At 48.4% G+C, this 57,671-nt stretch carries 55 protein-coding genes and 1 pseudogene (1 of these 56 running past the window's edge); 23 read left to right on the forward strand and 33 right to left on the reverse strand.

Annotated features, from left to right (window positions below):
• Positions 1 to 229: 229 nt before the first annotated feature.
• Entirely contained in the window at positions 230 to 505 is a 276-nt protein-coding gene (locus BUQ98_RS12955) for a single-stranded DNA-binding protein (protein ID WP_074214235.1), read from the reverse strand.
• An 8-nt stretch (positions 506 to 513) separates the two neighbouring features.
• On the reverse strand, positions 514 to 1,635 hold the full coding sequence (locus BUQ98_RS12960; protein WP_074214745.1) for a phage/plasmid replication protein, II/X family: 1,122 nt from the start codon (positions 1,633 to 1,635) through the stop codon (positions 514 to 516).
• Positions 1,636 to 1,753: 118 nt separating this feature from the next.
• On the opposite strand from BUQ98_RS12960, the gene BUQ98_RS12965 reads away from it, so the two are divergent.
• Entirely contained in the window at positions 1,754 to 2,185 is a 432-nt protein-coding gene (locus BUQ98_RS12965; RefSeq protein ID WP_077641507.1) for a helix-turn-helix transcriptional regulator, read from the forward strand.
• Between the two features lie 554 nt (positions 2,186 to 2,739).
• On the opposite strand, the gene BUQ98_RS12970 is transcribed toward BUQ98_RS12965, so the two are convergent.
• The 4 genes from BUQ98_RS12970 to BUQ98_RS12985 form a co-directional block, all read right to left on the reverse strand.
• Entirely contained in the window at positions 2,740 to 2,979 is a 240-nt protein-coding gene (locus BUQ98_RS12970; RefSeq protein ID WP_074214237.1) for a hypothetical protein, read from the reverse strand.
• 173 nt (positions 2,980 to 3,152) lie between these two features.
• Positions 3,153 to 3,809, reverse strand: a complete 657-nt coding sequence (locus BUQ98_RS12975; protein ID WP_074214238.1) for a helix-turn-helix domain-containing protein — start codon at positions 3,807 to 3,809, stop codon at positions 3,153 to 3,155.
• Between the two features lie 69 nt (positions 3,810 to 3,878).
• A complete protein-coding gene (locus BUQ98_RS12980; protein ID WP_074214235.1) occupies positions 3,879 to 4,154 on the reverse strand; it encodes a single-stranded DNA-binding protein in 276 nt (91 codons plus the stop codon).
• An 8-nt stretch (positions 4,155 to 4,162) separates the two neighbouring features.
• Positions 4,163 to 5,284: a phage/plasmid replication protein, II/X family gene (locus BUQ98_RS12985; RefSeq protein WP_074214745.1), complete on the reverse strand. Its 1,122-nt coding sequence runs from the start codon at positions 5,282 to 5,284 to the stop codon at positions 4,163 to 4,165.
• Positions 5,285 to 5,402: 118 nt separating this feature from the next.
• On the opposite strand from BUQ98_RS12985, the gene BUQ98_RS12990 reads away from it, so the two are divergent.
• Positions 5,403 to 5,834, forward strand: coding sequence for a helix-turn-helix transcriptional regulator (locus tag BUQ98_RS12990; protein ID WP_077641507.1), 432 nt, complete (start codon positions 5,403 to 5,405; stop codon positions 5,832 to 5,834).
• A gap of 581 nt (positions 5,835 to 6,415) precedes the next feature.
• On the opposite strand, the gene BUQ98_RS12995 is transcribed toward BUQ98_RS12990, so the two are convergent.
• Positions 6,416 to 7,108, reverse strand: a complete 693-nt coding sequence (locus BUQ98_RS12995) for an RES family NAD+ phosphorylase (RefSeq protein ID WP_074214239.1) — start codon at positions 7,106 to 7,108, stop codon at positions 6,416 to 6,418.
• Between the two features lies 1 nt (position 7,109).
• The gene (locus BUQ98_RS13000; RefSeq protein WP_074214746.1) at positions 7,110 to 7,514 is read right to left on the reverse strand and encodes an antitoxin Xre-like helix-turn-helix domain-containing protein; all 405 of its coding nucleotides are present in this window, start codon (positions 7,512 to 7,514) and stop codon (positions 7,110 to 7,112) included.
• A gap of 283 nt (positions 7,515 to 7,797) precedes the next feature.
• Here BUQ98_RS13000 and BUQ98_RS13010 point away from each other — a divergent pair, with 283 nt between their 5' ends.
• Positions 7,798 to 8,832, forward strand: a complete 1,035-nt coding sequence (locus tag BUQ98_RS13010; protein WP_074214241.1) for a Gfo/Idh/MocA family oxidoreductase — start codon at positions 7,798 to 7,800, stop codon at positions 8,830 to 8,832.
• Between the two features lie 139 nt (positions 8,833 to 8,971).
• Here BUQ98_RS13010 and chrA read toward each other — a convergent pair whose 3' ends face one another.
• Positions 8,972 to 10,117 (reverse strand): chromate efflux transporter, encoded by a 1,146-nt coding sequence (gene chrA, locus BUQ98_RS13015; protein ID WP_074214242.1) that lies wholly within the window; start codon positions 10,115 to 10,117, stop codon positions 8,972 to 8,974.
• 464 nt (positions 10,118 to 10,581) lie between these two features.
• On the opposite strand from chrA, the gene BUQ98_RS13020 reads away from it, so the two are divergent.
• On the forward strand, positions 10,582 to 11,502 hold the full coding sequence (locus BUQ98_RS13020) for a LysR family transcriptional regulator (protein WP_074214243.1): 921 nt from the start codon (positions 10,582 to 10,584) through the stop codon (positions 11,500 to 11,502).
• 5 nt (positions 11,503 to 11,507) lie between these two features.
• Here BUQ98_RS13020 and BUQ98_RS13025 read toward each other — a convergent pair whose 3' ends face one another.
• Complete coding sequence (locus BUQ98_RS13025; RefSeq protein WP_074214244.1) at positions 11,508 to 12,671, reverse strand: lysophospholipid acyltransferase family protein; 1,164 nt, start codon at positions 12,669 to 12,671, stop codon at positions 11,508 to 11,510.
• Positions 12,672 to 12,865: 194 nt separating this feature from the next.
• Between BUQ98_RS13025 and BUQ98_RS13030 the strand changes: the two genes are divergently transcribed.
• The gene (locus tag BUQ98_RS13030; protein ID WP_074214245.1) at positions 12,866 to 13,537 is read left to right on the forward strand and encodes a cupin domain-containing protein; all 672 of its coding nucleotides are present in this window, start codon (positions 12,866 to 12,868) and stop codon (positions 13,535 to 13,537) included.
• Between the two features lie 2 nt (positions 13,538 to 13,539).
• Here the strand turns inward: BUQ98_RS13030 and BUQ98_RS13035 are convergent, their stop codons facing one another.
• Positions 13,540 to 14,058: a nicotinate-nicotinamide nucleotide adenylyltransferase gene (locus tag BUQ98_RS13035; protein ID WP_074214246.1), complete on the reverse strand. Its 519-nt coding sequence runs from the start codon at positions 14,056 to 14,058 to the stop codon at positions 13,540 to 13,542.
• Between the two features lie 187 nt (positions 14,059 to 14,245).
• On the opposite strand from BUQ98_RS13035, the gene nadE reads away from it, so the two are divergent.
• Positions 14,246 to 15,085 carry an ammonia-dependent NAD(+) synthetase gene (gene nadE, locus BUQ98_RS13040; RefSeq protein WP_074214247.1) on the forward strand — a complete coding sequence of 280 codons (840 nt, stop codon included), beginning with the start codon at positions 14,246 to 14,248 and terminating at the stop codon, positions 15,083 to 15,085.
• Position 15,086: 1 nt separating this feature from the next.
• On the opposite strand, the gene BUQ98_RS13045 is transcribed toward nadE, so the two are convergent.
• From BUQ98_RS13045 to BUQ98_RS17045, 10 genes are all read right to left on the reverse strand, one after another.
• Complete coding sequence (locus BUQ98_RS13045) at positions 15,087 to 15,641, reverse strand: HD domain-containing protein (protein WP_074214248.1); 555 nt, start codon at positions 15,639 to 15,641, stop codon at positions 15,087 to 15,089.
• Between the two features lie 85 nt (positions 15,642 to 15,726).
• A complete protein-coding gene (locus tag BUQ98_RS13050) occupies positions 15,727 to 15,885 on the reverse strand; it encodes a YoaH family protein (RefSeq protein WP_074214249.1) in 159 nt (52 codons plus the stop codon).
• A gap of 90 nt (positions 15,886 to 15,975) precedes the next feature.
• Entirely contained in the window at positions 15,976 to 17,106 is a 1,131-nt protein-coding gene (locus tag BUQ98_RS13055) for a conjugal transfer protein TraF (protein WP_074214250.1), read from the reverse strand.
• Positions 17,107 to 17,228: 122 nt separating this feature from the next.
• Positions 17,229 to 18,137, reverse strand: a complete 909-nt coding sequence (locus BUQ98_RS13060; RefSeq protein ID WP_254813933.1) for a DUF2861 family protein — start codon at positions 18,135 to 18,137, stop codon at positions 17,229 to 17,231.
• Complete coding sequence (locus BUQ98_RS13065) at positions 18,134 to 18,799, reverse strand: response regulator transcription factor (RefSeq protein WP_074214252.1); 666 nt, start codon at positions 18,797 to 18,799, stop codon at positions 18,134 to 18,136. Before BUQ98_RS13065 ends, BUQ98_RS13060 begins: the two co-directional genes overlap by 4 nt.
• Positions 18,771 to 20,210: an ATP-binding protein gene (locus tag BUQ98_RS13070; protein ID WP_074214253.1), complete on the reverse strand. Its 1,440-nt coding sequence runs from the start codon at positions 20,208 to 20,210 to the stop codon at positions 18,771 to 18,773. Before BUQ98_RS13070 ends, BUQ98_RS13065 begins: the two co-directional genes overlap by 29 nt.
• Before the next feature lie 167 nt (positions 20,211 to 20,377).
• Entirely contained in the window at positions 20,378 to 21,754 is a 1,377-nt protein-coding gene (pntB, locus tag BUQ98_RS13075; protein ID WP_074214254.1) for a Re/Si-specific NAD(P)(+) transhydrogenase subunit beta, read from the reverse strand.
• Between the two features lie 9 nt (positions 21,755 to 21,763).
• On the reverse strand, positions 21,764 to 23,317 hold the full coding sequence (locus tag BUQ98_RS13080) for a Re/Si-specific NAD(P)(+) transhydrogenase subunit alpha (RefSeq protein WP_074214255.1): 1,554 nt from the start codon (positions 23,315 to 23,317) through the stop codon (positions 21,764 to 21,766).
• 311 nt (positions 23,318 to 23,628) lie between these two features.
• Complete coding sequence (locus BUQ98_RS13085; RefSeq protein ID WP_074214256.1) at positions 23,629 to 23,910, reverse strand: HlyU family transcriptional regulator; 282 nt, start codon at positions 23,908 to 23,910, stop codon at positions 23,629 to 23,631.
• A 144-nt stretch (positions 23,911 to 24,054) separates the two neighbouring features.
• Complete coding sequence (locus tag BUQ98_RS17045) at positions 24,055 to 24,228, reverse strand: hypothetical protein (RefSeq protein WP_175566321.1); 174 nt, start codon at positions 24,226 to 24,228, stop codon at positions 24,055 to 24,057.
• Between the two features lie 348 nt (positions 24,229 to 24,576).
• Between BUQ98_RS17045 and BUQ98_RS13090 the strand changes: the two genes are divergently transcribed.
• Positions 24,577 to 25,509: a hypothetical protein gene (locus BUQ98_RS13090; protein ID WP_175566322.1), complete on the forward strand. Its 933-nt coding sequence runs from the start codon at positions 24,577 to 24,579 to the stop codon at positions 25,507 to 25,509.
• A gap of 229 nt (positions 25,510 to 25,738) precedes the next feature.
• Here the strand turns inward: BUQ98_RS13090 and BUQ98_RS13095 are convergent, their stop codons facing one another.
• Positions 25,739 to 27,487 (reverse strand): bifunctional metallophosphatase/5'-nucleotidase, encoded by a 1,749-nt coding sequence (locus BUQ98_RS13095; RefSeq protein WP_074214257.1) that lies wholly within the window; start codon positions 27,485 to 27,487, stop codon positions 25,739 to 25,741.
• 107 nt (positions 27,488 to 27,594) lie between these two features.
• Here BUQ98_RS13095 and BUQ98_RS13100 point away from each other — a divergent pair.
• A pseudogene (locus BUQ98_RS13100) lies at positions 27,595 to 28,506 on the forward strand (NAD(P)-dependent oxidoreductase); the annotation flags it as partial.
• A 325-nt stretch (positions 28,507 to 28,831) separates the two neighbouring features.
• Positions 28,832 to 29,776, forward strand: a complete 945-nt coding sequence (gene ylqF, locus BUQ98_RS13105) for a ribosome biogenesis GTPase YlqF (RefSeq protein WP_074214748.1) — start codon at positions 28,832 to 28,834, stop codon at positions 29,774 to 29,776.
• A gap of 67 nt (positions 29,777 to 29,843) precedes the next feature.
• On the opposite strand, the gene BUQ98_RS13110 is transcribed toward ylqF, so the two are convergent.
• The 4 genes from BUQ98_RS13110 to nrdD all read right to left on the reverse strand — a co-directional run bounded on the left by BUQ98_RS13110 (position 29,844) and on the right by nrdD (position 35,914).
• Positions 29,844 to 31,835: a methyl-accepting chemotaxis protein gene (locus tag BUQ98_RS13110; RefSeq protein WP_074214259.1), complete on the reverse strand. Its 1,992-nt coding sequence runs from the start codon at positions 31,833 to 31,835 to the stop codon at positions 29,844 to 29,846.
• Positions 31,836 to 32,005: 170 nt separating this feature from the next.
• On the reverse strand, positions 32,006 to 33,190 hold the full coding sequence (locus BUQ98_RS13115; protein ID WP_074214260.1) for an amino acid aminotransferase: 1,185 nt from the start codon (positions 33,188 to 33,190) through the stop codon (positions 32,006 to 32,008).
• A 74-nt stretch (positions 33,191 to 33,264) separates the two neighbouring features.
• On the reverse strand, positions 33,265 to 33,762 hold the full coding sequence (gene nrdG, locus BUQ98_RS13120; protein ID WP_074214261.1) for an anaerobic ribonucleoside-triphosphate reductase-activating protein: 498 nt from the start codon (positions 33,760 to 33,762) through the stop codon (positions 33,265 to 33,267).
• Positions 33,763 to 33,772: 10 nt separating this feature from the next.
• Positions 33,773 to 35,914 carry an anaerobic ribonucleoside-triphosphate reductase gene (gene nrdD, locus BUQ98_RS13125; RefSeq protein ID WP_074214262.1) on the reverse strand — a complete coding sequence of 714 codons (2,142 nt, stop codon included), beginning with the start codon at positions 35,912 to 35,914 and terminating at the stop codon, positions 33,773 to 33,775.
• Between the two features lie 284 nt (positions 35,915 to 36,198).
• Between nrdD and BUQ98_RS13130 the strand changes: the two genes are divergently transcribed.
• The 4 genes from BUQ98_RS13130 (at position 36,199) to BUQ98_RS13140 (ending at position 38,704) form a co-directional block, all read left to right on the forward strand.
• Entirely contained in the window at positions 36,199 to 37,110 is a 912-nt protein-coding gene (locus BUQ98_RS13130) for an endonuclease/exonuclease/phosphatase family protein (protein ID WP_175566323.1), read from the forward strand.
• Positions 37,111 to 37,219: 109 nt separating this feature from the next.
• Positions 37,220 to 37,366, forward strand: a complete 147-nt coding sequence (locus tag BUQ98_RS17050) for a hypothetical protein (protein ID WP_175566324.1) — start codon at positions 37,220 to 37,222, stop codon at positions 37,364 to 37,366.
• Between the two features lie 96 nt (positions 37,367 to 37,462).
• Positions 37,463 to 37,780 carry a hypothetical protein gene (locus BUQ98_RS13135; RefSeq protein ID WP_074214263.1) on the forward strand — a complete coding sequence of 106 codons (318 nt, stop codon included), beginning with the start codon at positions 37,463 to 37,465 and terminating at the stop codon, positions 37,778 to 37,780.
• A 129-nt stretch (positions 37,781 to 37,909) separates the two neighbouring features.
• Positions 37,910 to 38,704 carry a DUF2797 domain-containing protein gene (locus BUQ98_RS13140; protein WP_074214750.1) on the forward strand — a complete coding sequence of 265 codons (795 nt, stop codon included), beginning with the start codon at positions 37,910 to 37,912 and terminating at the stop codon, positions 38,702 to 38,704.
• Positions 38,705 to 38,825: 121 nt separating this feature from the next.
• Here BUQ98_RS13140 and BUQ98_RS13145 read toward each other — a convergent pair whose 3' ends face one another.
• On the reverse strand, positions 38,826 to 39,050 hold the full coding sequence (locus BUQ98_RS13145) for a DUF3389 family protein (protein WP_074214264.1): 225 nt from the start codon (positions 39,048 to 39,050) through the stop codon (positions 38,826 to 38,828).
• Positions 39,040 to 39,504 carry a hotdog fold thioesterase gene (locus BUQ98_RS13150; protein ID WP_074214751.1) on the reverse strand — a complete coding sequence of 155 codons (465 nt, stop codon included), beginning with the start codon at positions 39,502 to 39,504 and terminating at the stop codon, positions 39,040 to 39,042. Before BUQ98_RS13150 ends, BUQ98_RS13145 begins: the two co-directional genes overlap by 11 nt.
• A gap of 187 nt (positions 39,505 to 39,691) precedes the next feature.
• Between BUQ98_RS13150 and BUQ98_RS13155 the strand changes: the two genes are divergently transcribed.
• Positions 39,692 to 40,492 carry a M48 family metallopeptidase gene (locus BUQ98_RS13155; protein ID WP_074214265.1) on the forward strand — a complete coding sequence of 267 codons (801 nt, stop codon included), beginning with the start codon at positions 39,692 to 39,694 and terminating at the stop codon, positions 40,490 to 40,492.
• Positions 40,493 to 40,686: 194 nt separating this feature from the next.
• Entirely contained in the window at positions 40,687 to 42,195 is a 1,509-nt protein-coding gene (locus tag BUQ98_RS13160; RefSeq protein WP_074214266.1) for a diguanylate cyclase domain-containing protein, read from the forward strand.
• Positions 42,196 to 42,205: 10 nt separating this feature from the next.
• Here BUQ98_RS13160 and BUQ98_RS13165 read toward each other — a convergent pair whose 3' ends face one another.
• The 3 genes from BUQ98_RS13165 to BUQ98_RS13175 all read right to left on the reverse strand — a co-directional run bounded on the left by BUQ98_RS13165 (position 42,206) and on the right by BUQ98_RS13175 (position 45,360).
• On the reverse strand, positions 42,206 to 42,664 hold the full coding sequence (locus BUQ98_RS13165) for a PAS domain-containing protein (protein ID WP_074214267.1): 459 nt from the start codon (positions 42,662 to 42,664) through the stop codon (positions 42,206 to 42,208).
• A gap of 4 nt (positions 42,665 to 42,668) precedes the next feature.
• Positions 42,669 to 43,670, reverse strand: a complete 1,002-nt coding sequence (locus BUQ98_RS13170) for a response regulator (RefSeq protein ID WP_074214268.1) — start codon at positions 43,668 to 43,670, stop codon at positions 42,669 to 42,671.
• A gap of 124 nt (positions 43,671 to 43,794) precedes the next feature.
• Positions 43,795 to 45,360 (reverse strand): hypothetical protein, encoded by a 1,566-nt coding sequence (locus BUQ98_RS13175; protein WP_074214269.1) that lies wholly within the window; start codon positions 45,358 to 45,360, stop codon positions 43,795 to 43,797.
• 277 nt (positions 45,361 to 45,637) lie between these two features.
• Here BUQ98_RS13175 and BUQ98_RS13180 point away from each other — a divergent pair, with 277 nt between their 5' ends.
• The gene (locus BUQ98_RS13180) at positions 45,638 to 46,786 is read left to right on the forward strand and encodes an acyl-CoA desaturase (RefSeq protein WP_074214270.1); all 1,149 of its coding nucleotides are present in this window, start codon (positions 45,638 to 45,640) and stop codon (positions 46,784 to 46,786) included.
• An 82-nt stretch (positions 46,787 to 46,868) separates the two neighbouring features.
• Here the strand turns inward: BUQ98_RS13180 and BUQ98_RS13185 are convergent, their stop codons facing one another.
• Entirely contained in the window at positions 46,869 to 47,843 is a 975-nt protein-coding gene (locus BUQ98_RS13185) for a CobW family GTP-binding protein (RefSeq protein ID WP_074214271.1), read from the reverse strand.
• Positions 47,844 to 48,066: 223 nt separating this feature from the next.
• On the opposite strand from BUQ98_RS13185, the gene BUQ98_RS13190 reads away from it, so the two are divergent.
• On the forward strand, positions 48,067 to 49,455 hold the full coding sequence (locus BUQ98_RS13190) for a TldD/PmbA family protein (protein ID WP_074214272.1): 1,389 nt from the start codon (positions 48,067 to 48,069) through the stop codon (positions 49,453 to 49,455).
• Complete coding sequence (locus tag BUQ98_RS13195; RefSeq protein ID WP_074214273.1) at positions 49,452 to 50,804, forward strand: TldD/PmbA family protein; 1,353 nt, start codon at positions 49,452 to 49,454, stop codon at positions 50,802 to 50,804. Before BUQ98_RS13190 ends, BUQ98_RS13195 begins: the two co-directional genes overlap by 4 nt.
• 84 nt (positions 50,805 to 50,888) lie before the next feature.
• Here the strand turns inward: BUQ98_RS13195 and BUQ98_RS13200 are convergent, their stop codons facing one another.
• Complete coding sequence (locus BUQ98_RS13200) at positions 50,889 to 51,797, reverse strand: alpha/beta hydrolase (protein WP_074214274.1); 909 nt, start codon at positions 51,795 to 51,797, stop codon at positions 50,889 to 50,891.
• 373 nt (positions 51,798 to 52,170) lie between these two features.
• Here BUQ98_RS13200 and BUQ98_RS13205 point away from each other — a divergent pair, with 373 nt between their 5' ends.
• The 5 genes from BUQ98_RS13205 to BUQ98_RS13225 all read left to right on the forward strand — a co-directional run.
• Entirely contained in the window at positions 52,171 to 53,562 is a 1,392-nt protein-coding gene (locus BUQ98_RS13205; RefSeq protein ID WP_074214275.1) for an L-cystine transporter, read from the forward strand.
• 184 nt (positions 53,563 to 53,746) lie between these two features.
• Positions 53,747 to 54,310 (forward strand): PhnA domain-containing protein, encoded by a 564-nt coding sequence (locus tag BUQ98_RS13210; protein ID WP_074214276.1) that lies wholly within the window; start codon positions 53,747 to 53,749, stop codon positions 54,308 to 54,310.
• Positions 54,311 to 54,474: 164 nt separating this feature from the next.
• Positions 54,475 to 56,109: a LytS/YhcK type 5TM receptor domain-containing protein gene (locus tag BUQ98_RS13215; protein ID WP_074214277.1), complete on the forward strand. Its 1,635-nt coding sequence runs from the start codon at positions 54,475 to 54,477 to the stop codon at positions 56,107 to 56,109.
• On the forward strand, positions 56,106 to 56,819 hold the full coding sequence (locus tag BUQ98_RS13220; RefSeq protein ID WP_074214278.1) for a LytR/AlgR family response regulator transcription factor: 714 nt from the start codon (positions 56,106 to 56,108) through the stop codon (positions 56,817 to 56,819). The genes BUQ98_RS13215 and BUQ98_RS13220 overlap by 4 nt, the downstream gene beginning before the upstream one ends.
• 131 nt (positions 56,820 to 56,950) lie before the next feature.
• On the forward strand, positions 56,951 to 57,671 hold the 5' portion of the coding sequence (locus tag BUQ98_RS13225; RefSeq protein WP_074214279.1) for an OFA family MFS transporter. It continues 506 nt past the right edge of the window; only the first 721 of its 1,227 coding nucleotides appear in the window; it begins with the start codon at positions 56,951 to 56,953; its stop codon lies off the right edge, out of view.

The following is a 57,671-nucleotide window of genomic DNA, read 5'->3' on the forward strand; positions in this document are numbered from 1 at the left end:
TACCCTGAGCAGCCAAACGGCAAAGCTCAACCTTCTCAGATAAAGACCAATAATGAGGCGGCTTATCTTCTGAATGGTGAACTTTATTGGGCCTTAATAAGTCTGCAAAGGAATGGCTTATTGACTGAGTTGTTGGTTGTGATAACTTCATGTCTTCCATAGTGATGCTCTCAATGTAATCATGATGGTAAGCGCAGTGGGTATCCCACTACCCGCTGCGCACTCTTTGTTAAGCAACAATCGGCTCTATAAGCATGCCAAAACGTTTTAACTCCAAACCACCAAACTTATTAACAATAAAGCTAGAGTTGTGAACGGTATAAAGTCCTGCTGCATAATGTGGCTGCCCTTCTTCAATCTGTAACTTCATCTCTACCGGAAACTTGCCGCCCAAGTGCGCGTAAGCAATCTGCTCTCGTATCTCTCTGACTGGACGATCGTCTTTAGCTGGAATATTGCGCGTTAGAATGCGTTCATCTTCTTCAAAGATCTCAATTTTTAACATGGTGTTCCTCATGATGCGTATGCATGGAATGGTAAAACGTTGGTAGTCGCCACTCTGGGCAGCTGGTACCAACTGGGAATAGAAAGGGGTTTTACTTCAATAACTTCTGAGCGCTTCAATGTTGGGCACATGCGGCTAACATCAAATTGTTGTCCAATGTCGATACCTATGGCTTTCAACCTAGATTTATGCTCATAAAACTGAGAGCGCTTAAGCGTAGAGCGAAGATCTACGCCTTGTTGCCATAAAACTGCATATGACTGCGTAGCGTTAGCTGCTTGGCGGCTCTTAACCACACCCGATGATATGAGTTGGTCAGCAATAGATAAGTGAGTATCGTGCGTGGCATGTAGTGTCTTCATAGCGTTCTCGATATCTTGTAAGTGTTCGTGAAAGTCTGCTTCTGTAACTAACCCGTAGAACTGCAAGTTGTGGCGCTTTAAAAGTTTTTGTCTAAGGCTGTGCTCTTCTCGTACGACGCCCTGCTCTGCACAGTAATCAATTAGCTGGTCTATATAATTCAGTTGAGTCTCTGTAACACCGTATTTTTTACGCTTATCTCGACGCAAATGTTCTTTTAGTTCAAAGCTCTTACAGTAAAGCTTGGTCATCATCCACTCTGACGCCTCTCCCCAATTACACGTCATGCCATTAGGGTAAAGCTTGGGCTCTCGACCTCTACCAATCTGAATAGACGACATGCCCCGAATGAAGGAAGCCTCTTTCCTTGCACCCACCATGTGATTACGTGTCCAATCAATGAGCGTAATCTCAGCGCCATTACCGATAAGGCCTGAACGCTTGCCATCCTGTGACTGACGATGCTTAAGCTTGGTGTTCTTGGTAAATGGTGGTAGCCCATACTGCGCCAATACATGGTTATAAATGGCGACACAATCATCTAGTTGAGTAAGTCCAAATAGATTATCCATGCGTTGCCAACGTGACGGGTTCCCCTCCACACGGACTCGGTTGCCGTTACAACGAATCGTTAGCTTAGTGCTGTAAGAGCCTTCTAAAACCTTCTGATTAACACTGGGAGGTAAATGCTCGCCCGTCTCCATATCAACACGTTCAATCACATGCGTACCGACAAGAGGCAAGCCCCCCTCTGGGTAATCTTGTTGCATGAACAGTTGATCAATAAAAAAACCAAGCAAACCTAAAAACCTGTCAAGTACATTTTTATGTAGGCTAATATAAACTAGTATGTATATCAATGACTGAGTGCATAAAAGTAGGGTTAGAATGAAAGAAATATATACTTATGGAAGATATGACATGCTCAAAGATGTACTTAAGGAGGCCCGTAGCCGTGCAGGGCTAAAACAAAGCGAAATAGCAAAAAAAATGGGGATTACCCCGCAAACCTACCTAAAGTGGGAAAATGGAAAAACCGAGCCCAAAGCAAGCCAAGTGCACGAGTTAGCTAAGATATTGAATATAAGTGAAAGAGAAATCTGTAGCGGAAAGGCCATTAAACGAAGCAAAACGCCTATGGAGTTCTTATACAAAGCAAGTCATGCCATGAATAAAGTAAACGACACAATACTCATGATAACGCTGTGGGACTATATAGATGATGAGGAAGAGTTCATCAATAAACTCTGGGAGGCCGTTGATACTAAGAGACATTATCTCGGGGAAGCAGAGGGTCAGAGTCCGGATGTCCGGACTTAGTTCGGGTGTAACAGGAACCCGAACCTATAGCACAGCTCCCGCGGGCGGCGCTTCGCTTCCTCCGCCCCCGTGATCTGCTTTGCCCATCTCTAATGAAAGGTAGTGGTCAGGTAGGAGTAAAAGCCCTAACGCCGGCACTAGCTGAAAGCTCGCTATGGACTCGCATAGGGTGAGAGCGCACAAAACTCAACGTCAGAGTAAATTGAACGTACGCTATGGCCTCGCAGGATGGTGAGGGCACGTGCGTTTTTTAGTGTATGTGTTGGTCTCGGGCGGTTAGCTGTTGTACCGCTGCTAACCGCCGTTGTGCGCCCTTATATCACTTGCAAGCAAGTGATGGGGGGACGGGGAGATGGGGAGATGGGGAGATAGGAATTATCGGGGTATGTCACCAAATGCGCATTATGAGGTTTATATTACGGGCTAGTCTCTTGTCAGACGATTCTCGTAAACTCGCCCACGTCTTCCGGCGTTCCTAGTCGTCCAGTGCTTCGCAATGGTACTGACCGAAAACCCTCAACATAATCCTAACTTACATAATGCGCACTTGGATGTCAGAGGTTTGATGACAAATCAAATGATGCTACCAAAGACTCCCATTGGCTCTTGGTCAATTCTTCTGATGGCTCCATCATGTCATCCTTGTAGCGCGCATCAACAACAGTGACAAGATATGATTCATTATCCAGTTCTAAACGTTCTTCAACGTACAATGAAATGTCACAATCTTCTTGTTGTGATGTCCACGTGGTGCCAACTACGGGCTCACACGATACCTGATTGGTTTGTCTCATAAATTCTCCCATCACTATAAGTCGTTGGATAGACTTTCAAGCCTAAGCAACTTGGGCATTGTTCTTCGTGCAAATATACACGTCCTCGGTACATGTATTCGCAATAATTTATGCCTACCTTACCGCAAACCGGACATATGTCCGGCCGCGTATATCGATAGGCGCTATGACCATTACACATGATCGTGGCGAAACTTCTTCGCTAGCAGTGTTAATGTGAGCGCTTGTGCATCAACCTTAAAATGGCGTGCAACTTGTTCCAGCAATTCATCTAAATGCATGGCCATCATCGGTGCACTTGGTCCAAGCTTGTCATAAAAAATGATAACGCAATCTTCCACCGCATCTTTGGAAAGCGGCGAGTCTCTATCAAGCAAAGAAACACGCTTGACCATATCGTAACAAGTTAATGCCCTGGGCAGTGGCGGATTATATTTATCGACAGGTTTATATTTAACGCCATTTTCTCTCGCTATGTACTGCACTCGGCGGAAAGGTATGTTTAACTTTTTAGCAAGCGCACTCCCGCCAAAAAGAGGATAATTATCAATGATATAATTAGCTATCTTCTGACATGTACTCCCCATTGAAACCACACCCAGCTTACGCGCCATACTCAAAACTGACTGATGTGTACGCCCTAGCTCTTTAGCAATCTCTTTGCGTGTTTTACCCTGAGCAGCCAAACGGCAAAGCTCAACCTTCTCAGATAAAGACCAATAATGAGGCGGCTTATCTTCTGAATGGTGAACTTTATTGGGCCTTAATAAGTCTGCAAAGGAATGGCTTATTGACTGAGTTGTTGGTTGTGATAACTTCATGTCTTCCATAGTGATGCTCTCAATGTAATCATGATGGTAAGCGCAGTGGGTATCCCACTACCCGCTGCGCACTCTTTGTTAAGCAACAATCGGCTCTATAAGCATGCCAAAACGTTTTAACTCCAAACCACCAAACTTATTAACAATAAAGCTAGAGTTGTGAACGGTATAAAGTCCTGCTGCATAATGTGGCTGCCCTTCTTCAATCTGTAACTTCATCTCTACCGGAAACTTGCCGCCCAAGTGCGCGTAAGCAATCTGCTCTCGTATCTCTCTGACTGGACGATCGTCTTTAGCTGGAATATTGCGCGTTAGAATGCGTTCATCTTCTTCAAAGATCTCAATTTTTAACATGGTGTTCCTCATGATGCGTATGCATGGAATGGTAAAACGTTGGTAGTCGCCACTCTGGGCAGCTGGTACCAACTGGGAATAGAAAGGGGTTTTACTTCAATAACTTCTGAGCGCTTCAATGTTGGGCACATGCGGCTAACATCAAATTGTTGTCCAATGTCGATACCTATGGCTTTCAACCTAGATTTATGCTCATAAAACTGAGAGCGCTTAAGCGTAGAGCGAAGATCTACGCCTTGTTGCCATAAAACTGCATATGACTGCGTAGCGTTAGCTGCTTGGCGGCTCTTAACCACACCCGATGATATGAGTTGGTCAGCAATAGATAAGTGAGTATCGTGCGTGGCATGTAGTGTCTTCATAGCGTTCTCGATATCTTGTAAGTGTTCGTGAAAGTCTGCTTCTGTAACTAACCCGTAGAACTGCAAGTTGTGGCGCTTTAAAAGTTTTTGTCTAAGGCTGTGCTCTTCTCGTACGACGCCCTGCTCTGCACAGTAATCAATTAGCTGGTCTATATAATTCAGTTGAGTCTCTGTAACACCGTATTTTTTACGCTTATCTCGACGCAAATGTTCTTTTAGTTCAAAGCTCTTACAGTAAAGCTTGGTCATCATCCACTCTGACGCCTCTCCCCAATTACACGTCATGCCATTAGGGTAAAGCTTGGGCTCTCGACCTCTACCAATCTGAATAGACGACATGCCCCGAATGAAGGAAGCCTCTTTCCTTGCACCCACCATGTGATTACGTGTCCAATCAATGAGCGTAATCTCAGCGCCATTACCGATAAGGCCTGAACGCTTGCCATCCTGTGACTGACGATGCTTAAGCTTGGTGTTCTTGGTAAATGGTGGTAGCCCATACTGCGCCAATACATGGTTATAAATGGCGACACAATCATCTAGTTGAGTAAGTCCAAATAGATTATCCATGCGTTGCCAACGTGACGGGTTCCCCTCCACACGGACTCGGTTGCCGTTACAACGAATCGTTAGCTTAGTGCTGTAAGAGCCTTCTAAAACCTTCTGATTAACACTGGGAGGTAAATGCTCGCCCGTCTCCATATCAACACGTTCAATCACATGCGTACCGACAAGAGGCAAGCCCCCCTCTGGGTAATCTTGTTGCATGAACAGTTGATCAATAAAAAAACCAAGCAAACCTAAAAACCTGTCAAGTACATTTTTATGTAGGCTAATATAAACTAGTATGTATATCAATGACTGAGTGCATAAAAGTAGGGTTAGAATGAAAGAAATATATACTTATGGAAGATATGACATGCTCAAAGATGTACTTAAGGAGGCCCGTAGCCGTGCAGGGCTAAAACAAAGCGAAATAGCAAAAAAAATGGGGATTACCCCGCAAACCTACCTAAAGTGGGAAAATGGAAAAACCGAGCCCAAAGCAAGCCAAGTGCACGAGTTAGCTAAGATATTGAATATAAGTGAAAGAGAAATCTGTAGCGGAAAGGCCATTAAACGAAGCAAAACGCCTATGGAGTTCTTATACAAAGCAAGTCATGCCATGAATAAAGTAAACGACACAATACTCATGATAACGCTGTGGGACTATATAGATGATGAGGAAGAGTTCATCAATAAACTCTGGGAGGCCGTTGATACTAAGAGACATTATCTCGGGGAAGCAGAGGGTCAGAGTCCGGATGTCCGGACTTAGTTCGGGTGTAACAGGAACCCGAACCTATAGCACAGCTCCCGCGGGCGGCGCTTCGCTTCCTCCGCCCCCGTGATCTGCTTTGCCCATCTCTAATGAAAGGTAGTGGTCAGGTAGGAGTAAAAGCCCTAACGCCGGCACTAGCTGAAAGCTCGCTATGGACTCGCATAGGGTGAGAGCGCACAAAACTCAACGTCAGAGTAAATTGAACGTACGCTATGGCCTCGCAGGATGGTGAGGGCACGTGCGTTTTTTAGTGTATGTGTTGGTCTCGGGCGGTTAGCTGTTGTACCGCTGCTAACCGCCGTTGTGCGCCCTTATATCACTTGCAAGCAAGTGATGGGGGGACGGGGAGATGGGGAGATGGGGAGATAGGAATTATCGGGGTATGTCACCAAATGCGCATTATGAGGTTTATATTACGGGCTAGTCTCTTGTCAGACGATTCTCGTAAACTCGCCCACGTCTTCCGGCGTTCCTAGTCGTCCAGTGCTTCGCAATGGTACTGACCGAAAACCCTCAACATAATCCTAACTTACATAATGCGCACCAAGGGTTAATTTGTTAACATACAATCTTGTCGATTACGCCATTGAGTAAATCTTCTCGACCTGACTGATTTCTTTTCCGTTCCAAATCATTTCTGCATGGAAGCATTGTATGACGTCGCTAACGACTTGTGGCGTAGACATCGCCCAACAGCTCCCTTTTTCATTTCGTACTGAGTTGTAGCGGATCCCTGTTAATGTATCATCTTGCCGAACCTGACGACCAAGCGCCTGTGCCGCAGAGTAATCAATAAGGTCGTAGATTGGATCGGTCATTGGCTTATCGCACACATCAATCACTTTATCGTCATCAAATGTGAAACGAAGCGCCCTAAACACCAAGCGATCATAGTGAAGCCCATTAACATCAGTCCAATACTTGCGCTGGTGATACATGACTTCCTTTAAAGCGGTTTGTGCGGTGTCACCGATATACAGCATCCCAAAGCTGCCATCAGCGAAACGTGAACCATCACGATTAATGTGAGTAAAGGCGGCGACAGCGTAGCTACGCCCACGCTCACGCTCACAGTGGTACGGGATTTCTTCCGGCTTAATCAGGGATACATCGCCCACTTCATCGAGAATACGTGGATTCGTCAATGCTTGCAGTTGATACATCACCTCAAAGTCCTCAGGATTGAGGACATCATCAAACAAGTCAATCGTCGGGTACTTAGACGGAATGAGCCTATATCCTACCGCTTGATTTTCTCGAGCATTCGGCATTTTACCCCCACTGACCTGAACGTAAAGCGTCGACACGACAGAACACTTCGTAGAGGTCAGCAAACTTGCCGCTACTAATAATAGATAAAGGAGCCCGCCCTTCGAAGTAAGCGTTTTTGTTCTCCATAGACATGAACCCCTGAACGTTCTCTTGGTTATCGAAGATGATTCGAAGACTACCGTGGATGTTTGCGATGTAGCTTAAACGCTCAAGCTGATCATCATCCATCGATATCGTGTCTGGGTTAGCCTTGTACTTTTGGAACGTAGACCTTGGTATACGAAGAATTCGTTGCATGTCTGCTCCGGCACATCCCCATCCTTCCATTATGTTTACAGCAGCCTTGAAGCCGACCTGAGCCATTTTCTTCTTGTCTACCGCTTTTAGTGCTTGTGCTGCTGTCATATCATTCACCATTTCATACTTGCACACTCTCATTGTGGACCCAATGTTTAATATTGTCCACAGTGAGACAGAAGATCTTACACAGCTCGCGACATTCTTTCGTCTTGGATTGACCAAACCTTGCAACCGTATCAACAACCTAAAGCATTCTTCTGATGTCGCCCTTTTGTATGCCTTGGCGCATTCAACAGCGATGAATTATCACACCTCATCTCGCTTGGATTGATTGGCATGTCGATGTCCGATAAAGTGCTGATAATACGTCGTCATGCGAGTGAGCTTTATGATAAAAACAGCTTTGGTGGGTTTTGGCTTTTCTGCCAATACATTTCATGTTCCTTTTCTGAGCACAATCTCTGAGTTTGCTATTTCAGCTGTTGTGTCCAGTAAGCCCGATCAGGTTGCACAGCGCTTGCCTAAAGCGGCCTGCTTTGATGATCTCAGCACCTTATTAGCGCAACAAACCCCGGATTTGGTGGTGATCACCACGCCCAACCACCTCCACTACCAACATGTTAAACAAGCATTAGAAGCCGGTTGTCATGTCTTAGTGGAAAAGCCTTTTGTCACCAATAGTCGTGATGGCCTTGAGCTGGCCGCGCTGGCTAAACAGAAAGGCTTAGTATTGTGCCCCTACCATAACCGCCGCTGGGATGGTGATTTTCTCACTCTGAAAGGCTTACACCTCGCAGGCGAGCTCGGTGACATCAAAGTCATGCACTCTAGCTTTAATCGCTACCGCCCAGAGGTTCGTCAACGGTGGCGTGAGCTACCAGGTGAAGGCGCCGGTATCTTGTATGATTTGGGCTCACATTTAATTGACCAAGCACTGCACTTATTAGGGGATCCGAATGCGGTTTCGGCTAGTTGCCGCGCACTCCGCCCAGGCAGTGAGACGACAGACTACTTTCAAGTCACCCTGCATTACCCAGACAAAGAGGTGGTTCTTTCCTCAAGCCCCTATCGATCTGGGACCACAGAGCGTTTTGTTGTTCATGGTGAAAAAGCGACCTTTAGTACGTTTGGTTTAGATATCCAAGAAGATCAACTACGCGCCGGTTTAATGGTCACCGTCTCCGGTTTCGGAGAACAAGCGTATCAGGGAATGCTTGAGGTTGGTGACAGCGTCACACCTGATCCCTTGACCTTAGAAGATGGCCAATACCATCGACTATTCGACGGGTTAGCTCAGGCAATTACAAATGACCAACCCTCGCCTGTTTGCCCTATCTCCGCCAGCAAAGTTATCTATGCCATTGAGCTGGCACAAACAGCCTCTGATACGGGCAGTCGCCAACCCTGGCAGTTCCAAGCCTGATCCTCACCAATTGATGAATAAAGCTTAGCTACATTGACAGATGTGACTGAGCTTTTGTTGAACAACCACTAAAGTTATAGTGCATTATAATACAAAAATATAGCCCAGAACATGGCTGGGCTACAAAATTGGGCGCGTATTACGCGAGAGTAAACTGATACACCATCATCAATAGGAGCAACCAAAACACTGAAACACGCCACTTGATAAGTGCCATTAAACCTAGCGTAATAGGCAATAAATCAAGGGGTTGCGCATAGGCAGACACCCATACAGGTTGGTAAAGCGCGGCAGCGAGTAACCCCACGACACTGGCATTAATGAGGCTGATGGCACCGGCTAAACGAGGCTGCGTTTTCACCGCCTCCCAAATGGGTAAAACACCAAACATCAGCAACGCGCCAGGCAAGAAGATCGCGATGGTGGCAATAATACTGCCCCAAAGCGGTGACAAGCCCTCAACACTGGCACCCAAGTAACTTGCCATGGTAAACATAGGGCCTGGCACAAGCTGTGCCGCCGCATACCCTTCAATCAACGCAGAATCTGTGACAACGTCACCAACTATGGGTTCGAGTAAAGGTAGCACTACATGGCCACCACCAAACACAAAGCTCCCTGCCTGATAGAAAAGATTAAACACTTGTACCCAGAGTGTCTGGTTAAACAACCAAGGCACCGTTAGCAATAATAAAAACAGGCCAATAATAATGGCACTACGACGCCACGCAATAGACACCGGTGTGTGGCTCTGTTGCGGTTTTGCAAACCCTATTGCGCCAACCATGCCGGCGACCAAAATGGGCAGAACTTGGTACAACACGCCTGAAGGCGTCAGTAACAACCACAATGCCGTTATAACTGCGACAGCGGCATTCACCCACGAGCTGATAAACTTTTTACCCATCGACACCGTCGCATCAATCACGACCACCACCGCCAATAACTTCGCCGCACTGATGATCGTTGCCACCCAGTCTGATGCTTGTGCGCTACTGTTTAGTACCGCCGCTGCCGTCAATAAGACAAAGGAAGGTAAGGTAAACGCCACAAACGCGCCAAACGCCCCCAGATAACCCGCGCGCTGATAGCCAATATACATGCCTAACTGACTGCTCCCCGGGCCAGGTAAGAACTGACTGATTGCCAGCCCCGAGGCAAACGTCTCTTCGCTTAGCCATCGCTTATTCTTGACAAATACCCGCTCGAAATAACCCACATGAGCGGCAGGTCCGCCAAAGGACATACAGCCCAATAGAAAAAACTGTTTGATCAACTCTATCATTGCTTACCTCCTGCTAAGAGTGTAAGCGAATAGAACAATGAACAAAAACAAGACATTTTGATTTTATAAATTGATATTATTAATACGAAAAGGAAGCTCAGACGCATCCGACCCCCAACATGTAACTTTACAACACAAATAAAAGTGAGCGCTTACAACCCTTAGATTTAAATGTCCACACAGGGAAACAGTTTTAAATTTTAATTATAAAACAGTATTTTAATGCATCTATGTTTTTCAGAGGGAATAGCAGTGAGAGGATGACACATCTCAGAAAAGGGCAAACGACGTCCCCTTTCCCACTAACTTAATGTCACAATATAGGGGGAGTTTAATAAAATGAATTCGAAACAGTATCCGCGACCATCGTTAGCGCCCAAGCGAAAGTGACGTTGTCACGAAGACTCCTGCCAGATACCGTTATATGGTAGTGTTACCCTATTAACGAAATGGATGTGTGTATAATGCTCGAATACCTTCAACAAATCGTTGTGTTGGCTGCCGTTGCGCAAGAGCAGCACTTTACTCGCGCAGCAGAAAGACTGGGAATTTCTAAATCTCAAGTGAGTAAACAGGTTCGATACCTTGAAGATCGGCTTGGTGTGCAACTGGTGCAGCGCAACACGCGATCCGTCTCTTTAACCGAAGTGGGTAGCCGATATGCCGATTATGGAAGCCAGGTAATCGCGACCTTAGATGAAGCCGAAGCGATGGTCGCGGGTTACCGCAATGAGGTGACGGGTAAACTAAAAATTGGCGTCGCGCAGTCGTTTGGTAATACATTAATGACGCGCCATTTTGCTAAATTTCGACAAGCGTATCCCGCGCTTAATCTGGATATCAGCCTATTTGATCACCGCCCTAATCTGGTGGAAGAAGGTTATGATTGCTGGGTCGCAATCCATGAACACCCGCCTGAAGGAATGGTAGCCAGAAAGCTCGCTGACTGTCAGTTTAAACTGGTCGCAGCCCCTGATTACCTCACCATACGTGGCACTCCGCCACAATTAAGCGAGTTACGTCATCATGACTGCATTACCTATCAAAGTCGTGAGCGTCGTTATGATAAATGGCCTTTCTCAAAGGCGGGTAATAAGCAAGTCGTTCATGTCAGTGGACAGTACACGATTAATAACGCACCAGCGGTGCTTGAGGCGGTAAAAGCTGGACTAGGGATCGCTTATCTAGCCACCTATTTACTGACTGATGAATTAGAAACTGGTGAATTGGTCGAGATACTGCCTGAATGGCAACCCTGCCTGGAGCTACCCATTTATATTGTTTATCCAAGACGTAAACATCTCGCGCCAAAAGTGAGAGAGTTTGTTGATTTTATGCTTGAGGAGATTGGCGACCCTCCAAGTTGGGATCGCCATGATAAGTGACGGCGTCACTTATTCTGCTCGGCAGCGAGATAGCTCTCTTGATTATCACTGGCAGGCGACGTGGTATATTGGTTGAGAACAGGGTTTGCATACATTTGACGTAAATAATCACGTGTCGTTTCTGGCGCTTGTGCAACCTTCTGTTCATACAGGCGCTGTTCTGCTGGCGTGACACTGTCATGCTCCACACCGGCAGCAATATAGTTTGCTGGATATAAGCGGTATAACTGATGGATTTGCGCATCAATCTTCGCTGCCATCGACTCTGGCGTATCTTGTGACAGCGTCACAGGCTCGCCAAACGCCACATGCACATGCCGTTTGTCACCGACAATCCCCTTCACAATGGTCTGGATATCCTCAAACTCGCTCTTTTCGTACGCCCCTAACCGATTTACGGCATCCAGCTCACTCGCTTTATCGAGATCGCACGGGTCGTTTTGATAAGAGATGGCCACAGGCACCACATTCAGGGCTTCCATATAACGATCAAAATCTTGCTTACGTTTTCGCCCTTCCATGAAGAACATTTTTAAGATCGCCGGATCGGTAACATCTTGTCCTGTCTTCGCTCGCCCTTCTCGTTGCGCAATCCAAATGGACTGACCTTCGTCGAGAGAGAGGCGCAAGTAAGCTGACAGTTGTGAGAGCGATTTCATCATCTCACGAGGGGCTCTGGCCGAACGCTTTACAATAAAGCTTTTATTGAGTTTCATTAGTTCCGTTGCGCAAGGCTTACGCAGTAAGTTATCGCCAATGGCTATTCTTACCGTGTCTAACCCCTGTTGGTGTAAACACCAATTCACCAAGGCGGGATCCATCGCAATATCTCTATGATTAGAGACAAATAAATACGCATTGCTTGGATCCAATTTTTCTACGCCCGAAACAGTGACTTTATCGCATGTTGTTTTGATCATCTTGCGCATATAACTGGCAACATGCAACTGAACATCTTGGACCGTTTTGATGTTGTTCCACTTTTTGGTCAGATACAATTTCAAAGCAGGCTTGAGTAGCCAACCGAACGGACCTGATGCGTGCGGATAGCGATAAGATAAAATCGCATTGATGAACTCATCATCTTGAATCAGACGCTGGATAGCATCGGGGACTTCGTCGTCGTGATAAGGCCGAATTTCTTGAAAAGGATCGTTAACTGTCTGCACTTTTTTCCGTTATATCTAATAAAAACCGCGTTATTCTACGCAGTCAAAAAAGGATTCAAAGTGAATCCACCGTCATTTTACACAGGTTGGAGGTCAGACCTTATCTCGCCACAGGAGTTCCCTTTGCAGCTGTTGACTTGACCTCGACAACAAAAGTGCTCACCATTGCCGCCTTGTTAAGTTGAGACACTGTTATGAAGTACACCAGCGAACATACTCTTTACCACTTATCATCACTGACATTTACCCCTCGTAAACGCCGCTATACGGCCAGCTTACTGTATGTCGAGGACGGCTTAGTATGCGTTCGCTTAGGGAAAGCAGATATCCCTGTGCATAGTAGCCAAGGATTTTGGCTGCCTTTTGGGTGCCTGCATGCGCTGACCATACCGCCCAACACACGTGTTCATCAACTCGCTATTTCGCCACGCATTAAGCGCGACTTGCCCACTCCTGCCGGCCATGTTGATTTGTCGCCCTTACTCATTGCGAGTTTTGTTGCACTCTGCAGCCCAGACTATCAGGCTGCACGATCAGCGCAAGCACGCCGAGTTCAAGATGTCATGTTAGATCAGGTTTCGCTACTGACACCCATCCAAGACTTTGACTGGCAAACGAAAAGCCTTGCTGACTGCGTAGCTCGCGCACAAGTTGGCCAACCACCGGCAAATGCGGATCAACACCACCAATTACAGACACTCACCCATCTTACTATGGATGATTTGCATGAGTATTTTACCGTGAGACAACTCCGGGCGGCACTGAAGTCGGGCCAAACACTGCAAAAAGCCGCAGCGTCCATCGGCATAACAGACACGGATGCGGCGTCGCTGTATGCCCGCTACACCAAGACCTTCGAGAGCTAGCGTTAAGCGCTAAAGGCCGATGCAGTTAACTGTGCTGCTACACGTGGCGTGGTCAAGTCACTAATTGACAGGCCTTGTTGTAGACGTTCACGAATATGAGTACTGCGTACTGCCACTTTTTCTGGCATGCCTAACACTGACCAGCGCGATAATATTTTCTCACTATGGGCGAACTGACCGAACTTAATCAAATTGTCTGGCCCGACGACAAAAGTCAATGCAGCGTCTGGGTAGTCTTGCTGCAGAGCACTCAATAGCATAAAAGTTGTGACAGGCTCCCCTTTTTTCCCAAGGAAAGCTTCGCACCGGCAGAGCTTAAGATTGGGCAATGCTAAATCATCAATCAATGCCTGTACCCAATGACAACGCGAATCGTAAGACGCCATCGCTTTTCCCCAAGCATGCTTATAACTGGGGACAAGGAGTACCTGGTCAAAGTGGTTAAGCTGCTTAAGAACCGAGGCGTGGCCTTGGGTCGGTGGATTAAAGGCGCTACCAAACACTGCAATTTTCTCTGTCATACATCTCTCTTTATCAACCCGTCTTAAGCGCGGGAATGATGCCATGAATCTAATCAAAAGCCTAACACGTAGCGATTGAGGCTGGGAGATTGATTTGGCTATACCCAAGGCGGTAGAGATCATGCACAATAAAGCGCAGTAAAGCTTTCACTTACGTTGCATGCCAGAGTTATTGAGAGGAAAGAACATGGAACATCAGATCCGCGAAGAAATGCGCGTTCAATCCACCATTGATCCAGAGATAGAAATCCGTCGCCGTATTACCTTTATAAAAACCATGCTGCAACGCTCAGGTACACGTAGCCTGGTGCTAGGTATCAGCGGCGGCGTTGACTCTTCAACATGTGGACGACTGGCACAGTTAGCGGTTGAAGAGCTTAATCAAGAAACTGGCAAGGAGCAATATCAGTTTATTGCCGTTCGCTTACCCTATGGTGAGCAAAAAGATGAGGACGAAGCACAACTTGCTTTGTCATTTATCAAGCCAAGCAAGGTCGTGACCGTCAACATTAAACAGGGTGTCGACGGCACACATCAGTCGGTATTGGATGCCGTATCTGCGGTAGGTTTAGTGCCTGATAGCGACAGCCGTATCGACTTCGCCAAAGGAAATGTGAAAGCCCGCGCGAGAATGGTTGCGCAATACGAAATAGCGGGATTAACCCAGGGCCTAGTCATGGGCACCGATCACTCTGCAGAAAACATCACCGGGTTTTATACTAAATTTGGCGATGGTGCCTGTGACCTCGCGCCACTATTTGGTCTTAATAAGCGTCAAGTGCGCCAATTAGCCGCCACCTTGGACGCACCTGCCGTCTTGGTCAATAAAGTGCCTACTGCAGATTTAGAGGATTTATCACCACAAAAGGCCGATGAAGAAGCGCTACAGCTGACTTACGATCAGATTGATGATTTTCTTGAGGGTAAGCCTATTGATGATGCAGCTAAAGAGAAGATTATTAGAGTGTATCAATCCACACAACATAAACGGCAACCAATCCCTACGATTTATGATATCGACGCTTAATTTACGATATTGATGCATGTAGTTGATGATCTGGATGCCGGTCTGCTTTTTGTCCGGCATCAATCAACCCATCTAATTCTTGCCACAAGTTGTCACACAATCCTGGCCGAAAGACCGCCACTCTAAAGCCGCCGTGTTCACGCTGATACTGCTGAAAGCGTGAGAGGCTATGCTCACTGCTCGCGATAACATTGGCCAAACGATCACATGTTTTAACAATAAGCGCTAACCAAGCCGCCTCGTCCGTCGGATCCAGGACGATCAATCGTTGATTTAACGCACGCTTTCGCTCCTCACGATTAGGCCGGCTCGGATCAGTCACTAACATCACCGCTCGGGCTATCGTTGGACCGAAAAGCACAGATATCTCATCAACACGTGTTGCCGTGTCTTCCAGAATGTCATGCAATTGCGCCACAATACGAGCCTGTTCACCAAAAGGCGCGGCAATTCGCTCGACATGATCGAGATGGCAGCGATAAGGTTGGGCACCATAACGTTGCAGTGCGTGCCGCACCCTCGCCCACTCGCGCGCCTTTTCAAGCCGATTGCTCATCCGACACTCCTTTTACTGATCTCCTTTAAATAAATCAGGGATTGGTCGAATTGTAAATAAAAAGGCGATTTGTTTGCAGCTTGTCTCACTCTTCAGGCGAGGATGCCTGCGCTGCTTGCGTTCTAATTTCGTTAGCAACCTGCATAATTGCCTCGCCACTGCTCATTCCTTCCGCCATCAGCGCATGAATACGCTCTGCCGCTTCTTGTTGTTGTTCATGGTTTAACGTCACGCCATCAAACATCGGGTTGCTCTCTTAGTGATAGGTCGTAGTGATACAAAAAAGCAGGCCATTTTAGGGCCTGCCTTGTCGTTTGTCATCCAAAATGCAGCGTTAGAAAGTAAACGCCAGCTGTGCCGAGCCACCATAGCTATTGCTATCAATAATACTGGCAGCAATGTCGAAGTTGGCCACACCAAAGGGAGACAACCCTAAACCGAGCGTAAACGCATTATCAACGTTATCTTCCAGATCCGCGCGATAACCCGTGCGCAATTGAGCATGCCCAAAGGCGTCAAACTCTGCCCCAATTCGGAAAAATTGGGTGTCGTCATCCACATCCAGGGAGCCTTTGAAACCTTTCTTCTTGTTCAAGTCTAAATCTGCCGCCAAAGTGACAAAGTCAGACACAAACGCCGAGCCAAGCGTGATTTGTGGCTCAAGTTCATACGTGAAACGGTGGCCTGTTCTGGCACTGGTAACGGTATCAACATCTTGGCTAACGAGGTTTTTTCCTGCTAGCCCCACTCGATAAGGACCGGATTGCCAGACTGCCCCAAGATCGAGGTTAAAGGTATTTTCTTCTTCACGGTAGCGGCTATCATCCCAATTATCCGTATCGTACTCATCAACCGAAACGCCATAATTATAAGTGGTGATTCTTTGCAGTTTCGGTGTGACACCCACCGCCACACGCTGTCCCGCCAATTCTAGGTTGGTAGCGAGCGCCACCCCTAACTCGCCGACTCCGGCAGCAATAATCGTCGCATTTGAATTGGGGTTGGAGGTTAAGCCAAAGTCACTGGTGTCAATATCAGGTAAGATCGCCCCTTCAATTAAGCCCGACGTATACAGAGTCGCCGAAACAGACCCCGTAGGAATACCCACCGCAGCACCTAGGCCGGCATCAAGGTAGGCTTTATCGCCTTGCACCGCTCTCAATGACTGTTCGATTTGATTGGTATCGTTGGTGTCAAAGGCGTCTGCGACATCATCCAGCCCATCAACAAGTTCATCGGGGTCACGCACCTCAGCGCCGAGATAAGGCACTAGTACTCCAAACGCGCTGTCAGGGTCAAGCGCGGCCAGCGCAGGATTGTGGAACCCCGCTGAGAGATAATCCCCCGATGCAACGCCAACCCCGCCCATTGCATTACCGCGCGCGTCGGTTGGATTGGTTGCAGCCATCGCACTGGATGAGCAAGCGGCTAAAGCGAGAACGAGCGCTTTGGTTTTAAAAGTCATTGGGCTGCCTCTATGTGTCCGATTAGCGATTAATAGCAAGGATAGAGGTTAAACCCGAGGGACGGACGGCATTCACTAAAACCTGTGAGCTTTATCAAACTCCCACAGGTCTAAACGCCGTTTTATTCGTTATCAGCATCAGGTGCAATGGCATCCAGAGCCCCTGGCTCCAAGTCTGGTAGATCCATTGCGCGTCCGATGCGTTGCACTTCTTCTATCGACAGTGCGCCTTGCCAACGACGTTCAATCAAGGCAACACTGAACCAATACTGCCCATTAGGCACATCCAGCATCGGTAACTGGGTAGGCAGCCGCTTATGCTTTTCTGCTGACCAAATCGGGGCACCATCTGGTTTATTTTGGGGATAGAGGTTAAGCGTCAGAAAGGGACGCTGACAGGTCGAGTTAAAGTCGTCAAACGGAGCAATATGCCAACTTCTTGTGTCTTTCCAGCTAAGGGTTTGGCGAGGCTGAGGCTGAGTCAGGAGTAACCAGCTCGACCAATGTTTACCGGAGACTGACTCAGCAGCCAATTGATAAAGCCCCTCTGATACAGGCTCGGATAGTCCATCTTGCGTCAGACGCCAACGATGCTGTTGCGTCGCCGATAAATCGCCGCTAATAACGGTTTGGTCAGGCCACTTCTTTAGCGTGAGTGCGTCAACACCCGCTTGCGATTCACCAGACACTTGAAGACGATAATAGACTCGGCTGGTCGTTTGAATGGTTTCTCGACGAATGGAGAGATTACTCAACCAATCGGGTAACGTCTGCTGACTCAAACTGCGTCCACAGTCTTCAGTTATCGCTAGCGATAACAACTGCGCCAAGTGATCCTGCTCTGCCGCAGAGAGGTCAGATTGCTGCCAAGCTTCAATCATAGCCTCAACACTCGCCGCCGTTTGTCCTTTCAATAGGCGTTGATGGGCCGTCGTTAACGCGTCATTACCATCAAACCAAGCGGCCTGTACGCCACCAGCACCCAGTATTGTGGGTAAGACGCCGAGAATAACCCACTTCTTGGCCATCATGCTTTCATACGATAGCCAACACCGCGCAAGGTCTCTATATTGACCGATGGTAGCTTCTGCCGCAGTTGCAAAATATGAGTATCTACTGTGCGTGTCGTGGGATAATGGTTGTACCCCCAAACTTGATCGAGCAACTCATCACGCGTAAACACACGACCAGCGTTTTTGGCTAAGAAATGCAGTAAATCAAATTCAGTGCGGGTCAATGTGATTTCTTCTTCACCACCAAAGACAGCGCGGCTCGCCGTATCGATTCGGACATCATTAATAACAATATCATCACTCGAGGCCTCAACTTCCCCGACGGGGTTGCGAAGGTGGACACGTACACGCGCTAACAGCTCGGCCTCTGCAAAGGGCTTGGTGATGTAATCAGTGGCGCCAGAGTCTAATCCGCCAACACGGTCGCGCACAGAAACCATTGCCGTTAGTAAGATGACGGGAATGGTTTTCAATTTATTCCAGTCGGCTAGCCATTCGATTGAATCACCTTCAGGCAGTTGACGATCAAGGATAACAAGATCCGCATCACGCCATAACTCAGCGACTTTCGTCGCACTCTCTGCATATAAGCAGCGATAGCCTGCTTGTTCCAAGCTTGCCAACAAGCCATCAGCTAGGTTGGCATCATCTTCAACCAGAAGTAACGTCGGTTGCGTCACAATGAATCTCCAAAGTAAATGTAGTGGGAGGCCCAGATAGGATTAACTTACCCCCCATGCGCTCAATCATGGATTCCACAATTGTCAGCCCGAGCCCAAGCCCACTTTGGCTAACAAAGGGTTTACGAATATGCTTCCAATCCTTGGCATTGAGATCACCTTGATCACGTATCGCAATCGTAAAACGATCCGCTAACACCTGTGCATGAACTTCAACGGGTGCAACACCATATTTGACCGCATTGGCAATCAAATTGTTCAATGATGTTGTCAGCCAGTACACATTAGCCCGCACAGCGCCATCTTGACTCACTTGTAAGGTCACTTGGTGTTCATCACAAATGTAACCCAGCCACTCTTCGACCGATGGGATCGTTTCTTTGCTTAGTGGCTTTTGGTTTGACTGTAAATAGTCTTTACTCGCCTCAGCTAACTGTTTCAGGCGTCTTGAATCTTCACAAAGGCGGCGAAACTCATCATAAAACGGATCCGGTAAGGCGTCGAATTTACGCCGAAAGCCCTCCACGGTCATCGACAAGCTCGCGATCGGTGTACGTAGTTCATGCGTCAATATTTGTAACACCAGCATGCGCTCTTGCATCAACCGACGCTGTACTGTCCATCGGTTAAACGCCCACCCGCCGAGCGCAATCAAGTTGATAATAATCAATGCACCCACCAAATAGGGCCAATAGCTGGGCGCTTTTTCCTCATTCCAACAAATATTACCCACACGAGCCAAACAAAAGTCTTGCTTCCCGCGAGGAGTTAGACGCAAATCAAACGCTGCCAGTAAAGGTTGCCACTGCTGGGCGGGATATAAATGATAATAGCTACCAACACGCACCCACATTTCATCATGACTGATTAATGCTTCTGCTCCACCGTTCAACGCTTCAACCGCATCCGACTCCATTCTCTGTAGCCTGCCTAATAGGCTGTCCGGTGTGGCTTGTGGACGCTCTTGAATATGAAAAAATCGCATTAATTCACTACGCCGTGCTGGAAATTGCTCGGCATACTTGGCCGCATAACTCCCGCCTCCAGGATGAATAAAACCAGAACGAGAAAACCAAGCAACAGGTAGCTGAGTGTTGTTACACATGGCCCGAGTAAAAACCAGCGGTTCAGTGACTTTCGGATTCACCGGCCATGGCCCTTGGCATTTTTGAGCTGCCTGATAAAGACGTCGAATATCTTTCAAGGGATAGTTGGCGGTCTGCGGCAACAAACTGTCTGGGCTCAGCAGAACGCGTGGAAAAGCACGATTAATACCAATCAGATTATAGCGTGCAATAGGATCAGCCAAGAGCAACTGAGCCCGAAACGCAGTCATTTGTTCCGAAAATGTACTCGCCGCTGAGGCTGGCCAGACTATCAGCGTGAGAATGATTAGCAGCAGATTTCGCATGCTAATAAGCTTACCATTAAAACTTACAAAAATGTCAGTGGTATGTAAGTTCGGTCAGTTGTGGGTCGTCGAGAGCACCGACGCTTATTGGCTCTTAAAGTAGCATCTCTCCCATAAAAAAAAGAGCCAGTCGGAACTGGCTCTTCGCAAGATAACAAATCGTTCGATTACAGCGCTTTAAAAATCGCTTCAACGCTTTGTTTCGCGTCCCCGAACAGCATGCTACTGTTATCTTTAAAGAACAGCGGGTTTTGTACCCCTGCATAGCCTGTATTCATAGAACGCTTAAACACCACGACATTTTTGGCGTTCCAAACCTCAAGGACCGGCATGCCCGCAATGGGGCTAGACGGATCATCGGTGGCGGCAGGGTTTACCGTATCATTCGCACCAATAACCAAAACCGTATCAGTTTCAGGGAAATCATCATTAATTTCATCCATCTCCAATACAATGTCGTACGGCACCTTGGCTTCAGCAAGCAATACATTCATGTGTCCTGGCAAACGCCCCGCAACAGGATGGATTGCAAAACGCACATCAATACCCATTGAACGCAGTTTATCTGTGATTTCGTAGACGGGATATTGTGCTTGTGCCACTGCCATACCATAACCTGGTGCGATAATGACACGGTTTGACTCTTTGAGCATTTCTGCCACGTCTTCGGCTGTGCTCTCACGGTACTCACCCACTTCCTCATCACCGGAAGATGCGGAACCATCAGAACCAAAGCCACCGGCGATCACACTAATGAATGAGCGGTTCATCGCTTTACACATGATGTAAGACAGAATGGCCCCCGATGAGCCCACCAGTGCGCCGGTAACAATCAACAGATCGTTCGCCAGCATAAAGCCTGCTGCAGCCGCAGCCCAACCAGAGTAGGAGTTCAGCATCGACACCACCACGGGCATGTCTGCACCACCAATCGAGGCCACCAGATGATAACCAAACGCGAGCGCAATAATGGTCACTACAATCAGTGCAAAAGTTGAGCCTTCTGCGTTGACAAAGCTAATCAGCAATAAGAACGAGACCACGACAGCGGCTAAATTAAGCTTATGGCGATGTGGCAACATCAGGGCCTTGGAAGAAATCACGCCACGTAGCTTACCAAAGGCAACGATCGAGCCTGTAAAGGTAATCGCACCGATAAAGACACCGAGGAAAATCTCAACCAAGTGGATATTAAGCATCGCACCCGTCAGCGGTGGGTGATCAATATAGGTATTAAAGCCCACCAATACCGCAGCCAGACCCACAAAGCTGTGTAGCATCGCCACCAGCTCTGGCATTTCTGTCATTTCTACGCGCTTGGCGTAATAAATACCGATCGCGCCACCAATGACCATGGCCAGAATGATCCAGCCCACACCTTGCACTTCAGGCCCCCAGATCGTCGCAACCAGAGCGATCGCCATCCCGGTAATGCCGTAATAGTTACCCGCGCGCGCTGACTCTTGCTTTGATAGCCCAGCCAAACTGAGAATAAAACAGAGCGCAGCGACAATATACGCAGCTTGTACCAATCCTTCAGACATTCTTTCTCCTTACCCTTTACGGAACATTTCAAGCATGCGCTTTGTAACAGTAAAGCCGCCAAATATATTGATACTGGCGATCAACACGGCAATGAACGCAAGGACAGTCACAAAACCAATGCCTTGCCCTACCTGCAACAACGCCCCCACGATGATGATGCCAGAGATCGCATTGGTCACTGACATCAGCGGGGTATGTAGCGCGTGGGTAACATTCCATACCACGTAATAGCCCACGACACAGGCCAATACGAAAACGGTAAAATGCGAGAGGAACTCACTGGGAGCATAGTTCGCCACCCAACCAAACGCCCCGGCCGCGACGGCCATCAGGCCATATTTGGTCGCACGGGACATCTTTTTAGCTTCCGGTTTCGGGGCAGGTTGCGCTTTAGGCTCTGCTTTCGGTTGCGCGGAGACTTGGATAGGCGGCGCTGGCCAGGTGACGTCGCCTTCTTTGATCACGGTGACGCCACGCACGACCACATCGTCAAAATCAATGTTGATGTTGCCGTCTTTTTCTTTGCAAAGCAGTTTAGTGAGGTTAACCAAGTTAGTCGCATAAAGCTGTGACGATTGCGTCGGTAAACGACCGACCATATCGGTGTAGCCAATCACTTTCACTCCATTGGGGGTGGTGATCACTTGGTCTTTTTCGGTGTATTCACAGTTACCGCCATTGGCTGCGGCCAAATCGACAATCACGCTGCCCGGCTGCATGCTATCGACCATTTCTTTGGTGATCAGCGTGGGCGCCGGTTTGCCTGGGATCAATGCCGTCGTAACAATGATATCAACATCTTCTGCTTGCTGCGCATAAAGCTTTTCTGCCGCCTGATTAAACTCGTCAGACATTTCTTTGGCATAACCATCGCCACTGTCTGAATTGTCTTGTTTAAAGTCGACTTCTAGAAACTCCGCGCCCATGCTCTCGACTTGTTCTTTCACTTCAGGACGAACATCAAAAGCACGGACAATCGCCCCCAAGCTACCGGCTGCGCCAATCGCCGCTAGCCCAGCAACGCCAGCCCCCGCGACAAACACTTTCGCAGGCGGTACTTTACCCGCCGCCGTGATTTGTCCGGTAAAGAAGCGACCAAATTCATGCGCGGCTTCAACCACCGCACGATAGCCGGCGATGTTCGCCATTGAGCTTAGCGCATCCAATGATTGCGCCCGTGAAATCCGGGGGACCGAATCCATGGCCATCACGTTAACGTTACGCGCTGACAGGCGCTCGAGTAATTCTTCGTTCTGAGCGGGCCAAATAAAGCTCACCAAGGTGGTACCCGCTTGGAGCAGCGCCACTTCATCTTGGCCAGTTTCTTCAATCACGCCTGGTGCATTAACTTTAAAGATGATATCAGACTGCCAGGCAGCGTCTGTATCAACAATGCTCGCCCCAGCTTGTTCGTACGCAGTGTCTTCAAAGCTTGCTTTTTCGCCTGCTCCCTTTTCTACTACGACGTCAAAACCGAGCTTAATGAGCTGTTCAACCGACTTGGGTGTCGCAGCTACCCTCGTTTCATTAACGAGCCTCTCTTTTGGAACACCAATCTGCATAGCTATTCCCTGAATGTTGGCTTATAAGAAATTTTTTCGTTATCACAGGCGCTAAAACCGCGACCTGGAATAGGTTCACTGACAAAAATAAGCGTTCCAAGCGATTTTATTCACTTATCACGTCGTTGCGGTCTGTTGTCAGTATTTCGTGCTTAGCAACGCAACAGTGTTAACTTAACGAGTTTATTCCTTAATCACCACAGGGCGGGGATCGCTATTGGGGTATAAATGTGATCTGGGCTACACTTTATCCGAATTAATTGCTCATATTTATGCATTATTTTTGCTATGGCGCGATTCGTTGAATCCCCTCAATCAAATAACCGATCGCCATTTTGGTCAATCATCATTTTTGCCTTTGTTACCATCAAACTGTTGGCATCGTCCTGACTTCCCAGCAAATCCGAGCGAATAAACATATGAGTCAACACCTTGTCATCAAGCTGTTTGCAAATGCGGCCACTGACACGATACTGGCCATGTTCGGCAGTCGACTCAGGGTAAATCAAATAGCCTTGATATTCTGTGGGGCTGACTGACGCTTGTGGTTGTTTTTCGCTTCCCTTGGAAAACAGTGCGGAGAACCATCCCATTTTTTTTACTCCTCAATTGATCGCATTCGTCGGCTCAGTGAGCCACTCATTTTAGATAACCACTCGGGAGCGATTAAAACACAAATAAAAAAACGCCACATCTCGATGATGTGGCGTTTCGTGTTCTATCCGTTTAAAGTCGTCTTATCGGTTTATGCCGATATCACGCTGCAAATGAGCCGGTAAACGACTGGCATCATAAGCGGGAGCGTGCGTGTTGCTGGTGAACAACACATCCATGGCATGAGCGATCAGTCCTTTGATTGTTACCGCGTAAGATCGACGAGAACGGGTCATATTAACCGTTGCAGTCGTCATAAGATCCTCGCTTTGTTGTCTAAATCACTCGAGACAGATTATAAGGTGCTTCCCTTAGATTTAAACTGATGAAAATTAGACCAATGCATTAGTTTTTCTAATCTTTATGTTGGGTGCGTCGTTACGTATTCATAATGTTAAGTTGCAGTAAAATAAGCCGATCGTTTATCTTCATTACCGACCATCAATGAACTCAGTTTGTCTGTTTAAAACCATGCGTCGTTCCCGTATTCTGTCTGGTTTTTTATACGACATAACGTATTAATCATTGAAAAAGGTTATATTTCACTCGAATACTTGTGCAAACCTGATAACATCGTGATTACACATGTGACCAAGGTGTTGACCATGCTCGCGTTTCTTGCCAAACATTCTGCGTTGTGTCTTTTTATTGCTGCATTGATCGGTTTTGCATTCCCAACACTGTCGTTGGCCTTGTTTCCGTTTTTACCCTATGTATTGTTCGCTTTGATGCTGTTTACATTACTTGGTATCCATCAGGGTCTATTAGTGAAAGCGTTAGCCCATTGGCAAGTCTGGGTGTACGCATTTGTTCACTCAGTATTACTCACCTTGCTAACTTGCTCTCTCGCGTGGCTGTTAGGGGCTTCAGCGCCTCTATTACTGGCGATCAGTGGCATTTGCGCGACAGGGTCTTTGTTTGCAACGCCTGCCATTATTCGGTCTTTGGGGATGGATGCGCTGATTGCCATGGCGTATACCATTGCTTCAACATTGCTGATGCCCGTGGTTTTGTTTATTAACCTCACTTTTCTATCCGGTGACGCGTTTTCACTGGATCTGCAAAGCTATGCGGTACGGTTGGTGATCTTCATTTTTGGGCCCATGCTGTTTGCCGCACTTTTTCACGCACTGATCAAACCGGAAAAGCTCAAACGTATCCACAGTAAACTGGCACAGTTTACTATCGTGCTGGTGTTCAGTTTTCCATTAGGGCTAGTGGGGCCATTCGGGGCAATGTGGCAAAACGATTCAGGCTACGCGTTGGAGCTTTTAGCCATTTCAGTCGCAATTTGCATACTTTTTTTCATCATTGCGTATGGGCTGTATCGCAAACAGGGGCGGGAGGCGAGCATGATCGCCGCCGTATCGGCGGTTAATAGGAATGTGCTGCTAACGTACACCGTTGCCGGTGCCGCACTCGGGCCGGCATTTCTGCCTTTAATCGGTGCCATACAGCTGCCGATTTATTTACAACCATTGCTGGTGCGCTGGGGAGCCAGGCTGAAGCAAGCTCCCCCGCAATCTGCGGATCAGTAGATAGGTTAAATGACCGGCACAAAGTACACAATCGATGCCCAAGCCACCAACCAAAAACTGATCAAGCCGATATCAAACCAATCACGTTTTTCCATAACCCCTCACCTTTCGATAGTGTGTCGATCAATTCAGGTTCACTACATGTATCGACAATCTTGTCAAAAACTTAAACGGCAATTGCCTGCCGTAAACACCAAGCTAACTATCAATAAGCAAGGGATAGGCCAAGTTATTCACCCCAACAGGTTTTTTTCTCGCCAGGCGTAGGGAGATAACACACCAAAGGACCAGCCGGAAGCGCTAACACCGGTTGCTGGCGAGCATAATGGATAAAGCACTCCGCCATGGATAAGCCAATCGAGCGGCGGAGGCCGGTTTGAATCGCATCGTATCCTTCTTTTCCTTGGGCGGTATAAGATGACGACACACCTGTGTATTGTCGCTCATTATCTATGGCTATCCAGTGATTACCGCGCTTTATCTCGAGTTGTGTTACCCGCGCACCCATCGGCTGCCACGCTTCGTAGCGATAGCGTATATCGGCGCAATACGGAAAACTGCCTGACCCGAGGCCCGTCATGCCATTGTCTGTGGCATTGTTGATTGCGCCTTCAATCGCACGACGGATCTGTGCCCCGGTTACCTGGTAGGCGATCACGTCGATAGCAAACGGTAACAACGCGCCTGCAATTAAAGCGGCCGAGAGCGGCCCGGCGTTTAAACTGACTCTCACGCCACCCGCATTATGAATAGCAAAATCGGCTTCAATACCTTGCTCACGAGCCGCCCATAAAAAGCTTTCTGTCACCAGCGGCGCCACTTCGCTGCCGCCCTCGCTGTCAGGCACGCGTACATGACGGAGTCGTTGCGGCACATATGTGACAACGTCACTTTCTAGTTGCGCCACATGGGGACGGTAGGTGCGCTGTAGATACTGTTTCAACGCGAGATCACTGGGTAATATCAGTACATTGTCTTGTCGGTTAAGATAGCTTCTTACTGCTTGATACGAGCCTTCGGTCAATTGCTGTTCCCGCGAGGCATCCATCGCGAGACTGCGCCCGAGCAACAAGTAATTTTGACCATCAAAGGCAACTGGCCGACCGTTTTCATCGATAGATAACGTAAAGCGACCGATGGCTTGCGCATGGCAACCCGCTTGCACAATCCAGGTATCATTGACTTTATAGCCGTAGGGATCTTCTTTCGCCAAACCAAGGTTTTGAAAGTCTCCCTGCAGCACATGGGTATGTCCTCCCACAATCACATCAATCCCATTAACCGCAGCCGCTAATTCCTTGTCTTTGTCATAACCCAAGTGGCTCAATAGAATAATGGTGTTCACGCCTTGTTGACGCAAAAAAGCCACGGTGTTTTCAGCGATGCGTGTTGCAGGCAAGAAAGGAGTATCATGATCAGGGTGTGCCAATGCCGCCATTTGCTCAACCGCTAAACTGAAGATGCCCACTTTGTGTCCGGCATAGGTTTTAATGAGTGTACTCGCGCGCTCCTCCGGGGCGATGTATGGCAGTAAAGCGGGTTTCTCACTGACGCGCTTGTCCTTGTCTTTTGACTCATCCGCCACATGCCAATTCCCCGCAAGCAATGGGAATTGAATATCATCAAGAAAGTCAGCCACGGGGCCATTCCCTTGGTCAAGCTCGTGATTACCAATCGCCATCGCATCAATACCGAGTCGATTCAGCAAATCTGCATTCGCCTTACCTTTGAACAAGGAGTAATACAGAGTCCCTTGAAAGCAATCACCTGCGTGCAGAAAAAGGAATGCATGGTCATCTTGCTTAGCCTGCTCACGAAAATGTGCCACGGCTGAAGCAATGCGTGCGAACCCGCCGCTATTGGCATAAACCGGTGTCGCATTATCATCCAAGTTTAGCGAGACAGGCGTGGACTCAAAGTGAGAGTGCGTGTCGTTAATATGGGCAATCGTTAACGAGAAAGGTTGTCGTGCTGTCATAATTATCCGTGTTACAACACAAAAAAGGATGATACAAGCTTAACATTGACACATGCAAGAAAGGTTAAGTTTCTGATAAATTAACGACAACGAAACGACAAGGAAGCAAGATGACCATGCAAGTTAACAATATCAAGGTGGCCTTTATTGGCCTAGGCGTGATGGGCTTTCCAATGGCTGGGCACCTTCAGCGCCACGGCTACCCAACTTGCGTCTATAACCGAACCACCCGCAAAGCCGAAGCTTGGTGCGACGCCTATTCAGGCACATATGGAATAACGCCAGCCGAAGCTGTAGCTGATGCTGATATCGTCTTTATGTGCGTGGGAAACGATGATGACGTACGCAGTGTGGTGTATGGCGATATTGGCGTGTTAGCCAATATGAAAAAAGGCAGTACGCTAGTCGATCACACCACCACCTCTGCCGAGCTAGCCCTTGAGTTGGCACAAGTATGCGAGCGTCAAGGCCTGAGCTTTCTCGATGCCCCCGTCTCAGGCGGCCAAGCCGGTGCGGAAAAAGGCGCACTCACCATTATGGTCGGTGGCACCCCTAATGTGTTCAGTGACGTTGAACCGGTCATGAACGTCTATGCCAGCGCAATCCAGCATATTGGCCCGCATGGCAGTGGCCAGCGCTGCAAGATGGCTAACCAAATATGTATTGCCGGCGTCTTACAAGGCTTATCCGAGGCACTCACCTTCGCGCAATCCGCTGATCTCGATATCGAAAAGATGATCAATGCCATTAAGCACGGGGCCGCAGGCTCTTGGCAAATGGAAAATCGTGCTTTGACCATGGCAGAAGACAGTTTTGATTTTGGCTTTGCGATTGATTGGATGCGTAAAGATCTGGGCTTTTGTTTAGAAGAAGCCGCCAAGTTAGGCGTGGGACTTCCCTTAACCGAGCAGGTGGATCAACAGTATAACAAGTTACAAGCGCGCGGCTATGGCCGTTGCGACACCTCGGTCCTGATCAAGCAGTTTGATACAGATACCAAACCATCTTCATCGACCTGATCCAAACACGCGCCTTTCCTCGGCACCTGAGGCCGAGGAAAGGCGAAACAAGGTGTATACTAAAGTTAATCCATAAGGAGGGTTGCAATGACAGCTATCTATGTAATCTGCGCCATCGCCATGATGATTGGCCTGTTCACCTTATACGCCCCCTTTATTGAAAAATGGTGTGATAAGCAATTAAGCCCGAGAAAGAAAGATACGTAGTTATTCACACCTGCCCTCGCTTTTCTCATCCCTCTGATTAAGTGGTATGATGCGCGCCATTCTTGCGCCACTGACTGATATCGTGTTGGCGCACTGGCATCAGCAAGGTTGTACAAACATGGTTAACAACAAAATCCAGTGGTTTCCCGGGCATATGCATAAAGCTCGCAAGGAGATCGAAGAGGTCATCCCCAAGATCGACGTGATCATCGAGGTGCTCGATGCGCGCATTCCCTTTAGCAGTGAAAACCCGCTAATTCGCTCTCTGCGTGGCGATAAGCCGGTGATCAAGGTACTGAATAAACGCGATCTAGCCGATCCGACGATGACCGAGATGTGGATGGCTCACCTAGAAAAAGAGCAAGGCGTGTCGGCGATGGCAATCACTACCTCACACCCGCATGAAGTCAATCAAATCATGGATCGCTGCCGCTCACTCGCCCCACACCGTGAAACCATGGGAAAAAACATTCGCTCGATGATCATGGGGATCCCCAACGTCGGCAAGTCCACCATTATTAATAGCCTTGCTGGCCGAGTGATAGCCAAAACCGGCAACCAACCCGCGGTGACGCGCCAACAACAGCGGATCAACCTGCAAAACGGCGTGGTACTATCCGATACACCTGGGATTTTATGGCCAAAGGTTGAGAACCCACACAGCGGTTTTCGCCTCGCGGCAACGGGCGCCGTTAAAGACACGGCAATGGATTATGACGAAGTCGCCTTTTATACCGTGGAATACTTAGCGAGCGCCTATCCCGAGCGACTGCAAGAACGCTATCAACTCGATGCATTACCCGAAACAGACATTGAGTTAATGGAAGCGATTGGTGCCAAACGCGGTTGTTTGCGCGCTGGCGGTCGTGTCGATCTCCATAAAGCCTCGGAAGTGCTATTACACGACTTACGCGCTGGTGCGCTGGGTGGTCTCACCTTAGAGAAACCGGATATGATAGAGACCGAGCTGGTGCAAGTAGAAGAAGACAACACCCGTCGGGAACAAGAAAAAGCCGAAAAAAAAGCAGCACGCCGTAAGCGTTATCTCAAAAATAAGCGTTAACACGGCCGGTTACATGACAACCAGTCACATGCCAAAGGGGCATTCGGCCCCTTTGGCAAGGATGTAGCTAGACTTTAAATTGCCCCACTAATTGTTGCAACGCCGTATTTGCCGCTTGTAAATCGTGTGCACGCTGCTCTGTAGTTTGCCCATGTTGATGCAGCTTGGCAACGATATCACGGATAGACGTCATGGTTTGGCTGATGTCTTCAGTGACCTGGCTTTGCTCGGTAGCCGCCGTGGCGATTTGCGTACTTAGCTCGTCAACCTGCGTCACCGATTGGGTCATGGTTTCAATCCGCTGCTCAACCTGTTGGCTACGATCTGAGGATGACACGCACTGCTCTCTGGTCTCTTGCATGGATTGACTTGCCTGTGTCACGGCGTCGCTTACCTGTGCCAACATCTTATCGACTTCACCCGTGCTCTGTTGCGTCCGCGAGGCTAAGTTTCTTACCTCATCCGCAACAACCGCAAAGCCTCGTCCCTGATCGCCCGCCCGAGCCGCTTCAATCGCCGCATTCAAGGCAAGTAAGTTAGTCTGTTCCGCAATATCACCAATCACGCCAAGTATGGATTCAATCGCTTTAGTATGGTCTCGCATTTGCGCAACTTTTTGCTCGCTGGTTTCCACGTTATCGACGAGGGCTAAGACACTGCGTGTCGATGCCTGAGTCTCTTCACGCGCTTGCTGGGCTTCTGATTGCATCTGACGCGTGACATCATGGCTTTGATTAACGTTTTCCGCGACATCAGAGGCAGAGGCACTCAGCTGATTAATCGCGGTGGCAACGCCTTCTGTTTCTCTCACATGGGCGTCTAACGTCGATAAGGTTTGGCTAGCATCATGACTGATTTGCTCAACATAGTTCGAACAGGTTTGATTTGCGCTCATCACTTTCTGTACTAAGTCTTGCAAATAAGCAATAAATTCATTCACTGAATGAGAAATGCTATCCAGCTCATCATCGCCTTTTGTCGGCAATCGTAGTGTGAGATCCGCATCGCCTGAAGATAAGCTATCCACATTTTGCTTAAATGTCGCAAAGCGGCCATGAAGTCGCTTAAACGCAATGAGCATGACCACGAGCAATAAGCCGATCAGAGGTAACTGGATCCAAGCAAGGGTGGTGAGAATTTTATCGCTCAGCGCCGTGAGTGATGAGGTTGGTTTGGCAACGACGAGCGTCCATGGCGTACCAGATACTGGCGACAGCAATAAGGTTTGCTCCTGGTCTTGACCTTGAAAGGTCAAACGTTGCGTTTGTTGATTCAGAGCCGTATCAATGGCCTTGGCGAAAGGCGTGTTAAAACGTGAGACCGATTTAAGTACATCGTCACGCGTGAAACCACCACGGCTTTGACTCAGGATCTTTCCATCGGATTCCACAATGGCAATGTTGGCATCTAATGCTTTTTGCTTTTCCGAGACCAGTTGATTGAAAAAACCAAGCGTGACATCAATGGTCGCCACACCATATAAATTGCCTTTCTGATAAATCCCCATGGCACAGTTGGTACGAGGCTGAGCACTGGCACCATCTTTATAAGCATTGGCCCAAACGCATTCTCCTTTGGGTGCATTTTGACCGGCACGGTGCCAAGGTTGGGTGTAATAATTCGGGGCCTCGTCACTGTTCCAGTAGGTATTCTCAATCAGTTGCCCGCTATTATCACGATGATAAAAGGTGGAGGCACGATCAACGCCTGAGAGACGTTTATTAGGTAGCGGCCATATGCCTCCCCCAAATACCAAAGGGTTGCCGTATTGATCAATAAGGTGCGGTAGTTGGGTATCGATTTGGCCACTGGTTAAGGTTGGGATAAGTTGCGTAATGGCACGCTGCTGCGCTTTTACCTCACGAAGTGCAAAGGTAATATCGCGCCCCACTTCATTCAGGTTCAGTTTAAGTCTTTCTTCTCCCTCTTTTTTTAGCGTTGGTGCAATCCATGTCTGTATGCTAAAAACAGTCAGGATCGTCGCGATCAGTAAAAAGACGATCAATCCGATACTGTATCGACCTTGTATCGTGGCAAACGGTGATCGAGTCGTTTTCATGAAAATATTCCCTATTTACGAACAGCTCAGTTGCTCACATCACCATACTTTTGTGTGCCAAGAAAAGCATGGGGGATCGTCACATTATGTGTGCGCTGTTATAAAAAAGCCCGTCGTACCGAAGTATGACGGGCGTATGCTAATGCCTCGATGTGATTGAATATTAGCTGCTATGACGTCACGTCCACCAGCGCATCAGCCAGTCTATCAATGTGGCGTTCAGCCAAACCGGCAATATTAATGCGACTATCCCCTACCGCATAGACGCCGTGCTTATCTCGCAGCTGATTGATCTGATCACCAGTCAAGCCAAGCACGGAAAACATGCCACGATGGTGCTGAATAAAGTCAAAATAACCATCACCGGTACGGTCGCGCAGTGCTGACGTCAGCCCTTCACGCAATGCGTTGATACGGGTATTCATCGCCTCAATTTCATCGCGCCACTGCTTGGTTAAGGTGTTGTCAGTCAGAATTGTCTCAACAATGGCGGCACCGTGATCAGGCGGCATGGTGTAAGTACTACGCGCCAGTTGCATAATGCGTCCTTTCGCATTTTGGGCTTCTTTCGCCGATTTGCCGACAACAATCGCCGCTCCAGTACGCTCACGATACAATCCAAAGCTCTTGGAGCAAGAGGTGGCAATCAGCATTTCCTCAACGTTATCGGCCAGAATACGCAAACCCCGAGCATCTTCTTCTACCCCATCACCAAAGCCTTGATAGGCAATATCCACAAACGGGGTAAATCCGTTGCGATTCGCAAGCTCAGTGATCGCTTCCCATTCTTTTAGGCTGATATCGGCACCGGTAGGGTTATGGCAACAACCGTGCAGCAATACCACATCGTCCGCACCAGCTTGCGACAAAGCGTTAAGCATGACATCGGTATCCACCATTTTGGTGTCACGATTAAAATAGGGATAAAATTTTACCGTCAGACCCGCCGCTTCCATCACCGGCTTATGATTCACATAGCTGGGATCCGTCAACCAGACAGTGGTCACCGGCTTAGCCAAGTTCATCAAATCGGCCAACATACGCAACGCCCCACTTGCGCCTGGGGTTTGCACGGCGGCACAACGCTTATATGCGTCGGTCCCTTTGAGCAAGAGATCAACCATAGCTTGGTTGAAGTTTTCATTACCCGCCAGTCCGACATACGCTTTGGTTTGCTGACTTTGCGCTAATGACTGCTGCGCCGCTTTAACGGCGTGCATGATCGGCGTTTGACCCTGACTGTCACGGTATACGCCAATACCCAAGTCCATTTTGTGCTCACGCGGATCGTCACGATACGCCAGTGACAAGGAGAGAATCGGATCCTGCTGAGCAGGCGAGAGCAGATCTAACATAGTATTACGTCCTTTTAAGCTTGGATGCTCAAGATACGCTATACCCTACCCCATGCGGGAAAATTGGCAACCTCTTAACCATGATTCTCTTGCCCTTTCCGGGCCCGCTCGGACAGAAAGTGTACGTATTGGTTGGCACTTCCCCGCCACACCAAATTAGGATCGGCTTCATCTTGAATAAACTTGCCGTCAATCAATACATCAACCAAATCGACAACATCTCGCTGTTTTGGTGACAGTTCTGCCAATGTATAGCCTGTCCACAGCCAAATGTCTTTGCTCGGTGCTCTAGCTACCACTTCTTGTAACAATTCTTTTACACTGTCGAGATTAGCGGGATGAAGTGGATCACCACCGCTTAACGATAACCCTCGGCGCGGGATCCGTGTATCGAGTAAATCTTGGACAATTTGCTCTTGAATCAGGTCAGTGAATGGATGGCCGCTTTTTAGCGGCCACGTGGCTTTATTGTAACAACCTCGGCATTGATGCTCACAACCAGAGACAAACAAGGTACAACGCGTGCCCGGCCCATTAACAATGTCGACCGGGATATATTGGTGATAATGCACGTTATGCTCCCTACATATGCTTAACGCGGCGGATCACTTCCTGCTGCTTACCCGGATTAAATGGCCGCGTATCTGGACTACCCAGATAGCCACAGACTCGACGAGTAACCGATACTCTTGCAGGGTCGTGATTACCACAGGCTGGGCAGGTAAAGCCTTTACTGGTGCAATCAAACTCACCGGTAAAACCACATTCATAACATTCATCGATTGGCGTATTGGTGCCATAATACGGCACACGATCATAGCTATAGTCCCAGACGTTCTCCAGCGCTTCTAAATTATGCTGAATATTGGGGTATTCCCCATAGCAAATAAACCCACCATTAGCCAAGCGCGGATAGTCCATCTCAAAATCGATTTTGTCGTAAGGCGTGACTTGTTTTTCCACGTCGAGGTGAAAACTATTGGTGTAGTACCCTTTATCCGTCACCCCTTCAAGCACACCAAACGCTTGGGTATCGAGCTGACAAAAACGGCTACATAGGTTCTCACTTGGCGTGCTATATAGACTAAATCCATAGCCTGTCTCTTCTTTCCAACGCTCGGTTGCATCATGTAAGTAAGCCACAATGGCTTTGGCTTTCTTTTGTTTTACCACGCTGTCGTAAATATGCGGTGCGTTATCGTACAGCGCATTGATGGTCTCGTGCAGACCGATATAACCCAATGAAATCGATGCTCGACCATGTTTGAAGATCTCACTGACTTCATCATCAGGATTAAGTCGGATCCCACATGCCCCTTCCATATATAAAATGGGCGCCACGCGGGCTTTGACCCCTTTAAAACGCGCAATGCGGGTGTCGAGGGCCTGGCGTGCAATACTTAATGTCGCATCCAGGCGCGCATAAAAGGCGTCTTCATCCCCTTCTGCCTCAATCGCTAAACGGGGCAGATTAATGCTGACCACACCTAAATTATTGCGCCCTTCGTGGATCAACTCACCGTTTTCTTCATAGGCACTTAAAAAGCTTCGGCATCCCATTGGGGTCTTAAACGAGCCGGTCACCGATACCACTTGGTCATAGTTAAGAATATCGGGGTACATCCGTTTTGAGGCGCACTCAAGCGCCAGTTGCTTGATATCATAGTTCGGTTCGCCAGTCTGTCGGTTTAAGCCTTCACGAATACAAAACACCAGTTTCGGGAAGACTGCTGTTTTGCGATTTTCGCCCAAGCCAGCAATACGGTTAGCCAAAATAGCGCGCTGTACCGCCCGCGAAGACCAAGATTCACCCAAGCCTAATCCGAAGGTGACAAAGGGAGTCTGTCCATTGGCAGTATGTAAGGTGTTCACCTCGTACTCCAAGGATTGAAACGCGTCAAAACACTCTTTGTCCGTTCTCGCATGCGCATAAGCTTCAGGTTCACTAATCGACCACTCGCGGGCAACCAATAAGTGCTTTTGATAACTGGCTTCAACATAAGGGGCGAGCACTTCATCAATGCGGTTGATCGTCGTGCCCCCGTATATGTGGCTGGCTACTTGGGCGATAATTTGTGCCGTCACGGCCGTTGCGGTCGAGATAGACTTCGGTGGGGCAATTTCTGCATTGCCCATTTTAAAGCCTTTTTGCAACATACCGGCCAAATCAATCAGCATGCAATTAAACATGGGAAAGAAAGGCGCGTAGTCTAAATCGTGGTAATGGATTTCGCCCGATTCATGCGCTCTGACGACCGCACTAGGCAACATATGTTGCTTAGCATAATGCTTGGCGACAATCCCCGCGAGTAAATCACGCTGAGTAGGAATCACCTTACTGTCCTTGTTGGCGTTTTCGTGCAGCAATTCGGTGTTGGTTTGCCCCACCAGCCCTTGCACTTCATGGTTAAGTCGACCTCTACGCTCGCGCGCAATGTCCCTATCATGGCGGTATTCAATGTAAGCGCGCGCGACGGCTTTATGCGGGCCGGCCATCAGCACGTCCTCAACGGCATATTGGATATGGTCAATATCCACTTCGGCATCGCCGGCAAATTGAGTCGCAATACGATCCGCTAAGCGACAAATCGCTTCATCGGTTAATTGACACGGTTCAGCGTCCCGCTGCGATTGGGCTGATTCTCGCGCACACGTCACCGCTTGGACGATACGATCTGCATCAAAGGGGACGCGTGTTCCGTCGCGCTTAATTACCGCTGGCATATGCCCTCCACACCATATATAGGATTATAAAAACACCACAAACACAAGATGTGGCATTAGATAGCAAGTAGGGGGGCAATTGTGTTGACTCAGATCATCGAACGTTCGAATAAGCCAAGCAGGCCGATCAAATGCCTATCTGTTCCACAATCTCGCTGATCTTTGTTGTGACAATTGTTAGTTAAAATCAAACTTTGTCCGCAGTTTGATCGACAATTCACCAGAGCTAACGATATTTCAAGTAAGATCACAGTGGTGGGTCAAATATTAAGGTAAGAGCAATCGTGCTTCGACTTGTAGGGCTGTTAGTGCTGATTGGGGTATACGCGACACCAAGCTATGCGTTCACAGTAGCAACATGGAATTTTGAATGGCTGACCTTGAAAGGCGACCAACGAGCAGGTATCCGCCATGCAGACGATTACCAGCAACTTGCAGCAATATTCTCTCGACTTTCGCCTGACGTCTTAGCATTTCAGGAAGTCGACAGCCCTGACGCGCTAGCACGTGTCGTACCTAAAGAGAAATACAACTACTACTTTTCCGATCGCTACACCGAGTTAAAACCTTCACAGCAAAGCCAACAATTAACCGGTATTGCCGTACGAAAAGAGTGGCAAGTCGAAGATCCGAATGATCTACGCGAGATTGCCCTACCCGGCTTTTTTGGGGTACCTGCTTTGCGATATGGGGCCTACCTGGTCATTACTCCCCCCAACCAAGAGCCGATTCATATGATGTCGGTGCATCTAAAGTCTGGCTGTTTTCACCAGTCCCAAGGGACACGCAGCTGTGACAAACTTGGCAGGCAATTTAAAGCATTGGCGCAATGGGTCGCTGATCGTGGCGATAAAAACGTGATCATTGCAGGCGATTTCAATCGCTATATTGGTGAGAAAAATGACCCATTTTGGCAAAGATTTAACACTCACCGACTTGAAATTGCCCCTCGCTCACCGCACATTATCAATGTGACAAAGAACGTGCGAGCACGCTGTAAAGCGCGTCGCTACAACTGGCGAACCCAAGCATGGAACCAGGTCATGTACAGCCGCTTAGTTGATCATATTTTAGTGTCTCAGCCACTGACATCACGATGGCAATATAGCTTTCAGCATCATTTTGCTTATCATAACGTCATGACATATCGACTCAGCGATCACTGCCCAGTGGTGGCCAAGTTCGAAAGCCATTGACCGATGAAGAAAAGATTGCGAAAGTCGAGCCATCGTTGTCATGGAATTGACACATAATGCCGTTAGCCTCCAGCAATGTGATGGCTTAAAGGTCACAAAGGAGAAGAAAATGGATATTTTACAACACCAGGTCATCCCCACCGATGACGATCTATTGGCAAATTACCTTGATGATGCCTCTGCGTCTTCGAGTAGCCAGACGGTGACGGGTAAAAGCGACGTATTTAGTGATGATATCGAAGACGCCACCCGTTAACTTGGTGTCGACCAATGCTGTTTTAACACCACGCTGACAACGACAAACCAGACGATTGATAAGTTGTCAGCAAATTCATCCACGTATCGATATGTTATGAAAAAAGTCCTTTCTGCCGCGCTACTTTGCGTATCGTTCCTATCATCCCAAGCCTTTGCCGCACCAGAATTGATTGCTAAATCAACACTGGATTTTGGCGACTTTCAAAAAACGGCTAATGTGGAGATCCAAGGTAATATCCAAGAGGATGTGCTTCGTCTTGCCGAACGTGGGGTGGAAAAAGAAAATGCTGACTATTTTGTGATTGACCAAGTCAGCGAAGATACCCAGAAAGATTTACTGGTGGTATCAGTCACCCTTTACCGTGAATCCGCGACCGAAAATCAAAAGACCGTCGAAGATAGGCTCGGATAACCCTCACCATCATATCGTCTAGGTAGGCGTTTTCCTACGTCTACCTACCTTACTCCCTAGGCTCGCGTTTGCTACACTCCTGCTCTTTACAACGATAAGAGCAATGTCGTGATTGGAACCCTCAATAAGATGCGCACAGAAGCCGGCGCACAGATCCAGTATTTTCTCCGCGTAGGAGAGCAAGAGCTACACCTCAATCCTCTACTAGGCCATACGTTAACCCTCACACACACAGGAAATATCTTCTGTGATGCCTGCGGTCGAAAAACCAAAAAAAGCTATTCACAAGGGCACTGTTACCCCTGTATGAAGAAGCTAGCCCGCTGTGATATGTGCATTATGAAGCCCGAAACCTGTCATTATGCACAAGGGACGTGCCGCGAACCTGAGTGGGGCGAGCAGTTCTGCATGACCGACCATATTGTCTATCTCGCCAACACCTCCGGCTTAAAAGTCGGGATTACGCGAGCAAACCAAATGCCAACTCGCTGGCATGACCAAGGTGCCACGCAAGCACTGCCCGTTTTTCGGGTTAAAAGCCGTCATGTCTCCGGGCTGGTTGAAGTTGCAATGGCAGAGCATGTTGCCGACAAAACGAATTGGCGTGCAATTTTAAAAGGTGATAACGAAATGTTAGATCTTCATCAACAGGCGGCCCGACTCACACAGGCAGTGGAGACGCAATTAGCCGAGATACGGTTGCAGTTTGGTGCGGATGCTATCTTACCAGCAGACTTAGATGCACTGACCATCAAGTACCCTGTCACCGAACACCCAAGTAAAATCAGCTCGCATAACTTTGATAAAAACCCAGAAGTGAGCGGTATATTGAAAGGGATAAAAGGCCAGTATTTAATTTTCGATACGGGCGTGATCAATATTCGCAAATTCACCAGCTACGAAATCACTGCCTCACACGGGTAACGGAAGCATCATTATCAAACCGTGCAAGCCTACACACATGTTTGCACGGTATTTGTCTTTTATAGCCAAGCGAATATTGTCGAGAGCAAAGCCTCTCGCTACCACGTCACGTTAGCACGCGTTATTGTGGTTGAATCCCTGTGATATCGGTAATGGCCTCAATGTTTTCCTGACGCAAAGGAAATGACCAGCGTACATCACCCGCATCCGCGACCAACATATTGGCACTGGCGATGATCTGCAAAGCATCCGACTGTACATGCAGTGTCGCTTTCAGAGCAGGCAGCTTTATCACTACTTCATGCGCAGTCACAATCAGCTTTCCTTGTTCAATATCAACGACCATGATGAGACACGCCTTGAGAAGAAGAGGTAACCCGTTTATCGGTCAGTACTGCCATCGTTAAGCGGCTCACACAAACATCACGCCCTCGCTCATCACTCAGAACAATACTCCACACTTGGGTCGTTGCACCTAAATGAATAGGATTGGCCACTCCAGTGACAACACCTGACCGCATCGCCCGTAAATGGTTGGCATTAATATCCAACCCGACACAATATTTTTCTTCCGGCACACACATATTAGCAGCCAATGACCCCAAGGTTTCAGCCAACACGACAGACGCTCCACCGTGCAACATACCGAGAGGCTGATGAGTATGTGGCGCCACTGGCATGGTGCCCGTTAAACTGTTGTCATCAAACGCCGTGTAGGTGATCCCCAAGTGCTCAACCAGTGTGTTAGCCGATGAGGCGTTTAGCCCCTCTAACGACATCGCTTTTTTCCAAATGCTCACAACTTCCTCGCCCATAGGTGGTTCGGTGCAACTATAGCCAAAGCCGTGCATCACCAAAGATGCCTACATCGACGTAGCAGCTAAGACCGTCTCATCGTAGACGCGTACGCGATAACGCAGTACATTACCCCTACTCTCTGTCTTTATTGCAACGTTCACGTTTGACAAAACGATACAGGAAATGATCATGCGACGCACGGCTAAAACAGTCATTTTGTCTCTGTGCTTCACCCTCATTCTCACCGCCTGCTCAAACTCTCCCACTGGCCGCAGCCAGCTTTTGCTCTTTTCTGGTGACCAAATGGCGAACTTAGGTCAGCGCTCGTTTGAAGAAATGAAGCAGACACAACCGATTAGTGAAGACAAAGCCGTGACTGCATATGTGCAGTGCGTCACGGAGGCGATTTTAAAAGTGGTACCACCACAATCCGACTTCTCCGAATGGGAAGTCGTCGTGTTCGATAGTGAGCAAGTCAACGCATTTGCCTTACCGGGTGGCAAAGTCGGTGTCTATACAGGCTTGCTCGATGTGGCAGAAACGCCCGATCAATTAGCGGCGGTCATTGGGCATGAAATTGGGCATGTATTATCAGAGCACAGTAATGAGCGTCTCTCTCGCTCTCAACTTGCCGCCCTCGGGCTCACGATTACCGGTATGTCTCTATCGGATAGCCCTCATGCCGCCATGGCAATGGCAGGTCTAGGACTTGGCGTTCAAGTCGGTATTTTACTGCCCTACAACCGTGCGCAAGAATCCGAATCGGATAAGATTGGTCTACAACTGATGCATCAAGCCGGTTTCAATCCGAGTGCCAGTGTCGACCTATGGCGCAATATGGCCAAAGCGTCTGATGGCGCGCCGCCAGAATTGCTCTCGACTCACCCTTCTCCCGACACGCGAATCAAAGCACTGGAAACCGGTATCACACGCTTACCCGACATCCCCCATCGAATGGCAACAGGATGCCAGCGCCCCAGCAAATCGTAAAGAGAACAAAACATCTCATTAACACAGTGAATAGCATCACAATACGTTAAAGTAATAGAGGAAAACGCGCTTAACAGACACGACCTCCGTCTCTTATCACACAAATTGTTAACACGTATGTTACGCTTTAATTTTGGGCCGTGGACAATAAACCCGTGATGATAAGGCGATTAATCATCTTATTGTTAAGCGTAATGCTAGTGCCCGTTGTCATTGCAACGCCACAGTCTTATGCCGATTCATTTGATCAGATGTTTGAGAAACATGCACTGGTGATGCTGTTGATCACTCCAGAAACAGGTCAAATTATTGCCGCCAACTCCGCGGCGAGTCAATTTTACGGTTATTCACGTCAAACACTGACACAAATGAATATCGCTGAGCTTAACAATTTACCACGAGAGGCTGTCGCCGAAGAACGCAAGCTCGCCAACTTAGAAAACCGCAATTATTTTGTTTTTCGTCATAAGTTAGCGGATGGTTCCGCAAGAACAGTCAAGGTCTCCTCCGTCCCTATTTCCTATCGTGGTGAAAACCATCTTTTTTCTATCATCACAGACATCAGTGATTTTCGTGCTACACAAGAATCGCTTTGGCACTATCAAAATCGCTTAGAGCAAATGGTGGAGCAACAAACCAAACAACTTGATCAACAAAAAGATCACCAACTCGTTATTACCTCATTGATTATCGTTTTCCTCGGGGTCGTATTGACAGCCATGTGGTTGGTATTACGGAAAAAACACCGAACGGAGTACGAGCTGCAATTGGAACGTAAACGGTTGGATGAAATCATTCGAGGCACTAACGTAGGAACTTGGGAGTGGCATATTCCGAGTGGTCAGGTTGTGATTAATGATCATTGGGCGGGCATTCTGGGCTACAGTAAAACGGAAGTACAACCCGTCACGTTCGAGACGTGGAAACAGCGTTGCCATAGCGATGATTTCATTCGTGCCCAACACCGAATCCAGTCCGCTTTTGACGGAAAAACGCCCGATTATGAATGCGAATTCAGGATGTTACACAAAGAAGGATTTTGGGTTTGGATCCTTGCGAAAGGAAAAGTCATGGAGTGGGATCGAGAAAACAGCCCTGTTCGAATGGTAGGAACACACCAGAACATCAATGAAACGAAGCGTTTATATCTGCAATTTGAGCATATGGCGCACACAGACACCCTCACGGGGGCACTCAATCGGATGGCATTTAAGCAACGAGCAGATGCCGCTCTCAATCATGCTCGCCAGCATGGTGCACACTTTACTTTATTATTTATTGATTTAGATGGTTTCAAAACCATCAACGACACGTACGGACATGATGCAGGCGACAGCGTACTCATCGAAACCACCAAACGCATGAGTCACAGCATCCGTACTTCTGATACGCTCGCCCGTCTTGGCGGTGATGAATTTGCCGTGCTCCTGGAATATACTAGCCACCCAGATGATGCTGGACGCGTTGCCAAAAAGATCATTGATAGCCTTAATGCACCCTTTACCGTCAACGACAATCAACAGGCCACACTCTCAGCGAGTATTGGTATCGCCTGCTATCCAGATCACGGCGAATCTGTTGAAGCATTATTAAATTGCTCCGATGCGGCTATGTATTACGCTAAAAAATCACTAAAAGGAGGCACCTACGCACTCTGTGACCCCACACGCAATACCACTGCGTCTAACAGATCAACAAACTAGTGGCCTCTCATCATGATGACGAGGACGCAGTCGCTCCTCGTGGTGTTTGACTGGCAAGTGCCTCGTTAGTAACATCTTGAATTGAAATAAACATATGATTCACTTCACCTCGCGTATTGGCCATCGGGTGCATGGTGACATTTTGATACATAAAGGGAAGCTGACCGGTGATCGGACGTACATGGCGACAGCGAAATAAATAAGGGCGCTGCTGCCAAACAATAAAGCTGCGGCAACGAAGTTCAAATACAGGTTGCGACTTCGCACGAAACCACGGCTCGTTGATTTCCGGAAAAACATCAAATAATGAGCGGTTTTGCACATCCTTCGCATGCTTACCGCTATGGTGAACCATAAACCCATTCCACATTTGCACTTGAAAATCGCGATCCAATACAATCAACCCCATGTCGATGTGTTGCACGATATCTAGCATCCAATGGAATTGGTCAAAATCTTGTGTGCTCATCGCATTACTCCTCATCCATCAGATACGCCAACTTCGCATCGAGCAGCGGCAATGACTCATCCAAAAGCAAAAGCAAAAGGTCACACTTAATATCTGTGCCATCAATTTGATAACTGACCTCTATGGTCACCGTTCGCTTCCATGACCCTTTCATCGCCGCAATTAATTGATCAACGTCAGCATGCTGACCTAATAAGGCCGGATAACTTTGCGAGAACTCTAATGCACCTTGGTCACCCAGGCCTCTTAAGAAAGCACTGATCAAGATATTACTGATATCCACCAGCAGTTCGAGTTCGTTATCCACTGAACCATCGTCAGGGTAATCAAGTAATTGAACCATTTCGGTAATACTGGAATCACTGATTAGCATCAGTGCTTCACCTGTAATGCCTTCACCACTGAACCCTTGGCACACGCCGTTCATCGTATTTGACTGTGCCAGATGTCGGATTGTCATTGTCAGTTCAGTGACTTCAAACACATTAACTTGTGGTAAAGGCATATGCACAAACACACCACAGTGACGTGCTAATTTATCAGCCGCTTGACCCATCGCTATATTCACGACTTCCATGTAAATATCACGACGATTCAGCTTTTCTGTCGAGGTATGAGAACGCTCAGAGTCTGATAATGAGGCCGTCGGTAAGTAAGCTTTAATGAGTGCATCAACCCGTTCACGACTGATGGGTTTTTTAACAAAGTCTTTCGCCCCACGCTCTAAGACTTGCTGTTGCGCTAACGGCTGAATATCACCAGAAACCACGATGACGGGAACGGTCATTTCCGCCTCTTGCATTGCCTCTAGGGTTTGATATCCATCCAACTCAGGCATGGTCAAATCAAGAAACATGATATCGATCGCCTGACTATTCAGCACCTCTAGTGCTACCTTGCCATTTTCAGCAAAGTGTACATCCGCATCAAGATCCTTCGGTAGGGTCCGTGATAACTGTTTGCGCGCGAGTGCGGAATCATCAGTGATCAGTATTTGTTTGGTCAAAAGCCTCTCCTTTTCTACTTCTTAATTGAGAGTATGGCAGCGTGAACACTGTAAGCATAAACCAAGTTAGACCAAGATGAGGGCAAACCAGTAAAATGACGGCGATTCTTTTTGCTGATGAGCGCTAGCTATCGTATTGACATAAATAGGCAAGCCGGTCAGGACGGCTCATTAGTTCGGGGGCTTGTAAATAAAAGTGGTGTAGGCAAGTCAAACAAAGCTGGACACAGTCATACACTTTTTCACTGACGGTCTCGGGATCATCATCGAATGCCCCCGTTAATAGCGCACGCCAATCGTCCGCAAGCTGATCGATTATTGCCGGATCCACCTCATGTTTCACCAGTGTTGTCACCGCGGCTTTGATGGGCACTATGTCCTCACTCGCGGCAAAAATATTACGCAGAGAAATAATGGCATCCACTAATCCGTCTTGGGTCGCCGGCTTTTTTGCTGCGGTATATAGGCGCGACATCGCCAGTCTGATCCCACTCGAGTCGGTATCATCCACCAACATGCTCCAGCGCTCAATGTCTATAAGATCCGCCTCGCTGATCGCGATCGGATCATCTGTTTCTGCCACTGAGCCAAAATCCTGTCTTCGGTTGTCCAACGAAAAGGGATCAATTCGCCATACCCATTCCGGTGCAACAAACGCCTTATGTTGGCCTAGGTAGCAAAGCGCCATACATAGAATAATATTCAGCTCTATGGTTTGCTGCTCCGTGTTGGCATCCAGCACTTCCTCGGGCCAATCATCATCTTCAAGAAATTCACCAAAATTAATCGCGAAAGCGTATCCGGATTCCAGCATAAAACCGTTATCACGCCGCTTCGCCATCAATCCAGCGGCTTGTAAGACATACTCAGCAATACTGGGGGTATAGCGACGTACACTCCCCCATTTGGTATCCAATTCTGCCAAATTAGTCAGTGCCGCATTACGAAACCCCACAAACATGGGAATATGCGCGACCTCACCATCGGCAAGACTACGTGCCATTTCTAGCATTTCTTGTACTGTGCTAACAAAGCGATCGGCACTCACCACACCGCGAATACGCATTAGATCGTAACTATTAACGAGGATAGAAACAGGTAAACTCGCTAAACTCACTACGCCTCGATGTCCCGTTGCATCTTTGTAGTCACCACAAGTCTGCTGCGGCTCTTTCCCTGTGGTGGTAAACAATCTCGACAATGCTGGATCCGCAGCCATCCGTTTTTGCACTAATTTACTCACTGGAAATTGCTCAATCGCCGCGGTCAAGTAACCCGCTCCACGATAAAAAAGATGTGGGCGTTGTCCCGCTTTGATTAAAAACAGAGGATAAAGCTCGCCCGCCAATTGGCAAAAAGCACTGGTCAACGCATCGGCGCTACTGATCCGAGTGGCCAACTCCCCGCCTTGCTGCGCACGCCAAACATTAAACACATGACGACCGTTTTGCATCACATGGGGAAGTCGATAAAAGAATGACTGCTCACTTTCTCCCTGTTCGACTGCAGACACACGAAGTTGGCGACATAATTCAATGTACTGATTAAGGGTATCGCGCTGAATGCGGCTTAATCCCAGTTTTTGCATTAAGATCAATCGGCCTTCAGCCTCTGTGACATTTAAGATGTAACTCACCACACGGTGGCCCATCGCTTTCACAAAATGCGGTATGGCCGGATAGGACATCATAATTGCCTAACCTTACGTGAATAACGAATGATTAAAGATATCGGCACCTTTAGTAAAAACTATACGTCGCGACACCGTCTTATGTCCTTTTTGCTTATGTTTCCGCCGATGGTCAGCCATAGTCTGTTAGCCAGCGCATCATGGTTTCAAGCATTCCCCTTTCGATGACAAACCCAGAAACAATTTTACCCACAAAGGTAGCAGCGAGTACTTGACCAAGCGATCACCCCCATCTATTCTAGCGTACAAGTGTACGCTTAAATAAAGATAAAGAGTTATGGAAACCAAGACGACAACCTCACCACCAAAAAAACCGCGTTTGATTTGGCTCAACATCAGCGTATTTACGTTAACCTTTTTGATAGCCGCAATTGGCACGCCTCTCTGGGCCTGGCATCACGGCTTTGATTGGATGCAGGTAACAGCGCTCATTGTCGCCTTTAGCTTTTGCGGCTTATCAATCACTGCGGGCTACCATCGCCTATGGGCCCACAAAACCTACCAAGCTCATCCAGCCTTACGCTTTATCTTTGCCATTGGTGGCGCCTTTGCATTACAGAATAGTGCATTACACTGGTCATCCGATCACCGAGTGCATCACCGTCACGTCGACGATAATGACGTCGACCCCTACTCGGCAAAGCGAGGCTTTTGGTACTCCCACATGGGCTGGATGCTACGAGAATACCACCCCAGTCGATACGCGGATTACAGCAACTGTCGCGATCTACAAAAAGATAAAATAGTTATGTGGCAGCATAAGCACTACCTGGCACTGACATTAACCACCAACTTTGGCTTCCCTATCGCCTTTGGTCTCGTTCATGGCGACGTTTGGGGCGCGATTTTATTGGTCGGGTTTACTCGATTAGTTCTGAGCCACCACACCACCTTTTTCATTAATTCCCTGGCCCACGTATGGGGCAGTCAACCCTATACGGACAAAAATACCGCCCGCGATAACGGCGTATTGGCCTTTATGACCTTTGGCGAGGGATACCATAACTTCCACCATATTTTTGAAAATGACTACCGTAACGGTATTCGTTGGTGGCAATTTGATCCGACAAAATGGTTAATTAAACTCGCCGCTTGGCTTGGGTTGGCAGACAAATTACGTGTCACCCCCGAGGAAAAAATTGAAAAGGCACGTGCGAAAATGCAGCTACAACGCGCGACGCAAAGGCTAAGCAACAAGCCTAATGCCGCCCATCGCTTGCAGATTCTGCAACAAGAATACGACACCTTGGTAGCGAAAATGGCTGACTACTACACGCTAAAAAAGCAATTACTCACGCTTGAGCGGGATAAATTGCGCGAGAAAGTGGAAAACGCCGAGCTCAGCCAACAGTATCAAGACTTAAAGCTGCGCTTCCATCAGCAAAAGCGAAGCTGGCAGGTACTCACGGCTAAATACGCAAATTAAGCGCCGAACAGAGTAATCGCTCGCATAAAAAACCGGTCAGTCATACTGCCCGGTTTTCTTTTATCGTTACTCGGTCGCCTCGCTATTCGTCGGAAGCCTTTAGAAACGAAAGTAAAATGGTTTCTAGTTCGTCCCAAGGCAAAGCCTGGGTATCAATTACCTCAATGCGAGACTCTGCCGTTTCGATCGACATCGGCGTGACCGTGATAACCTGATTCGCGACATTGAATGCATAGAAGCCTTCTTCGGTATTGACCACCGCTTTAATACGCTGCGCATTCAGGTTACTGAATAAACCATACAACGCATCAAACGGAAAACAACATTGTTCAGAAAACAACCAACCACAGCTAATGTAGCCTTGTCCTTGATTTTCTTTGCGGGTAAAGGTGTCACCTGGCCCCAACGCTAAGGTTGTCATCGGTTCAGCGTCGCTGCGGTGATGATAGTGCGCGTGACGGGCATGACGCGGTAACGCAAGCCACGCCGTCTCGAGCGCGCCCTGTTCCACACCAGTCACCAAGCTTTTCTCACCATCAAACGCGGCGACATAGTCATGAAACGTGGCTAATTGTGCCTCGCTGCACTGGTCAAGCTTGTTCGCAACCACTACATCCGCGAGCGCGATTTGATCATGAAAGTTTTCATTTTCACGATAGCGCACATCGTCAATACAACGCGGATCCACTAAAGTAATGGTCGCGCCCACATTTAACGTTGAATCAAAAGGATCCTGTGTTAGCTTGCCAATAATATCCTTAGGATGACCCAGCCCTGTCGGCTCAATCAGTATTCGATCCGGTTTTTGTGCCAACAAGGTATTTAACCCCACCGTCATGGGTAATCCCGCCACGCAGCACATACACCCACCAGGGACTTCTTTGACCAGGGCACCTTGCTCAGACAGAATGGCACCATCCACCCCCACTTCACCAAATTCGTTGACCAATACCGCCCAACGTTCCTTTAAGGGCTTGTTGGCCAGTAAATGTCGAATCGCGGTGGTTTTTCCCACACCTAAAAAGCCAGTCACAATATTGGCCGCCACTTTATCCATCACGTTGTCCTATGCGGTTATCTTATGGGCGCAATTATAACGGATGCCTGTCCGAAGATCGCATTTCAACGCGAGGGAAAAGAAGCGGCTCTTTAAACGTCTACACGATGTGTGAATAACACAGAAAAAGATGAAATACCCTGCACTCATCTTTGACGGTGATCATTACACTCAAAAGGTTGGTAGACTAAGGGGTTCGATAATACACTTCTTAGGAGGAAGTATGCTGAGTCCATCAACGGCAAAATCGGTGATTGATCATGCCCTGTTTTTAGGCGCAGATTTTGCCGAGCTTTTTGTCGAGCGCCATCACTCGGGCAATGTCGAGTTACTGTCTGGTGAGGTGGATAAAGTCAATTCAGGGATTGATTTTGGCATTGGCATCCGCTTATTTTTTGGCCATAAAGTCCTTTATGGCTATACCAATCACCGCGACGAAGAGCAGTTAAAAAAAGTAACTAGTTTACTTTGTGCGCGAGACAAGCGTGATCAAATCGCCGCCGCGGGGCCCCTCAACTTTAACCAATTTGACGATAAGCATCCGGTCAAGGCGCCCTTATCACGCGATCACCACGTGGCAGATAAAGTGGCATTTTTGCGCCAAGTCGACCAACGCATTCGCGCAGAGAGCGATAAAATCTCGCAAATTATCGGCCGCGTCGGCCAACGCGAGCAACAGATTGAAATATTTAACTCAAATGGACTCCACGTCAGCGATACACGTCATTACACCCGTATCGCCGCCACCGCCGTTGCTACCGATGGACAAGAACAGTCCACTGGATTTGATGCCCCTGGCGCACTTACCGGCTGGGAATTCCACCACGATGTCGATCCCATCGCGATGGGTGAGCGGGTTGCACGTCAAGCACTGGTAAAACTGGGGGCTCAAGCCTGCCCGTCAGGCGAAATGCCGGTGGTCATCGGCAATGGATTTGGTGGTGTCATTTTCCATGAAGCCTGTGGCCATTTGCTCGAAACCACCTCCGTCGCAAAACAAGCCTCGGTATTCCATGACCAAATGGGCGAAATGATCGCTAGTCCGGTCGTCAGTGCGGTCGATGATGGCACCTTGGCTAACGCATGGGGGTCGATCAATATCGACGACGAAGGCATGGAAACCCAGCATACCCAGCTCATCAAAGACGGTAAGCTCACCTCGTTTATGGTCGATCATATGGGTAGCCTGAAAACCGGGTATGATCGCACCGGCTCGGGTCGTCGTGAGTCTTACAAATTCGCGCCGACCTCTCGGATGCGCAATACCTTTATCGAACCAGGCAATGATCAGCTTGACGAGATGATTGGGTCGATGGAGCGCGGTATCTACGCCAAGAAAATGGGGGGAGGCTCAGTGCAGCCAGGAACCGGCGAGTTCAACTTTGCGGTGCAAGAAGCCTATTTAGTCGAAAACGGTAAGATCACCGCCCCCCTCAAATCCGCCACCTTAATCAGTACAGGCCCAAAAGTTCTCAAAGAAATCAGTATGGTCGGCAAAGATCTTGCCCTTGCCGCCGGCATGTGTGGCTCGGTGAGCGGCTCAGTCCCCACCACAGTGGGCCAACCGGCATTAAAAGTCGACAACATCTTAGTAGGAGGCGGTAACGCATGAGTGAGCAAACCATTAAAGCAACCCTAAGCGATGCCGTCGATCAGGTCCTCAGCTTGGTGAAACAGCAAGGTGCGCAAGCAGACGTGATTGCCAACGCCAGCGAAAGCTTGTCACTCAAAGCCGACCAAGGCGATCTCTCCGAGCACAAAGTCACCGCCGGTCAAGTGATCGGAGTGCGGGTGATCAAAGGAGATCAAGTCGCCACCAGCTATTCGGAATCGCTCGATAGCGAGAGCTTAACGAGTATGGTCAACGCGGCACTGACAAACGCGAGTTTTACTAAAGCCGACCCCGATCAGCAAATTCGCGCCGAGGGGCAGCAAATTGATCAGCAAGATCCCAGCTTACTGCAAGCAGACAACACCCCGATTGAAGACAAGATCGCATTAGCGCTGGCGATGGAGCAAGACGTAGTAAAACAGCCACGCGCCACCGGTGCTCCTTACAATGGCTACGGTGAGCAAACGCAATACCAGCTGCTAGCCAACACGCTTGGCACGCGCTGTTACCACAGCGAGCGTAGTTTTAGCTGTTATACCGCTGCATTGCTGAACCATGAAGGTAAACAGTCTATGCATTTAGGCGCATCGGTATCACGCCGGTTCGCCGATTTGGATCGAGACCATACCACTCGGTTAGCCTACGAAACCGCTGATGCGCTATTAGATGGCGGCCCCATCAAAACCGGTCAATACCCTGTGGTTTTTGAGCATGACTGTTTAAGCGAGTTGCTCGGCGCATTTGGTAGTTGCTTTTCTGGCGACGCCGCCAAACGCGGCACCAACCCATTGCGCGATAAAGTGGGTAAGCCAATCGCAGACCCAGCTCTCACCATCACGGATGTGGCACGTATCGAGGGTGGCATGCGCATCAAAGCCTTCGACAGTGAAGGATTTGCAACAGGCAATACGCCTTTGATTGAAAATGGAATATTAGTGGGATTCTTGCATAATAGCGCAACGGCAACCCATTTTGGTGTTCGCCATACCGCCAACGCGGGTCGTAGCCCCAAAGGGGGACTCGATGTCACCTCACGTCACGACGTGATTGGGGCAGGCAAACAAAGTGAAGCGGACGTTCATGCAGGCGAATATCTAGAGCTAGTATCACTGCAGGGCGTGCATTCTGGTGCCAATGCGATAAGTGGTGATTTTTCGTTTGGAGCCAGTGGCTTCTTGTGCCGTGATGGAGAACGGGTTCGCCCTGTGCGTGGTATCACAGTAGCGGGAAATTTTTATACCCTGCTCAACGAGATAGATGCAATCGGTAACACGGTCACCCCGAACTACGATGGGGCTTTCTTTGCCCCTCGGATCCGGTTTGCCCGCCTATCGATAGCAGGCGAGTAATTACACTCATTAAACCAAGCACATCAAGGCACCCGCTTACGCTGGTGCCTTTTTTCTGTCGCGACTGCTTTTTACTAGTGTCTCTCAGCAAGTTGAGACACTGCTATTTTCTGTTGCATTATCAACACTATACACCGCAGGATTCATCTTAGCGGCAAGATCGGAAAACGCTTGCAGCGCCACCTCACTTTTCAAAATACGCCCATGCCCCAATCCTTCGGTAGGCAGCAAGCGTACATGTTGATAATCGTTTGCTTTCTCTGTGACGGAAAACGACGCAAATCGATCTTGTCGATCATGGGCAATGACCACGGGTTGACGACGGAGCCCCAGTTTTTCTAGTGGCTCGATCGTTTCGATCGGATAACCGTGCTGGTCACCCACTTCTTGAACAATTTCATCAAACAGTTTCAATGAATATCCTGACTGTTGTACCGTCGCGTACAAATTTTCACGGTAATTCAGCACTGGGGCAACCAGGAATAATGGCAAGTCATCAAGCTGCGGATGTTCGCTTTCTAATACGGCTGCCGCCCCCATACTATGGGCCACCACACCGGAGACATTATCCACTTGATCCAATACATCATTAATGGCCTGTACAAAACCTGGAATATGGCTTTGTTGTCCACCACTCTCTCCATGGGCAGGGTGATCAAACGCGACCGCACGAAACCCTAATGAGGCAATGTGAGTCATTAACGGGAAAAACTGGCTTGCCGAACCTGACCAACCATGAGTGAGCAACCAAGTCGGTCCCGCCCCTACGCTATACATCTGCAACTCACCTTGTTGGCTCTGCGCTTTAAATCGTACCAGCCCCTCGGGCGCTGAATTAACTGCGGGGCTGCGTGTCGGCGTGAGGAATAGCTTACGGGCAACCGTCTTCGCGTGACTCGGCGCCAGTCGATGATGACATCGGCTGATAACCCCCACCAGTGTACGCTTTGCGCTAAACCGACCCGGGGTTGAAAAGTAGACTTTTCTGCTCATTTACGATCCTTTAAATCAATAACACACCACTCCTAATGTATGCATACACCAATCATCACGGCGCTTGCGAGTTAACGCACGTTGGCTCACCTTACCGGAAGCCTTATCGTATTAATAGAACGAACACCCGTTTTAGAACAGGTTGCTTTGATACATGCTTTCTATTGGACACTATGTCATCAATCGTCGCACAATCGTTGTGCCATATTCTTTTTAGTTTTAATAAGTGCTTTTTTTATCTAGTTAAGATGTGACATAGGTCTTCATTATGTGCACCTCTCGGCATAAGATGCGCATTAATACAGATCCCTTAGCGCTATTCACGGGGTTTTACGCTCAAATTATTATAATTCTCTAGATTGGAACGCCGACTATGACAGTTATCCTTTTAAATCTGATCGCTTTTTCGCTGTTGCTGGCGGTGCTTGTAAAGCTACATAAGCAGCAAAAGTCACTTTCGACACGTGTCTTTACTGGCCTCGGTTTGGGGGTCGCGTTTGGTGCTGCGCTTCAAGCTCTTTATGGCGCTGACGCAGCAATTACACGAGAGACTATCAATTACATCAACATCGTGGGCTCTGGCTATGTGAGCTTACTTAAAATGATCATTATGCCGCTGATCACCGTGTCTATCATTGGTGCCATCTTAAAGGTCAAAGACTCAGGGTCACTCGGTAAAGTATCCAGCTTAAATATCGGTATTTTGCTAGCAACAACCGCAGCATCGGCGCTCATTGGTGTGCTAGTGAGCAACCTCTTTGGCCTCTCCGCACAAGATATCGTGCAAGGCGCTCGTGAGATGGCACGCGGTGCAGCTTTAGAGGAACGCCTCGGTACGGTTGAAGATTTGTCGCTCGCGGATATGGTCATTTCGTTCTTCCCACAGAATCCTTTTGCGGATTTAGCTGGAAGTCGTCCAACGTCGACCATTGCTGTCGTGATTTTCTCTGCCCTAGTGGGGATAGCTGGAGTGACTCTTTCTCGCACTCAGCCTGAGCTGGGAGAACGTTTTGAGCGCTTTATGGATGTTGCACAAGAATTGGTTCGCACCTTGGTGCGCATGATTATTAGCTTAACGCCATATGGTGTTTTAGCACTAATGACAAAGGTTATTGCCGGTTCGCATGTGAGTGAAATTCTACAACTTGCAAACTTTGTTGTTGCTTCATATGTGGGTCTAGGCGCTATTCTCGTGATGCACTTGGTACTGATTGGGTTTACTGGCATCAGCCCTGCGCAGTATATGAAAAAAGTGCTTCCCGTACTGACATTTGCATTTACCTCTCGCTCTAGTGCCGCGACGATTCCGCTCAATATCGATTCTCAAATGAAGAACTTGGGCAATGACCCAGCCAGTGCCAACTTCTCAGCCTCATTTGGTGCCACCATGGGGCAAAACGGCTGTGCCGGTCTATACCCAGCAATGCTGGCGGTCATGATTGCACCGACCATTGGTATTAACCCACTGGACCCGGGCTTTATCGCTACCTTGGTGGCTATCGTCACCGTCAGTTCGTTTGGTATTGCTGGCGTAGGCGGTGGAGCGACCTTCGCTGCATTGATCGTGTTATCCGCGCTGGATATGCCAGTGGCATTGGCGGGTCTGTTAATTTCTATTGAGCCGTTGATCGATATGGGCCGTACCGCAATTAACGTCAGCGGTTCAATGACAGCAGGTACTATCACATCTCGCCTAACCGGTGGCCAAGACAAAACCATCTTCGATCATCATGAAGTGGTCAAACAGGACACGGCAAACGCTTAATACACACGCTTCATTCATCCAAAAATGCCACGCCATCTTACGATACGTGGCATTTTTTATTCGGCACCATACGAAACATCCCTGCTTTCTTACAAACCCTTACAGCTTGTAAGAATTTATGTCAGCGATTACACTCAGCCCCATTGTTAATGCAGGGACGTCCCTGCCAGTTGTGAGATAAAACATGAGTATTGAACAAACGCTTCAGGCACGCAGTGGCGGCCAATGTGAACTTTGCACCCGCCAAGACAACTTATCTGTGTATGAAGTCCCGTACTCGCCAGATACCACAGCGAACAGCTGCGTATTAGTCTGTGGCACGTGTCATGATCAGTTAAGTAACCCAGACAACATGGATGTCAACCACTGGCGCTGTCTGAGTGATAGTATGTGGAGCCAAGAGCCGGCCATTCAAGTTGTTGCTTATCGCCAACTCTCTCGCCTTTCAGCCGAAAGTTGGGCGCAAGATAATCTCGACATGATGTATATGGAAGACGATGTGCGTAAGTGGGCTGAAACGGGTCAAGACATCGAAGAAGTCAAAGTGTTGGACGCTAACGGCGTTGCATTACAAAAAGGCGACGATGTGACCGTCATTAAAGACTTGCCCGTGAAAGGCTCAAGCCAAGTAATCAAACAAGGCACCGTGATCCGCGGCATCAACTTGACCGATGATCCGACCCATGTGCAGGGCAAAGTAAACGGTCAAACCCTATTTGTGATTGCAGAGTTCTGCCGCCGTAAGTAATACCATAATGACGCTGTAGGCTTGACGCTTTTTCAAGCCTACTCAACACTTTCCGCTCTCTCCTTTTTCACCGCTCACTGATCTGTGTGTGATAAAGCGGATTGATAACCCGCTAGTTCTGTAAACGGTAACCCGCCTTGCTATTCTACAACGACCAATTTTTAATGTTGCTGGCTGTGTTTGAACGCGCCGCCCTTCTCCTTATGGCGCTGTTTTGGCTCACTCGCACCCACCTGATCCAAACCATTGTGCAGAAAACCCAGCGCCATCCGATGGAAACGGCGCTGATTGCCACCTTGTTTGTGTTGTTTGCATTGTTCAGCACCTACACAGGTGTCAATGTAGATGGATCACTGGTTAACGTGCGAATCATCGCCATCGTCGCGGGGGGCATTTTATTTGGTCCTTGGGTAGGTGTGACAGCAGGCGTCGTCTCAGGTATTCACCGCTATCTCATTGATATTGAAGGGCCAACCTCACAGGCCTGTTTGATCGCCAGTATTATTGCTGGGTGCCTGTCTGCACTGATCCATTATCGCGCTGATAAACAGCACTATGCCCGTTATGGCATTTTAGCGGGGATGATCTGTGAATCGTTGACCATGTTGCTGATTCTGTTACTGGCGAGTGATCAAACACTAGCACAGCACATTGTCGCGACCATTAGCTTTCCGATGATTGCAGGTACCGTCTGTATTGGTCTGATCATTCAACTGGTACAGTACATCGATGATGAAAAAGAACACCTCGCCGCCCAGCAAGCCAAACAGGCGCTGGATATAGCCAACCGTACGTTGCCTTACTTTCGGCGCGGTGAAACACGAGGCTTAACCAAAGCGTGCAGTATTATTCGTAAAGACACCGGTGCCGATGCCGTTGCCATTACCGATACCGCCGATGTGTTGGCGTATGTTGGCATTGGTGAGGAGCAATACATTGATGCCCATCACCAGATTAGCCGCCTTACTCAGCAAGCAGTAAAAACCGGTGAACAAATCATCAGCAATGATCTCAACGTGCACGACTTTCGCTCTTTGTTGATCATTCCGCTTTGGGAAAACGGTGTTGTTTCCGGTACGTTAAAGGTCTTTTATCGTGAACCTCATCGCATCCGTCGCCCGATGCAGGAAATGGCGATTGGTTTATCGCAATTGATTTCAACGCAGATGGAAGTGGCGCGCATACAAAAGCTCAAAGAAATGGCGAGCAAAGCCGAGTTTACCGCGCTGCAAAGTAAAATTAACCCTCATTTTTTGTTCAACGCTCTCAACGCGATCTCCAGCTTGATCCGGTTGCGTCCGAATGACGCCCGTGGCTTGATTGCCAATCTAGCCGACTTTATGCGCTACAACTTAGAGCGCACGCAAGATCTGATCCCTATCACTGATGCCATTAAGCAAGTCAAAGATTATGTGGCGATAGAACAGGCACGTTTTGGTGACAAACTTTCCGTTCACTTTGATATTGAAACGACCGACATTAATATTGCGCCTTTACTGATACAACCACTGGTGGAAAACGCCATTCGCCACGGCTTTCAACCTTCTCGCCGTCCTTGTGATGTCACCATTGCAGTGCGTGCGATTGAACGCGGCGCAGAAATTAGCATTACAGATACCGGTGTGGGCATCGACCCAAATATCGTTGAACAGCTTTATCATGGCACCATCGACAGCCATCATATTGGCTTGATGAACGTTCATCAGCGCTTGATCTTACTCTATGGTCAAGGCCTCTCCGTCGAGCCACTTCACCCAGGCACGCGGGTATCATTTACAGTCGAAAACAAGGAGGCATAATGCGCGCTGTCATTGTTGAAGACGAATATCTTGCTCAAGAAGAGTTGAGATACCTCATTGAAAAGCACAGTGCTATTACTATCACCGAGAGTTTTGATGATGGGTTAGCGGCGCTTAAATACCTGCAGACCCATAAAGTGGACGTACTGTTTTTAGATATCAACATCCCCTCCATTGATGGCATGTTGCTCGCACGGAGTTTACACGCGGATGCGCGCCCACCTTTTGTGATTTTCACCACCGCTTACAAAGAGCATGCGGCAGATGCATTTGAGCTTGAGGCATTCGATTACTTGCTTAAGCCACTTAACGAAACACGCGTGAAAGGCGTGCTCGACAAGCTTGCTATCGCGGCTGCACCCGTCGATCCCCTTACAGAGCAACGCCATACCTTGCATTTAATGCGCGATAACCGGATCCGCATTACCGATACCGCCGACATTCTTTACGCCGCGGCCAACGAAAAGACCACCTTGGTGTATACCCCAGATGGCGAGTTCTATGTGCCCTACACTATCAGTGAGTTAATGGCACAATTGCCTGCCAACTTTTTCCGCTGCCATCGGTCGTATTGCGTCAACGTGGATAAAATCACCGAAATTGCCCCAGGCTTAAATAGCACCTACCAAGTCTTTCTGCCTGGCATTCCTGATCCTGTGCTGGTCAGCCGCGGGAATCTGAAGGCGTTTCGCGAACGAATGCAGTTGTAATTCATGCCATCTCGCTGCAGTTCATGCCCGCTAACTGCAGCTCATTTTATCTTTTTCACCTACTCTTGATGTGGGGATTCAAGGTCGTATCTTGGGGGTGTTCCCAACAGATAAAACCCTGGAGCGTTACCATGAACGCACGTTTATCCCCCGGCATGAAAACCCTACTTGGCACTGTATTAGCCCAATTTGCACTCGGCTCTGTGTATACGTGGAGCCTGTTTAATGCCCCCCTTGCCGCTCAGTTTGACGAACCCGTCAATCAAGTCGCCTTCACCTTTGGTATTATGACACTGGCATTGGCTTTGGCGTCTTCCGTTTCCGGCCATCTGCAAGCACGCTTTGGTGTGCGCCGTGTAACTATCGGTGCAGGCTTATTGCTTGGCGCCAGCCTCGCGCTAACCTCTGTCGTCGGCCAACTATGGCTACTTTATCTGACCGCCGGCCTTCTGATTGGCTTGGCTGACGGTACTGGCTATCTCATGACGCTCTCCAATTGCGTACGCTTTTTTCCAAAAAACAAAGGGCTTGCCTCAGCTTGTGCCATTGGCGCTTATGGGTTAGGCAGCTTAGGTTTTAAATACATCAATCTATACTTTTTAGCCGCAGGCGGTGCAGCACTCAGCTTTCAAATGTGGGCGGTTCTGGCCTGTGTCATGGTCGTGATTGGCGGCGCACTGATGCACGATGCACCACAGCAAAAAGCAGCTACAAACGCGTCTGAGACCGATGCACCTGCCGATTACACGCTCTCTGAGTGTTTTAAAACGCCACAATTTTGGCTGCTTGCCACAGTATTCGTCACGATTTGTATGAGTGGGCTTTATGTCATTGGCGTCGCTAAAGATGTGG

It is taken from the genome of Salinivibrio sp. ES.052, from assembly GCF_900141775.1.
Lineage (GTDB): Bacteria > Pseudomonadota > Gammaproteobacteria > Enterobacterales > Vibrionaceae > Salinivibrio.

What these genes read in the sequence shown, in the direction of transcription:
- BUQ98_RS12955 (WP_074214235.1), bottom strand. Translation starts at nt 505, where the DNA reads ATGTTAAAAATTGAGATCTTTGAAGAAGATGAACGCATTCTAACGCGC.
- BUQ98_RS12960 (WP_074214745.1), bottom strand. Translation starts at nt 1,635, where the DNA reads ATGCAACAAGATTACCCAGAGGGGGGCTTGCCTCTTGTCGGTACGCAT.
- BUQ98_RS12965 (WP_077641507.1), top strand. Translation starts at nt 1,754, where the DNA reads ATGAAAGAAATATATACTTATGGAAGATATGACATGCTCAAAGATGTA.
- BUQ98_RS12970 (WP_074214237.1), bottom strand. Translation starts at nt 2,979, where the DNA reads ATGAGACAAACCAATCAGGTATCGTGTGAGCCCGTAGTTGGCACCACG.
- BUQ98_RS12975 (WP_074214238.1), bottom strand. Translation starts at nt 3,809, where the DNA reads ATGGAAGACATGAAGTTATCACAACCAACAACTCAGTCAATAAGCCAT.
- BUQ98_RS12980 (WP_074214235.1), bottom strand. Translation starts at nt 4,154, where the DNA reads ATGTTAAAAATTGAGATCTTTGAAGAAGATGAACGCATTCTAACGCGC.
- BUQ98_RS12985 (WP_074214745.1), bottom strand. Translation starts at nt 5,284, where the DNA reads ATGCAACAAGATTACCCAGAGGGGGGCTTGCCTCTTGTCGGTACGCAT.
- BUQ98_RS12990 (WP_077641507.1), top strand. Translation starts at nt 5,403, where the DNA reads ATGAAAGAAATATATACTTATGGAAGATATGACATGCTCAAAGATGTA.
- BUQ98_RS12995 (WP_074214239.1), bottom strand. Translation starts at nt 7,108, where the DNA reads ATGCCGAATGCTCGAGAAAATCAAGCGGTAGGATATAGGCTCATTCCG.
- BUQ98_RS13000 (WP_074214746.1), bottom strand. Translation starts at nt 7,514, where the DNA reads ATGACAGCAGCACAAGCACTAAAAGCGGTAGACAAGAAGAAAATGGCT.
- BUQ98_RS13010 (WP_074214241.1), top strand. Translation starts at nt 7,798, where the DNA reads ATGATAAAAACAGCTTTGGTGGGTTTTGGCTTTTCTGCCAATACATTT.
- chrA (WP_074214242.1), bottom strand. Translation starts at nt 10,117, where the DNA reads ATGATAGAGTTGATCAAACAGTTTTTTCTATTGGGCTGTATGTCCTTT.
- BUQ98_RS13020 (WP_074214243.1), top strand. Translation starts at nt 10,582, where the DNA reads ATGCTCGAATACCTTCAACAAATCGTTGTGTTGGCTGCCGTTGCGCAA.
- BUQ98_RS13030 (WP_074214245.1), top strand. Translation starts at nt 12,866, where the DNA reads ATGAAGTACACCAGCGAACATACTCTTTACCACTTATCATCACTGACA.
- BUQ98_RS13035 (WP_074214246.1), bottom strand. Translation starts at nt 14,058, where the DNA reads ATGACAGAGAAAATTGCAGTGTTTGGTAGCGCCTTTAATCCACCGACC.
- nadE (WP_074214247.1), top strand. Translation starts at nt 14,246, where the DNA reads ATGGAACATCAGATCCGCGAAGAAATGCGCGTTCAATCCACCATTGAT.
- BUQ98_RS13045 (WP_074214248.1), bottom strand. Translation starts at nt 15,641, where the DNA reads ATGAGCAATCGGCTTGAAAAGGCGCGCGAGTGGGCGAGGGTGCGGCAC.
- BUQ98_RS13050 (WP_074214249.1), bottom strand. Translation starts at nt 15,885, where the DNA reads ATGTTTGATGGCGTGACGTTAAACCATGAACAACAACAAGAAGCGGCA.
- BUQ98_RS13055 (WP_074214250.1), bottom strand. Translation starts at nt 17,106, where the DNA reads ATGACTTTTAAAACCAAAGCGCTCGTTCTCGCTTTAGCCGCTTGCTCA.
- BUQ98_RS13060 (WP_254813933.1), bottom strand. Translation starts at nt 18,137, where the DNA reads ATGATGGCCAAGAAGTGGGTTATTCTCGGCGTCTTACCCACAATACTG.
- BUQ98_RS13070 (WP_074214253.1), bottom strand. Translation starts at nt 20,210, where the DNA reads ATGCGAAATCTGCTGCTAATCATTCTCACGCTGATAGTCTGGCCAGCC.
- pntB (WP_074214254.1), bottom strand. Translation starts at nt 21,754, where the DNA reads ATGTCTGAAGGATTGGTACAAGCTGCGTATATTGTCGCTGCGCTCTGT.
- BUQ98_RS13080 (WP_074214255.1), bottom strand. Translation starts at nt 23,317, where the DNA reads ATGCAGATTGGTGTTCCAAAAGAGAGGCTCGTTAATGAAACGAGGGTA.
- BUQ98_RS13085 (WP_074214256.1), bottom strand. Translation starts at nt 23,910, where the DNA reads ATGGGATGGTTCTCCGCACTGTTTTCCAAGGGAAGCGAAAAACAACCA.
- BUQ98_RS17045 (WP_175566321.1), bottom strand. Translation starts at nt 24,228, where the DNA reads ATGACGACTGCAACGGTTAATATGACCCGTTCTCGTCGATCTTACGCG.
- BUQ98_RS13090 (WP_175566322.1), top strand. Translation starts at nt 24,577, where the DNA reads ATGCTCGCGTTTCTTGCCAAACATTCTGCGTTGTGTCTTTTTATTGCT.
- BUQ98_RS13095 (WP_074214257.1), bottom strand. Translation starts at nt 27,487, where the DNA reads ATGACAGCACGACAACCTTTCTCGTTAACGATTGCCCATATTAACGAC.
- ylqF (WP_074214748.1), top strand. Translation starts at nt 28,832, where the DNA reads ATGGTTAACAACAAAATCCAGTGGTTTCCCGGGCATATGCATAAAGCT.
- BUQ98_RS13110 (WP_074214259.1), bottom strand. Translation starts at nt 31,835, where the DNA reads ATGAAAACGACTCGATCACCGTTTGCCACGATACAAGGTCGATACAGT.
- BUQ98_RS13115 (WP_074214260.1), bottom strand. Translation starts at nt 33,190, where the DNA reads ATGTTAGATCTGCTCTCGCCTGCTCAGCAGGATCCGATTCTCTCCTTG.
- nrdD (WP_074214262.1), bottom strand. Translation starts at nt 35,914, where the DNA reads ATGCCAGCGGTAATTAAGCGCGACGGAACACGCGTCCCCTTTGATGCA.
- BUQ98_RS17050 (WP_175566324.1), top strand. Translation starts at nt 37,220, where the DNA reads ATGGATATTTTACAACACCAGGTCATCCCCACCGATGACGATCTATTG.
- BUQ98_RS13135 (WP_074214263.1), top strand. Translation starts at nt 37,463, where the DNA reads ATGAAAAAAGTCCTTTCTGCCGCGCTACTTTGCGTATCGTTCCTATCA.
- BUQ98_RS13140 (WP_074214750.1), top strand. Translation starts at nt 37,910, where the DNA reads ATGCGCACAGAAGCCGGCGCACAGATCCAGTATTTTCTCCGCGTAGGA.
- BUQ98_RS13145 (WP_074214264.1), bottom strand. Translation starts at nt 39,050, where the DNA reads ATGGTCGTTGATATTGAACAAGGAAAGCTGATTGTGACTGCGCATGAA.
- BUQ98_RS13155 (WP_074214265.1), top strand. Translation starts at nt 39,692, where the DNA reads ATGCGACGCACGGCTAAAACAGTCATTTTGTCTCTGTGCTTCACCCTC.
- BUQ98_RS13160 (WP_074214266.1), top strand. Translation starts at nt 40,687, where the DNA reads ATGCTAGTGCCCGTTGTCATTGCAACGCCACAGTCTTATGCCGATTCA.
- BUQ98_RS13165 (WP_074214267.1), bottom strand. Translation starts at nt 42,664, where the DNA reads ATGAGCACACAAGATTTTGACCAATTCCATTGGATGCTAGATATCGTG.
- BUQ98_RS13175 (WP_074214269.1), bottom strand. Translation starts at nt 45,360, where the DNA reads ATGATGTCCTATCCGGCCATACCGCATTTTGTGAAAGCGATGGGCCAC.
- BUQ98_RS13180 (WP_074214270.1), top strand. Translation starts at nt 45,638, where the DNA reads ATGGAAACCAAGACGACAACCTCACCACCAAAAAAACCGCGTTTGATT.
- BUQ98_RS13185 (WP_074214271.1), bottom strand. Translation starts at nt 47,843, where the DNA reads ATGGATAAAGTGGCGGCCAATATTGTGACTGGCTTTTTAGGTGTGGGA.
- BUQ98_RS13190 (WP_074214272.1), top strand. Translation starts at nt 48,067, where the DNA reads ATGCTGAGTCCATCAACGGCAAAATCGGTGATTGATCATGCCCTGTTT.
- BUQ98_RS13195 (WP_074214273.1), top strand. Translation starts at nt 49,452, where the DNA reads ATGAGTGAGCAAACCATTAAAGCAACCCTAAGCGATGCCGTCGATCAG.
- BUQ98_RS13200 (WP_074214274.1), bottom strand. Translation starts at nt 51,797, where the DNA reads ATGAGCAGAAAAGTCTACTTTTCAACCCCGGGTCGGTTTAGCGCAAAG.
- BUQ98_RS13205 (WP_074214275.1), top strand. Translation starts at nt 52,171, where the DNA reads ATGACAGTTATCCTTTTAAATCTGATCGCTTTTTCGCTGTTGCTGGCG.
- BUQ98_RS13210 (WP_074214276.1), top strand. Translation starts at nt 53,747, where the DNA reads ATGAGTATTGAACAAACGCTTCAGGCACGCAGTGGCGGCCAATGTGAA.
- BUQ98_RS13215 (WP_074214277.1), top strand. Translation starts at nt 54,475, where the DNA reads ATGTTGCTGGCTGTGTTTGAACGCGCCGCCCTTCTCCTTATGGCGCTG.